Raw genomic sequence first — 54,264 nt, 5'->3', positions numbered from 1 at the left:
ATACACCTGTAACCATGCCGAACACAGAAGTTAAGCTTCTTAGCGCCGATTGTAGTGAAGGGTTTCCCTTTGTGAGAGTAGGACGTCGCCACGCATTTCAATTTTTCCGGCATAGCTCAGTTGGTAGTAGCGCATGACTGTTAATCATGATGTCGTAGGTTCGAGTCCTACTGCCGGAGTTCTCTAATAAGAGAAAACAAGCAAGAGTAATGAGCTTCTTTTAGGCTGGAGAGTTGTCCGAGTGGCCGAAGGAGCATGATTGGAAATCATGTAGATGGCTATCGCTGTCTCAAGGGTTCGAATCCCTTACTCTCCGTTTTAAACTTAGGTCCGTTGGTCAAGTGGTTAAGACACCGCCCTTTCACGGCGGTAACACGGGTTCGAATCCCGTACGGATCATTACAATTTAATGAACAACCTTCGGGGGTTTAGCTCAGCTGGGAGAGCATCTGCCTTACAAGCAGAGGGTCAGCGGTTCGATCCCGTTAACCCCCATTACGGTTTGGTAGTTCAGTTGGTTAGAATGCCTGCCTGTCACGCAGGAGGTCGCGGGTTCGAGTCCCGTCCAGACCGTTTCATTAATTTTGTAAAACTTATATTTTCCTATATGGCTCGGTAGCTCAGTTGGTAGAGCAATGGATTGAAGCTCCATGTGTCGGCAGTTCGATTCTGTCCCGCGCCACCATGGAGGAGTAGCGAAGTGGCTAAACGCGACGGACTGTAAATCCGTTCCTTAGGGTTCAGTGGTTCGAATCCACTCTCCTCCATTCATAGGGGCATAGTTTAAAGGTAGAACAGCGGTCTCCAAAACCGTTAGTGTGGGTTCAATTCCTGCTGCCCCTGCCATTATATATTTCAATAGTTTCTTATTACGGCGGGTGTGGCGAAGTGGTTAACGCACCGGATTGTGGCTCCGGCATTCGTGGGTTCGATTCCCATCATTCGCCCTTTCATTTTTGGGGTATAGCCAAGCGGTAAGGCAACGGACTTTGACTCCGTCATGCGTTGGTTCGAATCCAGCTACCCCAGTACAATCTTCACTTGATTGTAGATTGCAACAATAGTATAATGGCGGTATAGCCAAGTGGTAAGGCAGAGGTCTGCAAAACCTTCATCACCGGTTCAAATCCGGTTACCGCCTTAGTACTAAATACTAACCTTTCAACATGCCGGCGTGGCGGAATTGGCAGACGCGCTGGACTCAAAATCCAGTGCCCGTTGAGGGCGTGCCGGTTCGACCCCGGCCGCCGGTATCATTGATGTATCAGTCTTTTATAAGATTGATACATTTTTTTTGTTTATAAAAGTCTACAAATACGATTTTGGAGGACCACTCATATAGCAAAGATTTTTTTGTTTTGTTACTATTGAAAGCCTTTCCTTAATCTTGTATAGTTTTTACATGAATAGCTGCAAGGAACAGGAGAGAGGGGGGATCAAATTGAAATGGTATGAGAATAGAATCAAATCAGCGATAGATGGGACAAATCCAATGGTGATCAAAGAATTGTCTGGCAGTTTTGCTGTTTATGGCGATGTCCAATTTCTTCCTGGATATTGTGTATTATTACCTAAAAGAGAGGTGGCTTCTTTAAATGATCTAGATTTAAATGAGCGACAGGTTTTCTTAACTGATATGACTCTTTTTAGGAGATGCTATAATACAGGCTTGTTCTCCATTGAGAATCAATTATGAACTATTGGGAAATACCAATAACCTTCTTCATGCACATCTTTTTCCCCGTTATGAATGGGAAACTAACGAAGCAAAAAAAATGCCTGTTTGGTTGTATGACAAATCCCATTGGAATAATCCAGAGTATCACTATTCAGAAAAAAAGAGATGGAGAGCGAAGACAAAAGATAAGCTCTTATTTGGAAAACGCCTATCGCTAGTCTAATGACTCTCCCTGAATCTAGTAACGTCTATTAAAGAACCTCCATGAAGCGATCGCTTCATGGAGGTTCTTTCCTTAGATTAATCAATATACTTAAGAACTGCGACTTCTTTTGGTTTCAGAACTACCAACTGTCTGATTTCTTTGGTTAGAAGGTCTTCTCCAGGGGCTTTCAGCTTCACTTTGATTGTCTGCTCGGTATGGTTTAAGAAAAAGACGAGTGTATAGCCAGCACCTTTGCGGCAGGTAACGGAGACTTCAGTAGGAGCAGCCAAGAAGTGCTGGGCATGAGTCGTTAAATTGTGATTTTCCAGAATGTTCGTTAAAAATGTTGTTAGACCTTCAAGGGACAATTCTGTTCCTACGTAATACGCATATCCATCGTCGATCCGGTTCATGGTAATGGCTGGCTTATCGGTCAAATAACCGGAATGGAAGGTTGCCAAAGCTTTCGCACCTTTTAGATGGATGACTTCCTCCCATAGAGAATTGTCGTACCGACGACCTTGGAGGAAGTCAATTTGGTGATGGGTAGCCGCTGTCATTGGGTAAAACTCTTCTACAATGATCCCTAAGGTGTCCCTAAACAGTCCTGGATAGCCCCCAAGATAGACTTGGTCATATTCATTGACGATCCCACTAAAGAAATTGGTCAAGAAGATGCCGCCTTGTCGCACGTAATCATGGATCTTCTTACCGAATGCTTCGGGTGCTGAATAGAGATTTGGGGCGATCACCAAAGGATAGCCGCCTAGGGATTCGGAAGGATGGACAAAGTCTACGCTCAGATTTAACGCCCTTAGTGCGGCATACAGGCTGCGTAACTGATGAATGTATTTTAAGGTTCTTGGTTTGGCATCCAATTCCAGCGCCCACCAATTTTCCCAGTCGAAGACAACCGCGACATCAGCCAAGAAGCGCGTCCCAACGATTTCGGATAGTTGCGAAAATTCGTTGCCTAATTGTGCACATTCACGAAAGATACGGCTTGACTGAGGATCTCCGTGAGGCACCATCGCACTATGAAATTTTTCTGCACCGCCACGAGACTGTCGCCATTGAAAGAACATGATACCATCAGCACCATGAGCTAGCGCTTCATAACTCCAAAGACGCAGCTGGTTGGGGGTCTTGGCCCCGTTGATTTGTCGCCAATTAACGGCGCTGGTGGCTTGCTCCATGATCAAGAATGGCTTTTTCTTCAAACTGCGGGTTAAATCGTTAGCAAGAAATTGCGGGTAAGGGTTTTTTTCAAAGGGATTCGGGTACGAATTCCAGCTGACCACATCTATTTCAGGTGCCCATTTAAATCCATCTACGTATTTGTGTAAGCCCATAAGATTGGTCATATAAGGAATGTCATGGGAATATTTTGCAATCGCCGCCTTTTCAATTTGATAAAGTTCCAGATTCATGTCGGAAAGAAACCGACGGTAGTCTAATTGCTGTGCAGGATTTTTGAAGGTTGGCATTGCCTCTGGTAAGAAAATTTCCTCCCAGCTGCCATAGGATTGACTCCAAAACTTCGTTGACCAAGCATCATTCAATCCAGCGATGGTCAGATATTTCTCTGCTAACCATGTCTGAAATCTTTTCCGACAATGATCGCAATAACACTCGTGGATGTGACAGGTATATTCATTATTGATATGCCACATGACCAGCCCTGGATGATTAGCATAACGGTTTGCGACTGCTTCAGACAAATCGGCGGCATATTGACGATAGATAGGGGAAGTCGGACAGTAGTGCTGGCGCGCACCATGAACCAGTCGATTGCCATGAATGGTCACTGGCAGCATCTCAGGGTGTTTTTGAACAAGCCAAGCTGGAGGAGAAGCTGTTCCATTGGCTAGGTCGATCATGACATTGTTTTCATATAAAAGATCCATCAACCAGTCCAGAAAGTCAAAATCATAGGTGGATTCATCTGGCTGCAGATTGACCCAGCCAAAAATATTGATACTTACATAGTTCACACCTGCTTCTTTCATTAAGCGCATATCTTCAAGAATGACTTCTTTAGACCATTGTTCAGGATTGTAGTCGGCACCATAGTAAAGTTGACGTTGCGTTTTCATCAAATCGCTCCTTTATAGACGTTTCTTTAGCATCAAGATACTTGAATCATATCAAAAATTTATCTGTTTGATAGCGGTATCATTTGAAAATCATGAAATGATCCAAAAAAACAAAAATAGTTCAATCTGGTTTCGCAGCTAGGTCTATCGTCCATCAGTTCTTTTGTCTTGCTGTTTTTTTAACAAAAATATACAATTGAAAAAGGCGGTAAATTAAAACATCTAAAATTTATCTCTTTAAGTAGTTGTTTTTTTATTAATAGTTTCTTTATAAAAAAATGCATGTTTATAACCAACAGATCAAAAAAACTGTTAAACATTAGCAGAAGATTACTATGAGTCAAAGAAATGAATAATTATGTGTCGAGGAGTCATAAACGAGGAATGACATAAGTTATTCCACAAAAAATGCGAAAAAGGAGAGACACGTCCATGAACCAGCCAATACAGATCTTTTCTGAGATTGCGCCCTTAAAGCGGGTGCTGTTGCATCGTCCAGGAGCAGAATTGGAAAACTTGATGCCGGATTATCTTGATCGCTTGTTGTTCGATGATATTCCTTTTCTAGACCAAGCACAAAAAGAGCATGATTTTTTTGCCGAGACGTTAAGAAACAGAGGGGTGGAAGTCCTTTATTTGGAAGATCTTGCTGCAGAGACATTGTCGACGACCGGTGCCAAAGAAGCTTTTTTAGAAGATTATTTAAATGAGACAACGATCCTTGATGAAGAGATTCGCAACGAAGTGCGCAATTTTTTCCTGTCGATCAAAGATAATCGCTCCTTTATCGATCATACGATGGCGGGCTTGAAAAAAAGTGAGATAGAAATTCCAAGAGCTAGCAAGTTAACGGCGATCGTTGAAACGGAATATCCTTTTTTGATCGATCCAATGCCAAACTTGTATTTCACGAGAGATCCGTTTGCTACGATTGGTCATAGCGTTTCCTTGAATCGAATGTATTCTGCAACGAGAAGACGAGAAACCCTCTACGGAAAACAAATTTTTACGCACCACCCGATGTTTTCCCGCAATGAGACGAACTTTTTGTATCATCGGGACGAAACGACGCGGATGGAAGGCGGCGATCAGCTGATTTTATCTGATAAAATCGTGGCGATCGGTATCTCTCAACGAACCGAGGTTGCTTCTATCGAAAAAATTGCCGAAACGATTTTTGCTACAGAACCGAGTTTTGAACATATCTTGGCATTTAATATTGGTGAAGAACGAAAATTTATGCACTTAGATACGGTCTTTACGATGGTGGATCATGATAAGTTCACGATCCATCCAGAAATCGAGGGAGAACTTTCGCTGTATTCAATCACTAAACACAAGGACGGTGTGCGAGTATATGAGGAAAAAGATACGTTGGAAAACATTCTTTGCCGTTATTTAGATTTGCCTGAAGTACACTTGATTCGCTGTGGTGGTGACGACTTAGCGGCAGCAGCCAGAGAACAATGGAATGATGGTTCCAATACATTGGCGATCGCCCCAGGGGAAGTCGTGGTCTATGACCGCAATACCATCACCAACGGGTTGTTAAAAGAGGCAGGCGTCAAGTTGAATGAGATCTCAGGAAGTGAATTGGTTCGCGGACGTGGAGGTCCACGCTGTATGAGTATGCCATTTATTCGTGAGTAGGACGAATCTTTGTTATTTTAATTACGGATTTTTGCTTTGAAATTATGAAAGTTAAGAAATAGAAGAGAGAAAAATAAAAGAAAGATTTGAAACGGCATTCTGTTTCTAATCTTTCTTTTTTGTCATCATTTAACCCCCTATAAATTGAAAAGGATTTCTTTTTGTGAAAATGTGTAATTTTTGTGACTTTTATATGTAAAGACTATAAAAAAACGCTAGGAACCTTGTTCTATCGCTAAATTTATGGTACGGTTATATTAGAAAACGGAAATAGGTGAAGGTATTTGCCACTTATTGATTTTTGACACCCTACGATCAGCGAATGCCATATGCTTGATTTGTAGTGGTTTTTTTTGCGGAAAAAAAGGGAAAGCAGGTGAGAAAATGGCAGTAGATGCAATTCGATTATTACAAGAAGCAGAGCAATTTGCTGAAAATAAAAACCAAGAAGCGGAAGCAGAAAAAAAACAATTGGCACAAGAACGCGAAGAACGGTTGAAGGCGTTTAAAAAAGAGTTGGCAGAAAAAGAAGCCCAACAAAAAGAAGCAATCAATCAAAAAATCGCAGCTGAGTTAACACAGTCAAAAGAACCGCTCATGGCTAAAACGAAAGCAGAAGTGGAAACACTACGAACGATCCCTAATGAGTTAAAGGAAGAAGCATTGGCAATAATAATAAATAAGGTTGTGACATAAATGGCAATTGCAAAAATGCAAAAGTTCAGTCTGTTGACCTTTTACGATCAGAAAGAAGCTGTTTTAGAGCAGCTGCAAGACTTTCAGGGCGTAGAACTGCTTTCTTCGGAGAAATACTACGATTCTGAAGAAACGACGGGTGTTTTGACACCGGTTCGCGAGGAACAGTCTGAAGAAGAAATGGAGAACCAGTTTGGTCAAGTCAACTGGAGCTTAAATTTTTTAGAAGAATATGTACCCAAAAAAGGAATGCTGGCACAACTGCGGCAACCAATCAAAAAATATACCCTTCAAGAATTGGCTGAAACAGCCCACACCTATCCCTGGCAAGAATTATGCCAGACCCTTCGTAAACAAGACAAACGTCTTCGCTTGATCGATCAAGAAAAACGCGATGTATTAGCACAAGAAGCAGAGCTGTCGATTTGGAAGTATTTTAAAGAGCGTCCAGCGGTTTTAAAGGAATTAAAAAAATCAGGTGGCTTGCTAGGTTCGATTCCCACTTCTGAAATGGCTGACTTTACGACGAACAGTGAGAAGCTGCCGCTCGTCTATGTGGAAACTGTTTATCAATCACAAACAACCACTTATTTACTGGTCCTTTTCCACAAAGATGTAAAAGAAAAAGTAACTTCACTTCTTAAAAAAGTAGCCTTTGAGCAATACATCTACCCTTATGAGGGCATCCCAGAAGAAGATCTGCAAACGATGAAAGAAAAATCCCAACGTTTAATTGATGAAGAAAAAGAGATCAAAGCCTCTCTTCGTGCAATGACAAACGAGCAAGAAACTTTGCGGATCGTTGCCGAGTATTTAGATGGAGCAATCACCCGCTTAAAAAGCAATAAGATGCTTTTACGTTCTACTCATGCGGTCTCGCTTTCTGGCTGGGTTCCTGTTGATGGAACGGCCGAATTAGAAAAACGCATCAAAAAAGGAACCACGGATAACTATTACCTCGAATACCAAGAAGTGACGGAAAAAGAGATTAGTAATGTGCCGATTTTATTAGAAAACGCACGTTGGATCAAACCTTTTGAAGGACTTGTTCGGATGTACAGCTTGCCACAATATGACGAGTTAGATCCGACACCATTTATGGCGCCTTTTTATATGGTGGCATTCGGGATGATGGTTGCCGATTTTGGCTATGGTTTGCTTTTGTTTCTGGCGACATTTATTGGTAAAAAGCTGTTCCACCTCAGCAAAGGGCTGGAACAAAACTTGACCCTCTTTCAGTTATGCTCGATCCCCACGATTATTTGGGGCTTGATCTATGGCAACTTCTTCGGATTTGAATTCTCATTCCAACTGTTGTCTGCCCAGGATGATGTCAACCAGATCTTAGTCTTATCCGTGATCTTTGGGTACATCCAGATCATGTTTGGTTTGGCGCTGAAATTCTATATTCTATGGAAGAAAAAAGACCAGAAACTGGCTGCGATGTTCCAAGCCGGTTCATGGATCGTCTTTTTGATCAGTGTGGCTTTTGTTGCCGCAGGAATGCTGCTTTTCCCTGACACACCGTTACAAATGATTGGGATCGTAATGATCGCTGCCAGTCTATTAGCAGTGGCCATCGGAGGCAGTTTAGAAGGTAAAACCTTAGCAGGAAAAATCGGTTCTGGATTGTACGGATTGATGGATGTGACCAATTATGTTGGTGACTTGATCAGTTACACCCGTCTGATGGCGTTAGGGGTTGCCGGCGGAAGTATCGCCTCAGCCTTCAACTTGATCATCAGCTACCTGCCGCCAGCAGCCCGGTTTACGGTTGGTATCTTATTATTTGTGGCATTGCATGGCCTAAATATTTTCTTAAGTTACCTTAGTGCGTATGTTCATGGTATCCGTTTGCAGTATTTAGAGTATTTTGGAAAATTCTTTACGGGGGGCGGACGTGCCTTTGACCCGTTCAAATCAAATGAAAATTATGTAGAGATCATCTCAGAAGAAAAGTTACAGGAGGACAATAATGGAAAATTGGATTAGTTTCTTTTACGAAAATGGTGGAATTGTTTTTGCAGCTTTAGGTGTAGCGACCGCAACGATTTGCGGCGGTATCGGATCAACGATTGGTGTTGGGATGACCAGTGAAGCAGCGTCAGGCTTGATCTCAGAGCAGCCAGAGAAATTCGGACAAGCGTTGATCTTAGAGTTGCTGTCTAGTACTCAGGGGTTATACGGGTTCGTAATTTCCTTTATGATCTTTGGTCAAATCAGCGGTTCGCTCTCATTCGATCGCGGATTGTACTTGTTTATTGCTTCATTGCCAATCGCATTAACAGCGATCGTAGCCGGAAAATGGCAAGGACGTGCCGCAAGTGCTGCGATGCAGATTTTAGCCAAAAAACCAGAACATGTGACCAAAGGAATTATCTTGGTAGCGATGATGGAAACGTATTGTATTTTAGGGTTCGTTATTTCCTTCTTGCTTGTCTTGAATTAAGAGGAGGGAAAAGTGAATGTCTGATATTACACGTTTAACTGACAAAATAACCGCTGATGCGGAAAAGAAATACCAGCTGCAAATCAAAGAAGCGAAAAAAGAAAGTGAAAATCAAGAAAACTTGAAGCGAACGCAATTAGAAAAAGAGCTTAGTGAGCGGTTAGCTTTTTATGAAAAAGAAAAACGTGCGGCGATGTATTTGGAAATCTCAGATGTGCATATTCAATCAAGAAACAAGGTCTTGGCAGCAAAGCAGTCGGTCTTAGATGAGCTGTTTACTGAGGCTTTGACCCGTTTAAATACGATGGATCAAGCAGCATTTTATGCGTTTATCGCTAATGGCTTGGCGAATGCAAGGTTAACTGGTGAGGTTGAGTTGCTTTTAGGTGAGAAGACCCGCCATTTAGTGGATGAGGAGCTCCTCGCTAAATTGCAGGCATCTGCCCCAGATGTTCAGCTGAAACTGGTAAATAAAACGATCCCTCGTAAGGGTGGCTTTTTGTTGCGACAAGAAGCGATCGAGTTGAATTTTACTTTTGATGCGCTACTAGAAGCCAACAAAGAAGAGTTAAGCAATACGTTACTGCAATTGATTTTTGAACAGTAAGCAGGTGCAAACAGATGAATGACATCAAATACAATACCTTAAATACGAGAATTCGGACGTATGAATCGCAATTATTCGATCGCAGCCGCTATGAGCGGATGCTCTCGGCTGCTAGCGCAGAAGAAATCTACGGTATGTTGCAAGAAACGGTTTATGGTGACTTCATCAACGAGGATGATCGTGTACACGACTTTGAACATGTGTTGATGGCGGAGTTGAAACGGGTATACGACACGATGTATCAGCTGACACCGGAAAAAGCGATCGTTGATTTCTTTGCTTTGAAATATGACTATCAAAATCTGAAAGTCTTGGTAAAAGCGGCGTACATGCAAGAAGATTTTTCTGAATATCTTGTCCCAATTGGTACCCAGCCGCTTTCCGTCCTTAAGGATCTGGTCAAGACCAGAAAAAGCAATCTTGTTGCCAAAGAGATGGTTGATTGTGTGGAAGAAGTCTTCTCTTATATTGAGAACTACCATGAGGTCCAATCGATCGACATCATCTTTGATAACCACTATTGGGAACAATTGTGGACGATTGGCAAAGAATACGACGACGATCTGCTGCAAAGCTTGATTCGTCGACAAATCGATATTTTCAACATTTCAACAACGTTGCGCAGTTACGCGATGAAACGCAAGCGCGGCTTTATCAGCGCAGTTTTAGCCGATCATGGAAACCTACCTGCAAAAGAATTGTTAGCTGAGATCACGACTTCCCTTGAGGCATTTGTGGCATATTTGCAAGGGACTCCTTATAAAGAACTGATCAATCACAGCTATGAAGAGTTGGTAGAGAAGAAGACCTTGAATACCTTTGATATACGCAAAGACAATTTTCTAATGGCGAAGCTCAAAGAACATAAAATTGTTCCTTTTGGCCCTTCAGCATTGGCAGGGTACTTGTACGCCAAGGAAATTGAAAGCAAGAACTTGCGTATTCTCCTGATTGGGAAAATCAATAAGGTGCCGGAAGAGATTTTAAGAAGTCGGGTGCGTGATAGTTATGCATAAAAAAATAGCAATGATGGGTGGTAAGAACTCGATCTTGCCTTTCAAAGGGCTAGGGATCGACATCTTTCCAGTCAGCGATTTGGATGAAGCCGCCCAACAACTAGAAGAAATGGCTGAAGCCTATGGGGTAATCTTTTTGACTGAGCGACTGATCGAACAATTAGAACCGATCGTTCGCCGCTATGAAGAAGTACCGACACCAGCGATCATTCCGATTCCAAGTAGTACGGGTAGTTTAGGGATCGGCATGGCACGAATTCAGCAAAATGTGGAAAAAGCGGTAGGAATGAATATATTAGATTCATAACAGACAAGTCAGCCAGCTAGGAGGAATAAATGTGGCATTTGGCACAATTGAAAAAGTATCGGGACCACTGGTCACCGCCTCAGGATTAAGTGGCGCAAAAATCCACGAAATCTGCAAAGTCAGTGACAAGGGCCTTATCGGTGAGATCATTGAGATCAAAAAAGGGCTGGTTTCGATCCAAGTATACGAAGAAACAGCGGGAATCGGACCAGGCGAGCCCGTGGAAACGACAGGCGCACCATTGTCTGTCGAACTAGCACCAGGTTTGTTGACTCAGATGTTTGATGGGATCCAACGACCATTAGATACGTTTATGTCGCAAACAGAAAGTGATTTTTTGGAACGAGGGGTTACCATCGATCCACTGAATCGCCAAAAGAAATGGACCTTTGTCCCTCAAGTACAAGTCGGTGATACCGTACAAGGTGGCGACATTTTAGGTTCAGTACAAGAAACATCGGTGATCGAGCATAAGATCATGGTGCCACCAAACTATGAAGGAACCGTCAAAGAAATCATGGTAGGGAATTTTGCTATTACTGAAGTGATCTGTGTCTTAGAAACCATTGAGGGTGAAAAAAACTTGACGATGGTTCAGAAATGGCCGGTTCGTCAACCACGTCCCGTTACTGCTAAATTAAATCCAGGCGAACCACTGGTCACTGGACAGCGAGTCATCGACACCTATTTTCCAGTGGCAAAAGGCGGCTCAGCTGCCGTTCCCGGACCATTTGGTGCCGGAAAAACGGTTGTTCAGCACCAAATTGCTAAATGGTCGGATGTGGATATCGTGGTCTATGTCGGCTGTGGCGAGCGAGGCAATGAAATGCGGGATGTTATGAATGAATTTCCTGAACTGATCGATCCAAATACCGGCAAGTCAATCATGGAACGAACGGTCTTGATCGCCAATACGTCGAATATGCCAGTTGCTGCTCGGGAAGCCTCAATCTATACAGGAATCACGATTGCAGAATATTACCGTGACATGGGCTATAGTGTTGCTATCATGGCAGACTCAACATCACGTTGGGCAGAAGCGCTGCGGGAAATGAGTGGACGATTGCAAGAGATCCCAGGAGATGAAGGCTATCCGGCGTACCTTGGAAGTCGAATTGCGGAATACTATGAGCGAGCAGGGCGTTTCCATTCATTAGGCACACAACCTCGGGAAGGAAGCATTACCGCAATTGGTGCGGTTTCACCTGCTGGTGGAGACATCTCAGAACCGGTCACCCAAAATACCTTACGAATCGTGAAAGTCTTCTGGGCATTGGATAGTATGCTGGCGCAAAAACGGCATTTTCCTTCCATCAACTGGATGAATTCCTATTCCCTTTACGAAGATCAAATCAATTCTTATTTAGATCAATTATTAGGCGATCGCTGGTCGGAGCTAGTCAATGAATCAATGGCGATTCTCCAAGAAGAAAGCCGTTTAGAAGAAATCGTTCAATTGGTAGGGATGGATTCTCTTTCTCAAAGAGACCGTTTGACAATGATGACAGCCCGTTCTTTGAGACAAGATTACTTGCAGCAAAACGCCTTTGATGACGTTGACACGTATACATCTCGCAATAAGCAGTTCAAAATGTTGGAGAATATTCTTTACTTTAATGAACAAGCCCAACGTGCACTGCAGCTAGGTGCTTACTTAGATGAGATCACAAAAGGAACGGTTGATCTGCGTGAGCGCATCGCCCGCAGCAAATACATTCCTGAAGAAGAATTGACCCGCTTGGATACGATCAAGCATGACATCAAAGAAAAGTTACAACGAATCATTGAAACTGGAGGTGTTCATTGATGTTAAAAGAATATCGTACAGTTTCCGAAATTGCCGGCCCTTTAATGGTGGTCGAAAATGTTCGAGGCGTTAAATTCGACGAACTCGTTGAGGTCCGCATGGACACAGGCGAGATCCGTCAAGGACAAGTACTGGAAGTCAGTGATGACAATGCTGTTGTCCAAGTATTTGAAGGTACCAGTAATTTGAGTGCTGAAGAAAGCAAAGCAAGGTTTCTAGGAACTGGTTTAACTTTAGGGGTTTCTCTAGATATGATGGGTCGGGTTTTTGACGGTTTAGGAAAACCAAAAGATAATGGCCCGAGAATCTTGCCCGAAAAACGCATCGATGTAAATGGTGAAGCCATCAATCCGATGGCACGGGACTTCCCGGATGAATTTATCCAAACTGGGATTTCAACGATCGATCATTTAAATACATTAGTTCGTGGACAAAAATTACCAATCTTTTCTGCTTCTGGTTTGCCTCATAAAGAGATCGCTGCTCAAATCGCACGACAAGCAACAGTACCCAGCCAAGAAGGCAATTTTGCGATCGTCTTCGCAGCAATTGGGATTCCGTTTGAAGAAGCTGAATTTTTCGTGGATGAATTCCGCAAAACCGGTGCATTAGATCGATCTGTTTTGTTTATGAACCTTGCCAACGATCCAGCAATCGAACGGATCGCTACTCCTAAGATGGCATTGACTGCAGCAGAGTATTTGGCTTTTGAAAAAGGCATGCACGTCTTAGTGATCATGACCGATATGACGAACTACTGCGAAGCATTGCGAGAAATCTCCGCTGCCCGCCGAGAAGTTCCGGGACGTCGCGGCTACCCAGGGTATCTATACACCAACTTAGCTACACTGTATGAACGGGCAGGACGTTTGATGGGCAAAGAAGGATCGGTCACACAGATTCCGATCTTAACGATGCCAGATGGCGATAAAACCCACCCGATTCCTGATTTGACTGGCTATATCACAGAAGGACAAATCATTTTGTCGCGGGACCTTTACAAACGCAATATCAATCCGCCAGTGGATATTTTGCCAAGTCTTTCTCGGTTGAAGGACAAAGGAACGGGAGAAGGTAAGACCCGTGCAGATCATGCGGCAACGATGAATCAAATTTATGCCGCCTATTCCGATGGGAAAGCTGCCAAAGAGTTATCGATCGTTTTAGGAGAGTCTGCCTTGTCTGATCTTGATAAAAAGTACGCGCGTTTTTCAGATCTTTTCGAAAAAGAGTATGTCAACCAGGGATTTGAAACCAACCGGACGATTGAAGAAACGTTAGATTTAGGCTGGAAGCTATTAGCTACCTTGCCAAAACAAGAGTTGAGCCGTATCAAAGAAGAATTTATCGACGCCTATTACCCAACGGACGAGGATGTGAGTTCTTAATGGCGATCTTAAATGTCAATCCAACTCGGATGGAACTAAGTCGTTTGAAAAAACGGCTGACGACGGCAACCCGTGGTCACAAATTATTGAAAGACAAGCAAGATGAGCTGGTGCGCCAATTCATTCAGCTAGTAAAGAAAAACCAGGAGCTTCGTAAAAAAATGGAAACTGCGCTGCAAGCAGGGATGGAAGAGTATGTGCTGGCTTCTAGTAGTATTCCCGATGTCGTTTTGCAAGAAGCATTTATGATCCCTTTAAATAAAGTGACCCTAGATGTACAAAGTCGGACCATCATGAATATGGATGTGCCAGTGTTAAATCCTGTTTACGAAGAAGAGAGCTCCGATGATGACTTTTCCTACGGTTTTGTAAGTACCACCAGTGAGCTGGATCTCTCGTTGTCTCATCTTGATCAGATGCTGCCAGTGATGCTTCAGTTGGCCGAAATCGAGAAAACCTGTCAACTGATGGCCAATGAGATCGAGCGGACGAGGCGAAGAGTCAATGCGTTAGAGTATATGACGATTCCCAAGCTGACGGAAACCATTCAATACATCGAAAGCAATCTGGCAGAAGACGAACGAGCAACATTGACCCGCTTGATGAAGGTCACAGATATCATTGCGGAAAATGAAGCAAAGTAAGGATTTTGCCAATCATTTGGAAGAATCAAAAAAGGCACGTAGAAGGGGGTTCCTTTCTACGTGTCTTTTTGCTTGTTAAGAGCGTAAGAGCAGTTGGTCATCTTTTAATTCAGCACCACTATTTTGATGGAACATTTCCATCAATTCAGGGACTGTTAAATGTTGCTTTTGCTCACCGGCAATATCCACGACGATCTTGCCTTGATGAAGCATGATCAGGCGATTGCCATAGCGAATGGCATCTTCCATATCATGAGTAACCATGAAGGCCGTCAACTGCTGTGAACGAATCAATTGATCGGTCAATGCCATGACAGTCAACGAGGTTTTTGGATCTAGGGCAGCGGTATGTTCATCTAATAAAATCAATTTAGGTTGTTGCAATGTTGCCATCAAGAGGGTAATCGCTTGACGCTGTCCGCCTGATAACAAACCGATCTCGGCAGAAAGACGATTTTCTAAGCCTAAGTTTAGACTGGCTAATTTTTCTTGGAAAAACGCGCGATTTTTTGCTTTGACGCCTGTCGCAAACCCTCGGACTTGGCCCCGTTTGTAAGCAAGTGCTAAGTTTTCTTCAACAGTCAAACGAACCGCTGTCCCCATACGTGGATCTTGAAAGACTCGGCTAATATCCTTTGAGCGTTTCGTAACGGATAAACGGGTGATGTCTTTCCCATCTAAGGTGATTTTTCCTTGTTCTGTTGGGATCGTTCCTGCAATACTGTTTAAAAGGGTCGATTTTCCGGCACCATTGCCACCGATGATCGTGATAAAATCTCCGGCATTCATCGTCAGGTCAATGCCTCGCAAGACATGGTTCTCATTGATCGTCCCTTTTTCAAAGGTTTGGTGTAGATTTTCGATTGTTAAGACTGAAGTCATTAGGATTGGCCTCCTTTGGTTTTTGGCAGCATCTTTTTAAGTCCTAGTTTTGAACGAAGCTGCGGTAACGAGAGGCAGATGACTAAGACGATTGCGGATGCCAGTTTGATATCATTGGCTTCGACATTGAACTCGAAAACGACGGCCAGGATAAAGCGATAAACGATCGCTCCAATCACGATGGTGATCAACCGCAAAAGCAAAGATTTATTGGCAAATAAAACTTCTGCAATAATGATCGATGCTAAACCGATCACGATCGTACCGATCCCTGAGTTCAAATCAGCGAAGCCATTGTTTTGGGCTAAGAGGGCACCAGAGAGGGCGATACAGCCATTAGAGATCATATAGCCGATAATCTTCATGTTATCAGTGTTGATGCCGTTGGCTTCACTCATAGCTAAATTATCGCCTGTTGCGCGCAATGCTAAGCCGATCTCTGTACGGAAAAAGAGGAACAAGCACAAAATGACGATAGCTGCGAAGAGAAAGCCCGCAAGAATCACGGCATTGTTTTTGGTCAGACCCATTGCTTGAAATTGGGTGAAGACCGTGTCTTGTCCTAACAAGGCAATGTTGGGAGCACCCATCACACGATTTGTGATGGAATAAAGCCCAGTCATCGTGATGATCCCGGCCAACAAGGCTGGGATCTTTAGTTTTGTATGCAGTAGTCCGGATACCAAGCCGGCTAACATGCCACCGCCAAAGCCCATCAAACTGGCTAGTATGGGGGAGACGCCATTCGTAATACTGATTGCAGCGATCCCTGCACCTAATGGAAAACTTCCTTCTGCAGTTAAATCAGCGATATCCAGAATACGGAAGGTCAAAAATACTCCGATTGCCAGCAATGCCCAAAGGATCCCTTGAGAGGTGGCAGATTGTAGTAATAGTAAGAACGTGTCGACTAAATTCATATGATTTCCTCAAATCTAAAATAGTATGGTTATTCTGGGGCAGTGATGCTGGCAGGATCAATCCCTAAAGCTGCAGCCATTTCTTCATTGACGACTAACTCTAAATTCTCCGCTGTTTCAACGGGTGTGGTAGCTGGTTCTGCATCGCCATCTAAAATTTTTGCTGCTAGTTTTCCTGTTTGAATGCCTAGTGATTTATAGTCAATACCATAAGTTGCTAGAGCTCCATCATCGACTTGTTCCACGGAACCTGCGACGATCGGTGTTTTGGTTTCTTTCGCCACTTCACCGACGATTGCAGCAGCAGAGGCAAAGGTATTATCTGTTGGAATATAAATGCCATCGACATCTTTTGCCAGGCTAGTGGTCACTTGCTGCACATCATTGGTGGTATTGGCGGTCAATACTTTAACGTCGACTCCAGCAGCTTTTAAGGCTTCTTCTGCCAAGTCTGCTTGAATTTTCGAGTTAGCTTCACCTGCATTATACATAATGCCGATCGTCTTGGCGTCAGGGACGATGCTTAACAGCAAATTGATCTGCTGCTCAATGGGTACCATGTCTGACGTACCGGTGATGTTGCGACCGGGTTCTTCATTTGAGTCGGCTAATTTTGCCCCAACTAAGTCAGTAACTGCGGTAACCACGATTGGGGTATCAGTGGTTTCATTTGCTAACGAAACAGCAGCAGGGGTAGCGATGCCCAATAAAAGATCAGGGTTGGCATTCACTAGGCGTTCGCTCATACTTTTTAAGTTGTCTTGACTGTTTTGCGCATTTTGGTATTCGATCGTCAGGTTTTCACCTTCTGTGTAGCCCGCTTCTGCTAAGCCTTCTTTAAATCCTTCGTAGGCGGCATTCAAGGAGCCATGTTCCACGAGTTGCAAGACACCGACTGTTTTTGATCCGTCGTTTCCCTCAGAAGCATTGTTTGATTCCCCACAAGCTGCCAGTGCCAGTAGTGAAGCCGTTAATAATCCAGTTGTGATCCATTTTTTCATTTTCATTGTAACTCCTCCTATAAACGTTTCTTTTTTAATTGGGGTTTACCTGAACAAAAAAATCCATTCAGACAATCGTCTAAATGGATTCGATCCTATACCAAGCGTAAACGTATATTGGCAACCATTTAGAAGATTTTCTACATGGCTGCAAGTTCAAGTTAAAATGCTTTAGCCATCATAGATACAAACAAAACTCGTTTTGCGGTTTGCATCCATAATGTGTTATGAATACAAACTATCTAAAGTAGCTAAAGTAAAAGATATTCAGTTGTGGGGACACGGTCGTTTTTAACATAAAAAAGTTCCTCCATACTTGAATTGTTTTTAGTATAGACAAAAAAAAGCGGACTGTCAAATGTTTTTCCTGAATTATCTGAAAATTTTTGAATAACAATCAGAAAAAGTCTGAAAAAGATGCTTTGTTTCAACAAATTAAAAAGAAAGAAAAAAACTTTGTTTCATCAAGCTTTCTTGCTTGAAAATAAACAAAGTTTTTCTTAACATCACTCGTTTTCTTCTTTATAATAACGAATGGTATTTTTTATTTCACGAATACTGTAAAGCAGATCATCCTCAAAGGATTGATCTTGATCAATATCGATGGTCTCATTGAACATTGCTTCGTATTCAGCGATCGTTAGTTTTTGACGGGCATCAAGTAACGTTTGGTGAGCAGCTTGTGCTAACTGTTTTTCATAACCGGGTACCAATACGCCGCTGAAAAATTCAGCAACCGCTCCTGAGCCGTAACTAAACAGTCCTATCCGATCATTGGCTTGCAAGCTGGAGGAATTTTCCAATAAAGAGATCAAGCCTAGGTACAATGAACCCGTATACAAGTTGCCGGTACGACGACTGTAAACGATCGATTCTTCATAGCGAGCCATCAGGCGTTCTTGTTGCGTTTCTTCTTCTTCGGCAAAAACAGCCAATAAGGCTTTTTTTCCCATTTTTGTATAAGGAATATGGAAACTCAATGCAGCGTAATCTTTTGCTGTGCGTTGCGTTTTTTCGCAATGGGCTTGCCAAACTTGTTTAAAGGAATCGATATAGACGGCATTTGACAAGTGGCCATCTACCATTGGATATTGATGACCAACGGGACGCCAAAAATCATAAATGTCTTGCGTCAACATCAAATTATCGTTATCCAACTGCAAAATCGCTGGATCTGCAGAGATCAGCATAGCAACTGCACCTACGCCTTGAGTGGGCTCTCCACCGGAAGCTAAGCCATACCGGGCGATGTCTGAAGCCACCACCAAAACTTTGCTTTGTGGATTGGCTTGTACGTGGGCTTTAGCAAACTGTAAGCCTGCTGTTGCGCCATAACACGCTTCTTTGATTTCAAAGGAGCGGGCAAATGGTTGAATACCCAATAGGCGATGCAAAACCACTGCCGAAGCCTTTGATTCATCGATGCCGGATTCTGTGCCGACGATCACCATATCAATTGCTTGTAAATCTTCTTTTGTGAGGATATCTTTTGCCGCATGCATGGCAAAGGTGACGATATCTTGCGTTTTTTTATTGACCGCCATTTGATCTTGACCGATCCCGATCGTAAATTTATTTGGGTCGACCTCTCGGGCGTGAGCTAGATCAACCATATCTATAAAATAGGGGGGGACATAAAAATTTATTTTATCAATACCAACGTTCATTCCGTCGCTCCTTTATGTTCTACGTACTTAGTAGGCTACACGTTCTAAGGTATCATATTTTTTGAAAAAAATGAAAAAGAATTGATTAGAATTTAAACTTTATTAAAGAAAGTAGAAAAGGACACAGCAAGCTGATGTGGGGTATTCTTTTTTGGAGGATTTAATGATATATTTCAAGAGGAGGTGACGTACGTGGAAGAAGTTGTCATTATCGACGCACTAAGAACGCCAATTGGCAAATACCATGGGTCATTAAAAGAATATTCAGCAGTAGAATTAGGAACAATTGCTGCGAAAGCCTTGTTGGCAAGAAACCAACAAGCAAAAGAACATATCGCACAAGTGATTATCGGAAATGTCCTGCAAGCAGGCAGTGGGCAAAATCCAAGTCGCCAAGTTTCCCTGCAAAGTGGGCTTTCTTCAGATATTCCAGCCTCAACGATCAACGAAGTTTGCGGTTCGGGAATGAAAGCGATTCTAATGGGCATGGAGCAAATTCAGTTAAACAAGGCATCAGTCGTCTTGACTGGTGGGATCGAAAGTATGACGAATGCGCCGCTATTCAGTTATTATAACAAGGCGGATGATCAGTATTCAAATCCAGTATCAACAATGATGCATGATGGCTTAACAGACGCTTTTAGCAGCAAACCGATGGGCTTAACGGCTGAAACTGTTGCAGAAAGATATGGCATCACTCGACAAGAACAAGATGAATTTGCCTACCACTCCCAAATGAAGGCTGCCAAAGCACAAGCGGAAAAGAAATTTGAGCAAGAGATCGTACCCGTGACCGAAAAGTCTGCTACCGTTTCCCAGGATGAAGGCATTCGCGCCGCTACGACAGTCGAAAAATTAGCTGAACTAAAAACGGTTTTCAAAAAGGACGGTACGGTGACTGCTGGGAATGCCTCAACCATCAATGATGGGGCTGCCATGGTCTTGATCGCCTCAAAAAGCTATTGTGAGGAGCATCAGATTCCTTATCTGGCAGTGATCAAAGAGATCGTTGAAGTTGGCTTTGCCCCAGAGATCATGGGAATCTCACCAATCAAAGCAATCGATACTTTGCTGAAAAAGCAAGCACTGTCGATTGAAGATATCGGTATTTTTGAAATCAATGAAGCCTTTGCAGCTTCCTCGATCGTAGTAGAACGTGAACTTGGTTTGGATCCCAAGAAAGTCAACCGTTACGGTGGGGGCATTTCCCTTGGCCATGCGATTGGAGCAACCGGTGCTCGGATCGCAACGACCGTCGCTTATCAGCTAAAAGACACACAAGAACGTTATGGGATCGCCTCTTTATGTGTCGGTGGCGGGTTAGGGCTAGCGATGCTGTTAGAAAACCCTTCGGCGGCAGCAAGTCAAGCCGATTTTCATGAAGAGTCGGCATCAGAAAAAACAGAAAAAAAAAAGTTTTACGCCCTTACGCCTAACGAACGACTAGCCTTTCTTGAAGCACAAGGGGCGATCACAGCAGCCGAATCCTTGGTTTTTCAAGAAATGACATTAGACAAGGAAACCGCCAATCACTTGATCGAAAACCAGATCAGTGAAGTGGAGATTCCCCTAGGTGTGGGGTTGAATCTGCAAGTGAATGGCAAGAGATACAATGTCCCGTTAGCCACAGAAGAACCTTCTGTGATTGCAGCGATGAGCAATGGAGCAAAAATGGCTGGGCCCATTACAACGACCAGTCAAGAACGTTTGCTTCGAGGCCAGATCGTCTTTATGACTGTTCAGGACCCGGATGCCATTTTGGCAAAAGTCAACACAGAGCAAGCGGCGATCTTTGAAGTGGCGAATGAGACGTATCCTTCTATCGTAAAACGCGGCGGGGGCTTACGACGAGTGATTAGTCGGAACTTCTCGCCAACAGAATCTGAATTAGCAACAGCCTATGTCTCAATCGATTTGTTGGTTGATGTCAAAGATGCCATGGGCGCCAACATCATCAATTCGATTTTAGAAGGAGTGGCCGACCTCTTTCGGAAGTGGTTCCCAGAAGAAGAAATTCTCTTTAGTATTTTAAGTAATCTTGCCACGGAATCGTTAGTAACAGCCACTTGCTCCGTGCCTTTTGACAAACTGAGCAAGATCGGAAAGGGTAGACAAGTTGCCGAAAAAATCGTTCATGCAGCTGATTTTGCCAAGATTGATCCATATCGTGCCGCCACCCATAACAAAGGGATCATGAATGGCGTTGAAGCGCTGATTTTGGCTACCGGAAATGACACTCGCGCCGTTTCGGCAGCTTGTCATGGCTATGCTGCCCGTAATGGTCGCATGCAAGGGCTGACTTCCTGGACCATCATAGAAGACCGTTTGATTGGTAGTATCACACTGCCGTTGGCGATCGCCACAGTCGGGGGTGCCACAAAAATATTGCCAAAAGCCCAAGCTGCGTTGGCATTGACTGGTGTTGAAACGGCGAGTGAGTTAGCTTCGCTGGCGGCAAGTGTCGGGTTGGTTCAGAATCTGGCCGCGTTGCGAGCATTGGTTTCAGAAGGTATCCAGCAAGGCCATATGAGCATGCAAGCCCGTTCATTAGCTATTTCAGTTGGAGCAAAAGGAACCGAGATTGAACAGCTGACAGCTAAGCTGCGAGCTGCGACTCAAATGAACCAAGAGCAAGCCCGTAAATTTTTAACCGAAATACGTAATTAAAAAAGGTTCTCTAGTTTTTAAAACTTTTTATCCTAAACAATAAATGGAAAGGACGAATCCCCTTACTAAAGGGAGTTCGTCCTTTTTTTGTTTTGGAGATAATAATGCAATAGATAAAAAATCTCGCTGTACTTTTGCTGATAGAGGACTTTTTTTATTTGTCGGTTCCAAGCAGCGATTTATCAAAACTAGTTTTACTAGGACAAAAAGAAAAAACAACTATGACAAAAAACGCTTTCAATTATACATCTTTTTACGAAGAATCAAAGCTATAATGATTTCATCAGGAGGGAATCAAATGAATGAACGGATCCGAAGAATTCTCACACGATTGGTAAAAAAACCCGAGATAAAGATGGCAGAGTTAACCACATCACTTTCTTTAACAAGAAGACAGATTAACTATTCCATTAAGCAATTTAATGAGGAGTTACTTGAAAACGGTTTGCCTCAAATCAGGCGTAACCATATGGGAGATTTTATTATTCCTTTAGAAGTGTTACGAATGATTTCTCTTGAACAAAATAAAGAAGATTCTTCTGCCATGGTTACAATTTTCTCTGAATATGAGCGGATTGCCATCATGTTAAGTTATTTATGTACTAATACCGATTACATTGGTATGGATCATTTTACACAGCTCTTATCGGTAAGTCGCAATACGATTCAAGAAGATTTAAAGAAAGCGAAGCAGTTTGTTAGCAAATACGCCCTGTCCATTCACTATGATCGTCAAAGCGGTTATCAACTGCAAGGATTGGAAAGGAGAATCTTACAACTGCTCTCTGATTTAATTAAGCAGCATTCATTATTTCGTCTTGATGATATTAAAGGAAAATTGGCACCGACTATTCCTGAAGAAGAGGTTGTTCATTTGATACACAACATGGAGCAATTGCTTCATTTAAGGTACTCAGATGAATCTATTGATTATCTGCAATCAGCTGTAAGAATGACCTTGCAACGTGCAACTTCACCGATTGCTTCAAAAGATGAAATGGTACAAATAGAGATTCGAAAAACTCCAGAATATAAAGTTCTGACTATTTTGCTTCAAGATACACCTTGGTCCAGCATGTCTCCTAACTATCTTTCTTGGCTAGCTCTGCTATTTTTAACATCTAATATTTTTGAACGTAAGACGACTCAAGTATTTGATTCAGATAGTGAATTAAGATGTTTGATCAGTGAAATGGTTACAAGTTTTCAAAACCAAACACTAATTATGATTGAAGATAGAGAGGCATTTGAACGTCGGATTTTGGGCCATCTGCGTCCAGCGTGTTTTCGTATAAAATACAATTTGAGCTTGGGCATGTACTCCCTTGATAGCTTAGTTCAAGATAGCAACCATGCAATTTTGAAGGATCTTATGAAGGAGCTGATTGTTCCCACAGAAAACTGGTTAGGCCGAGCGTTTCCAAATGATGAGTTGGCACTTCTATCTTATTACTTTGGTTTTCAATTAATGAGTCCTCGTCAAATAGCAGCGCAATTACCAAGGGCAGTAGTTGTCTGTGCCAATGGGGTTATGGTTTCAAAACTGATGCGAGAAAATTTAAAAAAACTATTTCCCGAGTTGCATTTTTTAGCTTCATTTTCAGTAAGAGATTTTTATAAATTTGGAACGGATTATGACTTGGTTTTTACAACTACTGCATTAAACAGTGAATTACCGCAATTTATTATTGATCCTATCATGACTTATAAGCAACAGATAAGTCTGCGATATCGTGTATTAAAAGAGTTAGGATTAAATGAAGTAGACCGCTCAGTTGATGAGTTGTTTTCGGTGATTCGCACATATGCTCAAGTAAATGATACGAAGCAACTAAGGGAAGAGTTAGAGTACTTTTTATTGAAGCAAAAGCAAGATTCACCTTTAGAAAATTTTAAAGCGTTACCATCATTGACTGATTATTTGAAACCCGATTTTATAAGAAGAACGTCAGAGAAGCTAACTTGGCAACAAGCAGTGAAATTTGCTTGCCATCCTTTGTTAGAAGATCAGATGATTACAGAGCTGTTTATTCAAGATTGTTTGGATCAAATCGAAGAACAAGGATACGCTGGGTATTTAGGGAGTCAAACGTGTATCCCGCATACAGCACCACAAAATGGCGTATTAAAAGACGGGATAAGTCTATTGATTGCTGCTGAGCCAATCGCTTTTCCAAACGGTAAAAAAATCCATTTTATTTATCCATTATCGTTTTATGATTTGACGAAACATTTGAAAGCTGTGAATCAGTTAGCAGATATTAGTAATGATTCTACGTTTTTAAATCGTTTGAAGGAAAGCTCAGATACGAAAACAGCTTATCAGCTAATTAGACAAGTGACTTAGGAGGAATACGATGAAAGTAGAAGATTACCCACGCTTTACAATTATTATGAGGGGTTACACATATGAACAAGCTTATTCAGTTTTAACGGCAATGAGTGGGCTTGAGAAAGAGTTTGCAGTTGAAATCACATTAAATACTTTAGGGGCTCTAGAACATATCAACAAGTTAAGCAAATTATTTGGTGAAACTATTCTCATTGGGGCAGGAACAGTAAGAACGTTACCTGACGCCCAAAAAGCCGTCGCAGCTGGGGCTCGTTTTTTATTAGGTCCCCATCGTTTTACGAAGCAAATAATGGATTTTGCAAGGAAAGAGCAAGTGCTCTCAGTACCAGCGGCAATGAGCCCTTCTGAGATCAATGAGATGTTTACAGATGGAGCGGATATCGTTAAAGTTTTCCCCGCTGCAGTTGTGACACCACGCTTTTTCACAGATGTGCAAGCTCCATTGGGCAAGCTACCTTTGATGGGTGTTGGTGGAATTTCGATTTCTAACGCCAAGGAATATTTTGACCATGGAGCGAGTTATCTTGGTTTAGGTTCCAATCTTTTTCAATCGCAAGACTTGCAAGCTGCTGACCCAGCAAAACTAGCGCTATCACTACAGAAATTAGCAACAGAGATTTAAGGAGGAAAACAAATGGAATTGCAACTGAACGAAGAACTAGTATTTCGAAATATAAAAGCAGGCAGTGATAAAGAAGTCCTTGCTTTTTTAGCGAATGAACTATACCAACGAGGCTATGTCAAAGAAGATTATATCGAAGCAATACAGTTACGCGAGTCCGAATATCCAACCGGTTTACCTTCGACACAGCCCGGCGTAGCAATTCCTCATGCAAATTTTGATTTGGTCAATCAAACAACTTTGGCGATTGCAACCTTAGAAACAGCTGTAGGGTTTCGCAATATGGAAGATAATCAAGTCATTTTACCTACTAAAATCGTTATCATGATGGCCATCGGTGAACCGCACGGCCAAGTGGAGATGTTACAAAAGATTGTCAGTATTATTCAAGATGAGCCACTTCGTGAACAAATGACGGCGGCGAATTCGGATCTAAAATTGCTAACATTATTAAAAAAGGCGATAGCCTAAAAAATAGGAGGAAATGAAAATGAAAAGAATTTTAATTGCTTGTGGGAATGGGATTGCGACTTCAACCGTAGTAGCATCAAAAGTGAAGGATTATCTGAATGAACATGGAGTTGAGGCTTCCACAACCCAAACCAAACTGATGGAAGTACCTAGTAAAGTTCAAGACTATGACTTGTTAGTGACAACTGGTCAATTTGAAGGTCAGACTGGTGAAGTTCCTGTGGTAAAGGGAATGCCTATTTTAACGGGAATTGGTTCTGAACAAACTATGGAAGAAATTTTGAATTATTTAAAATAAAAAATTTAAGGAGAAAAAAGAATGAATTATGTAATGAATGTATTCAATTTCTTTATTGACGCTGGTCCTACAGTGATGCTTCCTGTCATTATTACAATTATCGGCATGATTTTCGGTTTGAAAATCTCAAGAGCATTTAAGTCTGGGCTAACACTAGGAATCGGATTTGCAGGGATTCGTCTGATTCTGGATTTTATGACAACCAATGTCGGACCAGCAGCCCGTGCTATGGTAGAGCGGACCGGCGTACAGCTGGATGCCTTGGACGTAGGATGGGGCTCAATCGCGGCGGTTACTTGGGCATCTCCAATTATTGCACTGCTTATATTTGCTATATTGATCGTTAATATCATCTTGTTGGTTCTCAAAAGAACTCAAACGTTGGATGTTGATATTTGGAATTATCATCATATGGCTATTGTTGGTGTAATGGTTTATTTTGTGACTAAGAACGTAGCGTTAGGTGTGGGCGCATCAGTTGTAATGGCAATTGTCACATTTAAAATGTCTGATTGGTCACAGCCTTTGGTTGAAGATTTTTTTGGAATTCCAGGGGTTTCATTACCCACGGTTTCAGCCTTATCTTCTTTAGTAATTGCATGGCCGTTAAACTGGCTTTTAGACCGCATTCCTCTTTTTCGAAATTCCAAGTTTACCATTAAGGATGCACAAAAATATTTGGGCTTCTTTGGGGACTCTATGATTATGGGCGGTGTCATAGGTATCGCAATCGGCTTTTTAGCTGGCTATGATATCACTCAGATTCTTCAATTAGGGGTTAGTATGTCTGCTGTCCTTGTTCTGATACCAAAAATGACCTCTCTTTTTATGGAAGGATTAATGCCTATTTCAGACGCAGCGCAAAAATGGTCTCAGAAGAAATTTAAAGGTCGCCGTTTATTTATTGGACTAGATGCAGCGGTTGTTGTGGGCAATCCAGATGTTATAACAACTGCACTGATTATTATTCCTTTAACAATTGCTATGGCTTTGGTTTTACCAGGAAATCGTGTGTTGCCATTTGCCGATCTAGCTGTAGTTCCATTTCGAGTAGCGATGGTTGTTGCATTGACTAGAGGAAACTTGCTGAAAAACATTATTATCGGTTTAGTTGTGACCGCCTCTTTACTTTGGTGTGGAACAGTTACTTCACCTATTCTAACCGAAATAGCCAAACAGGTAGGGATTGATCTTGGATCAAGTTCCATGCTTATTTCATCTTTTGCAGCAACTTCAATGATTCAAAGTTACCTGGTTTTCATTGCATTCACCTATGAACCGATGATTGGTATTCCAGTTCTTCTTCTAGGATTTGGCGGTGTATGGTATTTCTTTGAAGGAATCAAAAAAATTAATCGTGAAGCAGCAATTGAATAAAATATTGTCGAAAAAGAGGAGTAGATTGTTTTGAAAATTTCTAAAATTACAGTGTATAAAGTAAAGCCCCGCTGGATTTTTGTAAAATTATCAACAGATGAAGGAATCGATGGCTGGGGAGAGATGATTTCTGGAACAAAAACCGAAACAGTTGTTGCAGGAGCTTATGAGGTAGGGGAAAGATTTTTGTTAGGACAGAACCCGTTTGAGATTGAGCGCTTGTTCCAAGAAATGCACCGCTCTTTCTTTCGTGGCGGTCCCATACATGGAACAATAGTGTCTGGTCTAGAGATGGCTTTGTGGGATATTAAAGGAAAAGCATTGAGTGTTCCTATCTACGAACTATTAGGCGGCGCTGCTCGTGACAGAATCAAAGTATATTCTTGGATCGGTGGTGATCGTCCGGATGATGTCGCAGAGCAAGCACAAGATCGTGTTGACCGCGGGTTTACTGCAGTTAAAATGAACGCAACAGAGGAACTGCACTATATTGACTCCTATGTAAAGATAGAGGAAGTGGTGAAACGTGTCGCCTCGATTAGGGAACGCTTTGGTAGTAAATTGGATATTGGAATTGATTTTCATGGGAGAGTCCACAAGCCGATGGCAAAAGTTTTAGCGAAGGCATTAGAACCTTATCATCCAATGTTTTTAGAAGAAGTTGTTCTTCCTGAAAATGAGGAACATTTTAAAGAAGTTGCTCAGCTTGTGGCAACGCCTTTAGCCACTGGGGAGAGACTGTATACTCGCTGGCAGTTTAAAACACTTTTTCAGCAAGGAGCAATAGATGTGATCCAGCCTGATGTGGCATTATGTGGAGGGATCATGGAAATGCGAAAAATAGCTGCCATGGCTGAAGCTTATGACGTGGCTGTTGCCCCACACGCACCATATGGTCCCGTTGCTTTGGCAGCAACACTGCAAGTTGATTCTTGTACCCCAAATGTTTTTATTCAAGAGCAAAGTTTAGGAATCCATTACAATAAAGGCTTTGATCTGTTAGATTTTGTGAAAAACAAAGAAGTATTTCAGTATAGGGATGGCTATGTAGAATTACCAAGTAAGCCTGGTTTAGGGTTGGAGATGGATGAGGATAGAGTTAGAGATATTTCGCAAGAAGGGTTGATTTGGACCAACCCTAAATGGAAGAACTATGATGGCACTATTGCAGAATGGTAGTATGAAAGGAAGTTACTCATGGCGGAAGCAATTATGATCAACTTATTTTTACTCGTTCTGTTAGTGATGCAACTCAAAGAGCAGCGCAAAATTCTTTTGCAGGCAAAAGCGAACTCTATAAAAAAGGCAACTGCTTTAATTCTGTCTGCGCTTCTTTTCGTCATTTTTTGGCCAGATCAGTTGAGTGACCAATTGAAATTGTTTGCACTAATCGGCTTAGTCTGTTTAGTTGGTTTTTCAAAAGAAGGCTTAGGAGCAGATCAGCTGATCAAACTGGGTGTTTTAAAAGGTGAATATGATCAATATACGGCAATAGAGATTGAACAAACAGTAAATAATCAAACTTTTGTAACCTTTTATAAAAACAAAAATAGCCGCTTCTCGCTTTTATTTTCAGAGTCACCGCAAATTTTGGCAGAGTACTTCCGTTTATTGAAAAAGGAAGAGAAGCTAGTGTTTAAGGAAGAGGGATTGACGCAAAGGAAGCAAAAGAATACTAAAGTATCCCTTTAATTTTGTTTATGGAGAAGGATTGATTTTATAAATTTCTGAAAAGAAAGCTAACAAGCGTGGTAATTCTTACTGACTTTTAGCAAAGAGTAAAATTAGTCAGCTGTATTTTTATTCACTATCGTCGGGTTATAAAAAACTGGGAGAATGGTTCATTCTCCCAGTTTTTTTATCGTTTAGAAATCGCCGTGTGGGCATACGCCTCGATCAATGGAATGACTTCTAGTTTTACTTTGTATTTGCGTTCTAGAGCGGTTTCGATGGTAAAAGTATCACTTTCTGTTTCAGAAATTGTTGCTAAAACACGATCTTCTTTCGGGGAAGCTTCGATCACGGTCGTTTCTCCTGAAGATTGTTTTGCAGAAAATTTAGGGAATGCTGCGATTTTTTCGGCAAATGCTGAAAAAGTCATGGATTCGTCAGAATCATCAGCCGTTGATTTTTCCACTTCTTTAGTTTTAGTTGATGCAGGTATAGTTGGTGCCGTTTCTTCCTTCACTTCTGCTGGTTCTTTCGCAGGAGCGGAGGTAGGTGCCGCACTTTCTTGCGGATTGGTCGGTAACCAGTAAGCAGCGATCTCATCGACTAAGTTATCGCTGAAACGATCAAGTAAGCCAGCTTCTAAGCGTTGAATTCGTTTCACGACGATTTTGAAGTTCTCATCTAAAGGAACAGCGATTTTTTGTTCTTTGGGTGTTTCCTTCAACAATTCAATCAATAATTCCTCTTGATTTTTAGGATTGATATAAACAGTTGTCGGAAGGTCGAACTTATCTGCTGTTTTGCGCTCGATCGCTGTAAACAACTGTTGTCGAGCTGTTTCATAAGACGGGCGGAATTGTTGTTTCAATTTTGCTAATTGTTTCTTTTTCATAATCTTCTCCTCTCGATCACTATCGATTATAAGGAAAATTTGCAGAAAAGAACAGTCATTCTCATGAAAAAATACAAAAAAAATTATATATTTCCTGAAAAAACGCCAGCGCTGCTAAAGAAGCGGCGTTGGCGTTTCTACTAGATCATTGATTTGATGGTACTTAGGCATTAGGATCAAAAGCTCCTTGTCTCCAGTGGCGACTAAGTAGTTTTCCCAAAGAAAAAAGCGTACTTCCCCAGTGAGTTTCTCAGCCAGCATCTGCTGATAGTCGCTAGACGACCATTGACGCGCCGGGAAATGTTGGACTTTGTCTGGCCATACAAGAAAAACAAAATCAGCATGTAAGGCTTTTTGAACAGCAGGGGAGAGGTGAATCAAATCAGTTGTCTTCATAGGCTTCTCCTTATAGAGAGTAAAATTAAAACCCTGTCGTATCTGGATTGGTCGCTTTCCCAACGACGCCATCTAATTGATCGATCGTATTCATGTCTTCTTCAGATAGCTCAAAATCAAAGACATGGATGTTTTCTTCGATCCGACTTGGTGTGACTGATTTTGGTAATGGCAAGAAACCATGTTGTAAAGACCAGCGTAATGCAACTTGAGCGATTGATTTTTGATGCTTTTCAGCTAATGCTTTCATTTCTGGTACATCAAATATCTTCCCGGTACCTAATGGGCTGTATGCTTCAAGCAATACATCGTGTTCATGGCAATAAGTCACCACTTCTTCTTGTAACTCGCCAGGTGCAAGGAAAATCTGATTGACCATTGGGAAGATGGTCGCTGTTTTTTTCAATTCTTCAAAATGATGAGGCAAGAAGTTGCTGACCCCGATCGCTTTGATTTTGCCTGCTTGATACAATTCTTCAATAGCGCGCCATGTTTCTGCATTCGCTGTTTGCCAGTTGTCACGAAAGGCTACTGGGTTTGGCCAATGGATTAAGAAAAGATCGATATAGTCTGTTTGTAGTTTCTCTAAGGACTCTTCAAAAGAAGACATCACAAGATCATAGGAATGGTTCGCATTCCACAATTTTGTAGTCAAAAAGAGTTCTTCGCGGGGAATGCCGCTTTCTTTGATCGCTTGACCAACACTGGCTTCATTTTTATAGCCTTGGGCTGTATCAATATGGCGGTAACCTACTTCCAGTGCTTTTTTGACTGATGCTACGGCAACGTCGCCGTCTGGTGTTTGCCATGTGCCAAAACCTAACTCAGGGATGGTTACATTGTTTGATAACGTATAGCTGTTCATGTTCATTCCTCCGTTTTCTGTGATACCTTTAGTTTAGCAGACGAGGACGGATTTTCCAATGAATGCATCTTTCAAAAAGGAAGTGGCCAATAAGAAAAATGACGTTTGGCTCTTGTCAGTTCGCCTATTTTTTTTGTACACTAGACAAATGGATAAGGAGCGTAACTAATGGATATTTATTTGAAACATGCGATATTACACATTATTGACCGTCAAACTGGTGATCCGGTTTTTTCTCAAGTTGAACTCGATTTGACCACGGAATACATCCGCGATTATTTGACGAAAAAAATACAGAAACTTGCAACACCGCAAACCAAAACAGGGCGTTTACTCGAAACATCAATGATCGCTCAACTGGTCAAACAAGCACCCGAAGACTTTGTCGCAGCCAGTGAAGCGATCGTGCAACGATGGTATGAAGCGTACAAGGAAAGTGAAGATGCACCAAGTGCGGATGCCTTTGTGGTCTTGTATGAATTTGATACAAGAATGCAGTTGGCATTTTTGAAGGTCAACTATCAAGACGGCTATACGCACTTTATTGATAATGGGGAAGCTGGAATCGAAAACAATTTGATTTTGCATCGTGCCTTACTAGCAGGTAAAACTCAAAAGGCCGATGAAGGGATCACAATTGATGTGGAGAGCTTAGACTTTGAACTGATTGAAAAGAAATATAGCTTTTCAGGTGAAAAATATGCCTACTTTTCAACGAAAGTCATTGATGCCGAACCGATTCCCTCGTTAGAAGAAAACGTCAAAGTCATCAAAAAAGTAGCGGAAAAAATTGGTCAGAAATTTGAAACACCTACCTATAACGTTGTTGCCGATTTAAAAGAAGCGGTTTACGACACGATCGAAGAGTCAGGACACATTGATGTCAGTGAAGTGGCGCAAAAAGTCTTTAAAGACAATATTACCGCTCAGCTTTCTTTTCAAGAAGAAGTGGCTGAAAAAGGATTTGTCAATCAGGCACCAATGATGCGGGATGTCCGTGAGATCTCAGAGAAAAAATTCGGGAAACAAAAACTAAAATTATCTAACGGGATCGAATTGATCGTTCCTTTGGATGTTTACCGAGATCCAAATTTGATCGAATTTATCAATAATCCAGACGGAACGATTTCCGTAACGATCAAAAATGTAGAAGAAGTAATTAATCGGATGTAGGACAAAGGTCTTATGTGTGGATGATGCGGAGCTAACAACATAGAACGAGCACAAAAAAGCAGAGATTCCTCTTTAAGTAATGAGGAGTCTCTGCTTTTTTTCTGGATATCTTTGATCAATATCAGCAATTATTGATCGGTCAGTTTCTCAAGGGCGGCTTTGGGAACGTCTTCTTCAGAAACTTCTTCCCAGCTCAGAACACCTTTATTAGGATTGACCAATAATTTCAAATAGGCACCTTCTCTTAAAGGCGCGGAACGGTGCTCATTCATTTTGACCGTTTTGACTTCTCCAGAGGAACTGTAAGCGTCTTGTGTGTAACGGTAGACATCTTCGGCAACTCCGTTATCACTAATTTCCGTGTCGTGCTCGCCGGCATCCCTGATGACTGTATAGTAGTCACTTCCACCATAGTAATAATGATAAGTAGCAAAACAGCCACCAAGGAAAATTGCTGCAAAAACCAGCGTTGCAATGATTTTTTTCACATTTCTCACCTCATCTTCTATTATTCATAAAAATTGTCCTACGTCCAATAGATCGAAAAAAGCAAAGAAATTCTTAGGGATTAGCTGACGAGACATCTCACTTGACTTTGACTAATTTTGACCTATAATAAGAGTAGATTTAAACTTACAAAAAATAAGTTGATACTTATGAATTTGGAAGCGTAAATCGCAAAATATGATTCGAGTCAAAGAACGACTCAACTTTCTCTAGGAGGGAAACAATATGGCAAAACAACATTATGATCGTAGCAAACCCCATGTTAATATCGGAACGATAGGACACGTCGACCATGGGAAAACAACCTTGACTGCTGCTATTACCACAGTTCTTGGGAAAAAAGGACTTGCCAATCCGCAAGATTACGCAAGTATCGACGCGGCTCCTGAGGAACGCGAACGTGGTATCACCATCAATACTGCCCATGTAGAATACGAAACAGAAAAACGGCACTATGCCCATATCGATGCACCAGGACACGCGGATTACGTGAAAAATATGATTACAGGGGCTGCCCAAATGGACGGCGCAATCTTGGTCGTATCAGCGACAGATGGCCCAATGCCGCAAACCCGTGAACATATTTTGCTTTCTCGTCAAGTGGGTGTGAAACATTTGATCGTCTTTTTAAATAAAACAGACCTTGTCGATGATGATGAGTTGATCGATTTAGTTGAAATGGAAGTCAGAGAATTGCTGACTGAATATGATTTTCCAGGTGATGACATTCCTGTGATCAAAGGCTCTGCCTTAAAAGCCTTGGAAGGTGACCCAGAGGCTGAAGCAGCGATCTTAACGCTGATGGATACAGTAGATGAATATATCCCAACACCTGAACGAGACACTGATAAACCATTATTATTGCCGATCGAAGATGTCTTTTCAATTACTGGACGGGGAACCGTTGCTTCCGGTCGGATCGATCGCGGAACAGTAAAAGTCGGTGATGAAGTAGAAATCGTCGGAATCAAACCTGAAACACAAAAAGCAGTCGTGACAGGAGTAGAAATGTTCCGTAAGACGATGGACTTTGGGGAAGCTGGTGATAACGTAGGGGTATTATTACGGGGAATCACCCGGGATGAAATTGAACGGGGCCAAGTGTTAGCAAAACCAGGTTCCATCACACCACATACGAAATTCCAAGCAGAAGTCTATGTGTTGACAAAGGAAGAAGGCGGTCGCCATACCCCATTCTTTAATAACTATCGCCCACAATTTTACTTCCGTACAACGGACGTAACTGGGAATATCGTTTTACCAGAAGGAACGGAAATGGTTATGCCTGGTGACAACGTAACGATCGATGTGGAATTGATCCATCCAATCGCTGTGGAAAATGGAACGACTTTCTCCATTCGTGAAGGTGGACGAACAGTTGGTTCTGGTATCGTGACCACGATCGAAAAATAAAAATCAGTGAAACAGTGCTTCCATTATCTGAAGGAGCACTGTTTCCTTTTTCATGTCAAACCAGCAACAATCCCTCCATCAGCTTAGGATTGCTTGTTTTTTTCTAAATAATCTTGTGATTTTATTAAGGATTTTTTAGGAGAGAAAAAATTCTAGTCAGCCTGTTCATTTCATAGTACGATAGATTCTGACTTAGAAAAGATGGGATGTATTTGATGAGAAAAATTCGACGTTTCCTAGGATTTGTACTGAAGTTTGCGCTCTTGCTGCTGCTGATTGGAGCAGGGGTTTGGGGCTATCGAAACTACACGGCATTGAAAGCTGTCTATGCGTATGAAGCGGAAATCGCACAGCAGACACAAGCCCACGACATCTCTGAATATCAGTCTTTAGCAATGAGTATCATGCTGACGGAGTCAAAAGGACAAGGCAATGATCCGATGCAAAGTTCTGAAAGTGTATATGGAAAACAAAACCAATTTGATACGCCAGAACAAAGCATCGAACAAGGGGTTTCTTATTTAGCCGAGTTGATCGAAAAAGCAGAGCAAATGAACTGTGATCTTTGGACCGCAGTCCAGGCTTATAATTTTGGTACAGATTATATTGATTATGTCGCTGAACGGGGTGGCGTGAACACCTTAGAATTAGCAGAAACATATTCCAGAGAGGTTTTATCCCCGTTATTAGGCAATGATACAGAACAGACCTATCGTTATTGGGGCATTCAATCGGTCTTTTATAATGGCGGTCATTTGTATCACAATGGCGGCAATATGTTCTATGCGGATCTAATAAAATTGAACCGATGGAAAATCGATGTTACGGCAGGGTTCTTTTCCTGATTGTCACAAAATAACTGAAGTAAAAAAGCTTGAAATACAAATAGAATATGGTAAAATCATTATGAGTGATTCCGTCTAATTATTCTTCGCACTGATACCTATTAGTGCGTTTTTTTACCTAATAAACGATGAATACTTACCAAATGGAGGTGAGTGGATGGCACGAATTCCTCAAACGATCATTGACGATATTCGCGAACGCAGCAATATTGTTGATATCGTGGGACAGTATGTCCAGTTAAAGAAATCTGGAAAGAATTATTTTGGTTTGTGTCCCTTCCATAATGAGAAATCACCTTCTTTTTCCGTTGCAGAAGACAAACAAATTTTTCATTGTTTTGGTTGCGGTCGTGGGGGCAATGTTTACGGTTTTTTGCAAGAGCTTGAAGGCATCAGTTTTCCTGAAGCAGTCGTCAAAGTAGCAGAAATGAACGATATTCCTCTTGATCCGCAATACCAGCAATCAGAAGGCATCAATGAAGCGACCTCACAAACGAGTCAATTGATTGCGCTGCATGAAAAAGCCGCCGAGGTCTATCATCACATGTTGGTGAATACGGCTGCTGGCCAAGAAGCGCTTGATTATTTATTGGATCGCGGATTGACGATGGCATTGATCGAAGAATTCAATATTGGTTTTGCGCCGAATGAACGCTCGTTTTTGGAGAAAGTCTTTTTGAATGAACAAGCCAAAGCTGAATTTTTTCCTGATACAGGGCTCTTTGTTCAACGAAACGATGGCTCATTGGCAGACCGCTTTTACCAACGAATCATGTTTCCGATCCGTAATCCTCAAGGAAAAACAATTGGTTTTTCTGGTCGTTGGCTAGCAAGCGAAAAAGTTGGTGATCAAGACCAGCCGAAATATTTAAATAGTCCAGAAACGATCCTTTTCAACAAGCGCGAGGTTCTGTTCAACTTTGACAAAGCACGCCGTGCGATGCGCAAAGATGGCCAAGTGTATTTATTTGAAGGATTTATGGACGTGATTGCCGCTTGGCAGGCAGGAATCGAAAATGGGATCGCCTCAATGGGGACCAGTTTGACCAATCAGCAGATCGCCCATATCGAGCGAGTGGCACAAGAAGTGATTCTTTGTTACGATGGAGATAGTGCAGGGGTTGAAGCGACAAACCGCGGGATCGAGCTTCTGCAAAACAATAGCCGTTTGAAATTATCTGTGGTGCGAGTGCCGGAACGGATGGACCCAGATGAGTATTTGCGCAAATATGGGACAGAAGCTTTTTATAAACTAGCTGTCCACGGCAAAGAAACCGTTTTTGCCTTCAAGATGGATTATCATCGGATGAATCGCAATTTAGCCAATGAGAAGGAGCAACTGGACTATGTCCAAGTTGTTTTAAATGAATTGCAGCGTGTGGATTCTTTGTTGGAGCAAGACCGCTATTTGACTCAGTTGTCTACAGAGTTCAATTTGAGTCGTGAGACCTTGCAGCAGCAGCTTAAGCAAAACCGGCAAGAGCAACGGACGATGCAAGATGTAGCGCCACCGCCGCCAACAGACACCCCTGTGGTCTTTACGCCGCCTACACGGCAGCAGCCCAAAACACAGGTGGAAAAAGCGCAAGAATTATTATTGTACCGTTTGTTTCATGACAGTACGTTAAACCATCGCTTCCGAGCGAGTGGTATATCCTTTATCCATGATCGTTATCAACAACTGTATCTGCTGTTTGATGCGTATATGGAAACAGAAGAACACTTTGTTTTAGCAAAGTTCTTAGATTTTTTAAAAGAAGATTCAATGAAAAAAATGGTGATCGATATTGCAGATCTTAAAGCTTCTGAGGAAGGGACTGAACAAGAATTTCAGGACATTCTGCAGGTCTTTCAAAAGTCGGGCATTGCTGAAGAAATCAATCAAAAACGAATCCAGCAGCAAGAAGCAAGACAAATAGGAAACCAGCAATTAGAACTTGAACTTGCAATCGAAATCATTGATTTGACCAAACGGTTGAAACAAGCTAAATAGCGAACTGAAAGGGGCTTTCTTTCATGGCAGAAGAAACAAAAAAAACGTATGACAAAGCAGTTGCCGAATACATCCGAGAAAACAAAACAAAGGGGCAAGTTGTTTACGATGACATTACCAATCGTTTAGCAACGCCTTATACTTTGGATGCTGATGCAATGGACAAACTAATTCAAAAACTGGAGGATTCCGGCATCAGTGTCGTGGATGAAAATGGAGAGCCTTCAGTCCATAGTTTAAAGAGTAATGAAAAACGACAAGAAACCCAACCTCAAGAAGATTTGTCTGCACCGACTGGTGTGAAAATCAATGACCCTGTGCGGATGTACTTGAAAGAGATCGGTCGGGTACCGCTTTTGACCGCAGAAGAAGAAGTGGCTCTCGCTCTGAAAATCGAAGAAGGCGACCAAGAAGCGAAACAGCGTTTGGCAGAAGCCAACTTACGTTTGGTAGTCAGCATCGCCAAACGTTATGTGGGTCGGGGAATGCAATTTCTTGATTTGATCCAAGAAGGAAACATGGGCTTGATGAAAGCCGTTGAGAAATTTGATTATCGCAAAGGGTTTAAATTCTCGACCTATGCGACCTGGTGGATCCGTCAAGCGATCACTCGTGCCATCGCTGACCAAGCTCGAACCATTCGGATCCCAGTGCATATGGTGGAAACCATCAACAAATTGATTCGTATCCAACGGCAATTATTGCAAGACTTAGGACGCGAACCGACACCAGAAGAAATCGGCGCAGAAATGGATTTGCCAACGGAAAAAGTTCGTGAAATCTTGAAGATCGCTCAAGAGCCCGTTTCATTAGAAACACCAATCGGTGAAGAAGATGATTCTCATCTAGGTGATTTTATTGAGGACCAAGATGCTACAAGTCCGGCAGAGCATGCGGCTTATGAGCTTTTGAAAGAGCAATTAGAAGATGTATTGGATACGTTAACTGACCGTGAAGAAAATGTGCTACGCTTGCGTTTCGGAATCGATGATGGCCGTACTCGGACCTTAGAAGAAGTCGGCAAAGTCTTTGGGGTAACCAGAGAACGGATTCGTCAGATTGAAGCAAAAGCGTTACGGAAACTACGCCACCCATCTCGTTCAAAACAATTGAAAGATTTCTTAGAATAATTAAGGTTTATTGACTTTCCAAAGACCCCCTTTGGAAAGTCTTTTTTGTTCAGGTTTTGTCATCTCTCCATAGGATAAGTAAAGAACTTAATAAAAACGTAACCAAGCAAGTGTTGGCTAATTGCCTAGAATGTGATAAATTTAATTTTGTGCATCTGCACAATTGAGTAATAAAAAAGAAATGCGAAAAAAGACCCATTATTTGTCGGTCTTTGAAATAGGAAGCAGTGGGCGCATCAAGCGTTTGATCTGGTAGGGTACTGCTTCATAGAAGGAAATGCAAAAAACAAAAGGAGTCAGTTTGAATCAATGAAGAAGACATGTCCTGAATGTGGATTTCAAGCAATAGAAGAAACACCCGTTTGTCCCAATTGCGGGTTTCAATGGAACCAAGCAAAGGAGAATGAACAGGAACCATCATCTGACTCTTCCGTTACGCCAGAAGAGCTACAAAACAAAAACGATGATATTCGCTGGTCTGACTTTAAAAATGTTCCGATTGGAAAAATGGAGGAGCACTTAGGCGATCGGCCATCCTCGAATGAAGAAACGATCGACCTTGCACAGCAAGAGGCTTTTTCTGATGAGCAAAAAACAACACTTGAATCAGAGTCTAAACAAGAACCAAAAACAGTGGAAAACTCTGAGTCTACAGAAGAACACACAATTTCAGCCAGTGAAGAAGTTAATGAGACCGATGCACTGAGTACGGATGAACAGCATGACTCTGAGATTTTGGCCGCTTATATCCGACAGCACAAACTTGATGAAGAAGCAAAGGCAGCAGCTGCTCTAGAAGCAGAAGAAACCGCCATTGATCTTTCCTCTGCTGAAGAGGAAAGTCAGATGCAAGCCAGCGAGGAACCTCTGCCGTCAAGCGAGGAGGAAGTGGTGACGGAGCCAGTTATTGAAGAAGCTGAGAAGCAGCCAGAACCAGTCATCGATCCAATTCCTGAACCAATCACCGCAGCGGATGAAACGCCACAAAAGGCGACTGCTGAAGAAGAAACATCTTCTTCCAGTGAAAGCAAGAAGAGCCCTCGCAAAGCACTCTATATTACAGCGGCTTGTTTGTTAGTGGCAGCGGGTGGTGGTTGGGCTTATTACTATCAACAGCAGCAACAAGAAACTGCCCGACAAACGCAACAGGCGCAAGAGAACCGTACGTTAGATCAGATCGAAAATGAGTTGAATGATTTTTATACAAATGATGAGCGAGTGTTCATTAAAAGCGACAAAACAGCAGAACAGCTGACGGCTGTGACGAATCAGTTGGCAGATTTTCAAGACCACGAACGATACGATATCTTGTCACAAGAAGCAGAGACAATTGCTGACAAATTAGCAGCTTTGACAGAGATCAATAGCTATTTCAGCAGTCCTGCAGTTGTGGAGGATCAGTTGGAAGAAGTCTCGTTGAAAGAAGCGACTGCTGTCACAATGGCGAAGCGTGAGAATGGGGATGCCTTTGATGAGTTGATCAATCAAGCCATCGACATGGGACAAAAAGAGTTCAGCGCGATCGAGGAAGTTCAAAATGCAGTGAAGAGCATGGTGGCTTTAAGTGGTGACGGTGAAGCACCGGCGAGTGTCACTCGTGAGAACTACAATGCCTTGATGAAAAAAATCCAAGCTTTGCCAATCGATTCACTGGTTGAAAGTCTTACGACGGAACTACGTAAAGTCGATACTGCCTTGACGAAGCGTGAAACAGCTACCCAACAAGCAGCGGCGCAACAACAAGCTGCCCAAGAAGCAGCACAAGCGGCGGCTTCCGAGAACAACGCTTCCGCTTCGAGCAGCGGATCTACAAGCGCTGCGACGCCCGCGCAAAGTACTTCTGAAGAAGAGTATGTGCTTTCGCCGGATACACCAACAAATACCAACAATCAGCCAATTATTCCAGCCCGCCAAAGTGATTTGAATGATGTAAACAATAGCGCCTGGGTGTGGGCAGATGGTGTCCAAGAAAAAATCATCGCCACAGCGATTGCTCGCGGTTATGTGGTAGAAGGCGGCTATACTTTTGAACGTGTACGAATCGTCAATGGTGAAGGCTATTACAATTTTTATGCGACAAATGCCCAAGGCAGCTTGCTTAAAGGAACGGATGATTCAGCGTTCCCGCTATACTTATTTACGGTAAACGCCAAAACTGGCTATTTCAGAGGCAATGGGAACGATCACACCGTTCGCTAAGTCTCCTGAGACACTAGAAAATTTTCAGAGTTATTACATGCACATGTGAAAAATACTTGTTTCCCCTCCTTGTTTTCGATATGATGAGAGATAATCGTTCAAACAAGGAGGGGTTTTTGTGCAGAAAATTGAGAGATATGATCGGTTTGAAGACGGGGTCATTGCTTGTGTACCAACGATTCTTGGGTACCTGGGCATTGGTTTTGCAATGGGGGTTGTGGGAAAAGGCGTTGGGTTGTCTATTCTAGAAATTATTTTAATGTCTATTATTGTTTATGCTGGCAGTGCTCAATTTATCATTTGCGCCTTACTAGCGATTCAAGCACCTTTCATGACAATCGTCGCAACAGTTTTTTTAGTGAATTTACGACACTTTTTAATGAGTTTGTCAGTAGCTTCCTATTTTAAAAAGACACCGTTGCTTTCTGCCATTGGTATCGGGACACTTTTGACTGATGAGTCCTATGGCGTTTTGACGACGGCATTGCAACAAGACAAACCAGTCACAGCAAAATGGACCCACGGGTTGAACGTAATGGCTTATTTGAGTTGGATTTTTGCGACGTTTTTGGGTGGTTTATTGGGTTCCTTTATTCCAGATCCAGAAGCGTTAGGCTTAGATTTTGCCTTAGTAGCTATGTTTGTTGGTCTTTTTTTATTTCAAGTAGAGCGACCGCTTAAGAAGAAAACCCAGCAAACGCTCTTGATACTAGGGACAGTTGTGGGGACCTTGATTTTATTTATGCGTTTTTCGACCGCAGAGATTGCGGTAATTGCGGCGACACTGGCAGGATGTTTGGTTGGGACGGTGACACACCATGACTAATTTTGTTATACTGATGCTAGTATGTGGATTGGTTACTTGGCTTCCGCGGATCGTTCCTTTTTTATTTTCTAAGAAGCTCGTCTTCCCGGAAACTTTCACCGTTTTTTTGAGTTATTTACCGTTGTGTATTTTGGCGGCATTGTTGGTGCAAAATTTACTGACCTTTCGTGAAGGCCAATTCCCCATTTTGAAAGTTAAAGAAACCATTGCCTGTATCCCGGCATTATTGGTGGGGTATTATACCAAAGATTTGATGAAAATCGTTATCACAGGCGTTATTGCTATGGCGCTGTTGCGTTTCTTTTTATAGGAACGAGCAGTTTTAAAGAAAAAGGAGAGAATAGATGAAAGACTTATTAGCATCCGTATTCAGCGGATTGATCATTGATGAAAACGAACAGAATTATTTTGTTCAAAAAGGCGGGGTTACCTTCCGACTAGCCAAGGAAGAAGGCGAACATCATTTAGGTGAAGCCGTCGAAGGGTTTGGCTATCAAAATCAAAAGCAAGAAAATGTGCTCACTACGAATATTCCGAAAAGCCGCAAAGGGCATTATGCCTTTGGTACAGTCACAGGAAGCCGTCGCGACTTAGGCGTTTTCGTCGATATCGGTTTGAAAGACAAAGATATGGTGGTTTCATTAGATGAATTGCCAACAATGCGGGAACTTTGGCCCAAAAAAGGCGACCGTTTGATGGTCAGCTTGCGGGTCGATGACAAAGAGCGTATTTGGGCTTCATTAGCAGATGAGAAAATTTTTAAGGCATTGAGCAAAAATGGTACGGAGCAAATGAAGAATCAAGATGTTACAGGTAGCGTGTACCGTTTGAAGTTAGCGGGTACTTACTTGCTGACGGATGATTTTTATATTGGCTTCGTCCATCCATCAGAACGGTATCAAGAGCCGCGCCTTGGGGAAGTGGTCAAAGGGCGAGTGATTGGGATTCGTCCAGATGGTGTCTTGAACCTTTCATTGAAACCAAGAGCCCACGAGGCGATCTCAAATGATGCCGCCATGGTTCTAACCTTTTTAGAACGAGCACCTGAGAACAAAATTCCTTTCACCGACAAATCAGCCCCAGAAGAGATTTTGCAAACATTTGGTATTAGTAAAGGCCAATTTAAACGGGCATTAGGAACCTTGATGAAACAGCGTTTGATTGAGCAAAAAGACGGCTTTACGATTCTTATCAAAAAACCTAATTGAGAATACTTGTTTCTTTTATCGTTCTAATTTATAATGATTACAATGTTTGTCTTGAGTGATTTTCACTCAGATTAGAATCGTTATAAATTAACGGCATACGGAGGCAACTATGAACACAACAGCAGCGTTAAAAAAGACCAAGAAACAATTGCACGAGTCGGGGTTTAAATTAACTCCTCAGCGAGAAGCGACGTTGTTGGTCTTATTAGAAAATGAGAAAGACCATTTATCCGCAGAAGAGATTTTCTTTTTTGTGCGAAAAAAAAATTCTGAGATTGGCTTGGCAACCGTCTATCGAACATTGGAGATCTTAACGGATCTGAAAATTGTCGATAAAGTCAGCTTTAATGACGGTGTCGCTCGCTATGATCTACGTAAAGAAGGTGCCAAACACTTTCATCATCACTTGTTGTGTTTGGAATGCGGCAATATTGAAGAAGTCGAAGAGGATCTGCTGGGCAGTGTCGAAGAGATCGTTGAACAAAAGTACCATTTTTTAGTAAAGGATCATCGGTTGACCTTTCATGGTGTCTGTCAAAAGTGCCAAAGCAAAGCCGAGTGATTGTACTTTGGCGATCTTAAATAAACGTTTGTTATCACCCGAATGATAGTCAGATGGTTTCCAATAGGAAGAGTGCTCTTTTTTCCGATTTGAAAGAAACCGAAAAATCTGCTATGATTCGGGTGTTTCCTTGGGCAAAAGATACGGGTAGATGCCTCTTTTTTATTGGCAAGCTACTATCTTAACGAGCCAGAATTTGATATGATAAAAAAGCTGAAAGTAGAGGAAGCCCATGAACGAACAAATCATTGATTATCTTCATTATTTGACCATTGAGCGCGGGCTATCCCAAAATACCCGTGCCAGCTACCAGCGAGATCTGCAACAGTATCTTGCGTTTTTACAAAAAAAACAAGTCACTCAGTGGCAGCAGATCGACCGAGTGATCGTTTTGTCTTTTTTGCAAAGTCTGCAAGAAGCGGGAAAATCCTCGGCAACCGTGATTCGGATGGTTTCCAGTTTGCGAAGGTTCCATCAATTTTTGCGTCAAGAACGGTTTACCGATCATGATCCAATGCAGCATATTGATTCACCAAAAAAACAGCAGAAGCTGCCTGATACCTTGAGTTTACAAGAAGTGGAGCGGTTGATCGAAACACCGGATACGCGAGCAGTTTTGGGCATCCGTGACCGAGCGATTTTGGAAGTTATGTATGCGACGGGCTTGCGCGTCAGTGAGTTGATCGGGTTAAAATTAAACGATCTGCATTTAAGTATGGGATTGTTGCAAACAACCGGAAAAGGCGACAAAGAACGGATCGTTCCATTAGGGGACTTAGCGATTCAATGGATCGAAACCTATCTCAGCGATGCGCGTCCGTATTTGACGAGAAAAACGCCGGATGAAAGCCATCTGTTTGTAAACAACCATGGTACGCAACTGTCTCGTCAAGGGATCTGGAAAAATTTAAAAGCCTTGGTTCGACAAGCTGGGATCACCAAGAATGTGACTCCCCATACGCTGCGCCATAGTTTTGCGACCCATCTATTAGAAAACGGGGCAGATCTACGAACGGTTCAAGAGTTGCTAGGGCACGCAGACATCTCGACCACTCAGATTTACACGCATATAACGAAGAAACGGATGACGGAAGTGTACAAGCAGCACTTTCCGCGCGCCTAGAAATCGAGGATGGAATGGAAGAAATCAAAATAAAATTAGCTGTCTTTGAAGGACCGTTGGATTTGCTGCTTCATTTGATCAAAAAACTGGAGATCGATGTTTATGATATTCCAGTTGCTACCATCACCGAACAATACATGCAGTACATCCATGCCATGAAAATTTTAGAATTAGAAGTCGCTGGAGAGTATTTAGTCATGGCGGCGACTTTGATGGCGATCAAAAGCCAGATGCTGTTGCCTAAACAAGAGTTGATTGCTGAAGTCGAAGAGTACGAAGAAGATCCGCGGGATATGCTGGTGGCACAACTGCTAGAATACCGAAAATTTAAGTACGCAGCCGAACAGCTTTCAGAAAAAGCGGAAGAGCGCAGTTTGTATTACACGAAAGATCCGATGGATGTCGATGAATACAAAGAGGAAGAAGATCAATTAAGAGCCAATCAATTCAACACGATCGATCTCTTTTTGGCTTTTCAAAAAATGATCGAGAAAAAGAAAAATCGCCAAGTACTAGAAACCAAGATTTCTCCTGATGAAAGCACCATCGATGAAAAGATGGCGGCGATTCAGTTGGAGATGCAACATGTGAGTGCTAAAAAAGGCCGCAGCTTTGATTCGTTTTTTACTTCTTACAATAAAACAGAAGTTGTGGTAACCTTTATGGCACTGTTAGAATTAATGAAAAAAGGAACGATTCGAGTAGAGCAATCAGACAATTATGCGTCGATTCTGCTCTACCCAACAGGTAAAGAAGATGAGTAAATATAGTGAATTAGAAGCGATCTTATTCGTCGTCGGTGATGAGGGGATCGGACTTGAAGAACTGAGTTATTTAGTCAAAAGTAATACTGCCAGTGTCTATCAGCATTTGCAGGAACTAAATCAGCAATATGAAGAAAATGAACATACCGCGTTGCATATTCTAGAAGTTGGCAATCATTTTATTTTAACCACTAAAAAGCAATTTGCCCCTTTATTGAAGAAATACGCCGAATCACCGATGGGGAGTTCATTGTCGCAAGCCGCTTTGGAAACTTTGTCGATCATTGCTTATAAGCAACCGATCACTCGGATGGAAGTAGAAGAGATTCGCGGCGTTCAATCCAGCGGTTCGGTCCAAAAACTGGTGGCAAAGCGGCTGATTGAAGAAAAGGGACGCGTGGACGGACCAGGACGAGCGATCCTATACGGTACGACGGAATACTTTATGGATTATTTTGGCTTAAAAAGTTTGGCTGAATTGCCTGACATCCAATCAATGGAAGATGAACTTGAAGAAGATGCACCGTTTGATCTTTTTTACGACCGCTACAAACAAGCAGAAACAGAAGGAGAATGAAGATGGAACGTTTGCAAAAAGTGATTGCCCATGCCGGCATCACCTCAAGAAGAAAAGCTGAAGGATTGATAACCGAAGGACGTGTGCGAGTCAATGGACAAGTAATCAAAGAATTAGGGGTCCAAGTCGGTTCAAAAGACGTCGTTGAAGTGGACGGCGTTCCGATCGAACAAGAACAACATGTCTATTATCTGTTCTATAAACCTCGTGGCGTGATCTCAGCTGTAACAGATGATAAAAAACGCAAAGTCGTTTTGGATTATTTTGCTGAAGTCCCTGAACGGGTGTATCCAGTCGGCCGCTTGGACTATGATACCTCCGGTTTGCTGCTACTGACAAATGATGGGGAATTATCACAGACACTGATGCATCCAAAACACGAAGTCGAAAAAGTGTATGTTGCCAAGGTCAAAGGCATTGCGGATAAAAAGCAACTGCTCCCATTGACAAAAGGAATTCGGATCGAAGGGCGTAAGACCGCGCCTGCTCGCTTTGAAATCTTATCGACAGACCAAACGGCACAATCTAGTATTGTGCAATTGACGATCCACGAAGGTCGCAATCATCAAGTCAAAAACATGCTAAAAGCAGTTGGTTTGCCTGTGCAAAAACTAAAACGGGAAAACTATGGTCCGTTAGATTTAAAAGGTCTTCGTCCAGGGGAATACCGAGAGTTGTCGAAGAAAGAAGTCAGCCAGCTGAAAAACAGTGCAAAATAGTTGAAAAGTATCTGAAAACGTAACTATTGTTAATTTTTAGATTTTGTGTATAATAGAACATGTAATAAATAGAATAAAGGTTCGTCTTCAGGGGCAGGGTGCAATTCCCGACCGGTGGTTATAGTCCACGACCTATTTCTTCGGAAATAGCTGAATCGGTGAAATTCCGATACCGACAGTACAGTCTGGATAAAGAAGATAGAGCGTATTTGATTTGCTTATGGCTATTTCGAATGCCCTCTTTTTTCCCTGTGGAAAAAAGAGGGCATTTTTTGTCTGGCGCCGACAAGAAAGCCGAGGAAATTTAATAGGTTCGTTTGAAGAGGAATCCTGAACTTAGGAGGATTTATACTGATGAACAACAAAACAAGAAAAATGGTGACGATCGCCATGTGTGCTGCTATGGGAACAATTTTGCAATTTATCGCTTTTCCAATTTTTCCGGCATTCAGCTTTTTAAAGATCGATTTTAGTGATATTCCCGTGATGATCATGATGTTTTTATTTGGTCCTTGGAGTGGGGTAGTGACTGCCTTCATTCGTTCGGTCCTGCATTTGTTCTTATCTGGTTTTTCACCTGCTGATATGGTGGGAGATACGGCAAGCTTTTTAGCATCATGTGCCTTTACTTTGCCAATGTACTACTTTTTCCGCAAAGGTATCCACACCAAAAACAAAATGGTTGGTGTCATCAGCGGTATCTTGTCGGTAACGATTTTTATGAGTGTGGCGAACCTATTTGTGATCACACCGCTTTATCTACGCTTTTTCGGGGTCACAGCCGATCAATTTTTAGGGATGTCTTTGCCGCAATATGTGGCGATCGGGATTTTACCCTTCAATTTGGTTAAAGGAGCGATCGTCAGTGCCGTCTTTTTAGCACTACATGCCAAACTGCTCCCATGGTTGGCTCGTAAGCAGCCCCATCATTCTGCTATAGGAAAATAAAAAATGAGCCGACTTGCTGTGGCAGACGAAAGGTCTGTTAATGGCAGGTCGACTTTTTTATTTTTCTATAAGGATCGCTCTGGTGGGGCATTTGCGATAAGCAGTTTTGACTTTTTCTTGTTGTTCTTCTATGATAAACTGTTGCCGTGCACTCGGTTCTTGGGCAAATAAAACGATCCCATCTTCATCATAATCGAAGATCTCGGGAGCATAGATCGCACATAGTCCACAAGCAATGCAGCGCTCAGGAACAATTTTACAGCGTTGTGACATTTTTTAGTCCTTTCTGGGAGGAAGATATGGATTCTTTTATTTTAGCGCTGTTTTCTGATACTGACAAGTTGCGTCCATCGACACTTTATCAAATTCTCATTGGTAAGCGCACTAGCTCTGTCTTGAGTTATGCCTTTTTTTATGATCGATTAGGTCTTTTTCAAGCGTTGCCACAGTTGAATGAGAGGGAGTATCAACAGACGATCGCTGACTTGATCCAACAAGGGATGCTAAGTCGAGATTCAGATGGTCTGCTGCTCAAAAGGACCGCTGCAAATTATGAACAGTCAAGAGAAATGTTGTTGCATCATACGGATTATTTTCGGTATGGACGAACGACGGAGGAGGCGTGGCGTTTTGTCCGACTGCTGGTTCAAGCAGCTGCATATCAAGAGGTGACGAATCAGTATATTCCTGTTGAGAACACGCCTTTATATACAGAACCTGTGCGTCGACTGATCCATCAATACCCTGAAATCAAAAAGATCACTCATCGAGAACTTTCGGCAGTTTTTGCCCAACTTCCCGCAGAAGTCGCAGATTTTTTAGCGGGTACCTTATCTGGTCCTGATCTTCTGGGGCAGGCGTTTTTCCAACTTTTGCCAGAATCTGTACAAGGTAAGCCTTGGGACAATCTTTATGTAGGAGCTGCGATCCATCAATTTTTAGCCTTGGTTGAAAAAGAGTCTCAGATGGTTCTGTTTCAAGGATTGTCGCCTTTTCTAAATAGGAATCTGAATCAAAGTATGCTGGAAAGTCGTGCATTGTTCTTGCAAGGAGCTTCTGTTGAGCAGATCATGGAAAAAAGAAGGATCAAACGAGGAACCGTTAATGATCATTTGATTGAGTGGGCACTGCTTGATCCGACATTTCCGTATCAGCGCTTTGATACATTATTGCTGAATAAGCTGCCAGAAACTTCTTGGAAAAACAGCTATCAAGAATTACAGGAGCTTCTTACGACTGATTTTTTGACGATCCGTTTGTTACAGATTGCTCAGAAACGGGGGATTCGATGTTAGAAAACGCACTGAATCAGTACTTTGGCTTCAAAACATTTCGTCAAGGACAAAAAGAAGTCATCGAAAGTGTTTTAGCGCAGCAAGATACGTTAGCGATTTTGCCTACCGGGAATGGCAAAAGTCTCTGTTATCAGCTGCCAGGGTACCTCATAGATGGCATCGTAATCATTATCTCACCGCTTGTTTCTTTAATGGAAGATCAAGTCTATGGCCTACAAAAGCAAGGGGAAAAACGCGCGATTGCGTTTAATAGTCAACTGGACCTTGCCGATCGTCACTATGTGATGCAGCATTTATCGCAGTACAAATTTTTGTTTTTAAGTCCAGAAATGATCGTGCAAGAAGCCATTTTGCAACAACTCGAACGAGCTAAGATCGCTATGCTCTTGGTGGATGAAGCTCATTGTGTTTCCCAATGGGGCATTGATTTTCGACCAGAGTACTTGCAGCTTGGTGAAGTAAAAAAACGGTTGAAGGCACCCGTCACATTAGCATTGACGGCTACTGCCACGGCGCAAGTCGAAGCAGATATTCGGCAAGTGTTGTTAGCAAAGAACGCCAATGTCTACCGTTATTCGATGAACCGCAGCAATATCGGCTTGTTCGTAGAGAAAACGTCAGACAAAGATGCGGCATTGGCAGACTATCTCAGCCGCTTAGGCGGGGCTGGGATCATCTATTGTTCCACAAGAAGCAAAGTCGAAGAAGTCTATAACAAACTGCGTCAGCGCTATTCGGTAGGCTATTATCATGGTGGTCTAGCGAGCGATCAAAGAAAAACGTTGCAGCAGCAGTTTTCTCAGAATAAACTAAAATTGCTCGTCGCAACCAATGCGTTTGGGATGGGGATCAATAAAGAAGATATTCGTTTTGTGATCCATTATGACTTGCCTGATTCGCTGGAAAACTACAGTCAGGAAATCGGTCGAGCAGGCCGCGATGGCAAACAAAGCAGTGCGATCTTGCTTTATCAGGAACACGATGAGCAGATTCACTACTTCTTTCAGCGAGAAAACAAAGAAGAACGCCGTGCTTTAGAACGAATGGATCAGGAAAAGATGAAAGGACCTTTGACACCGCTGCAAGAAAAATGGCAGCTGAAGATGAAGGAGTTGGGGGCTGCGTTTTGGCTGGAAACGCTAAAACAAAACGAACAGCAAAAGCAAGAACAATTACAAAAAATGTTGGCTTATATTCATTTTACCGGCTGTCGTCGCCAGTTTTTATTGGCGCACTTTGGGGAAGAAGCACCAGCAAATCCTTATTGTTGCGACAATGACGGGATCGAATTGGCAGCGGAAGAAGAGCTTTTAGAAAAAAAAGTCATCCTTCATTGGCAAGAACGTTTAATAAAAATTTTTAAAGATATAAATTGAATCGTATTTTGCAGGACAGTTTTTATTTACCTATGGTATAATACATCGGAAGGAAACTAGGAGGGAATACGAGTGAGCAAGAAAGACAATGACTACAATTCAGAAAATCAAGAACCGTGGGAACAACCAATCTATGATACAGAATACGATGATTCTGCATCAAGATCCCAACAAAGAAAACAAAAGCGTGGGAATTCACTCTTTTTGACGATCGTTTTAGTTTTGCTTTTCTTGATCGTGGCAATTCCGGTTGGTGCCGGTATTTGGGTGTTGAATCATAACAGTGATGCCCCGACCGCAGCAAGTTCGAGCAGTACAGTAGAAAGTACGACAGAATCTTCGACAACTGAGTCATCAACAACGGAATCATCAACTGCTGAATCGACAAGTGAAACGAGTTCGTCAACAAGTGAATCAAGTTCTTCATCAAGCAGTAGCAGTTCTGCACCAGCTTCAACAACGCCATCAAGTAGTAGTGAGCCGGCTCAACAGGAAAACAATGCAGGGCAAGACACTACGCAAAATAATCAAGGGCAAGGAGCGACTGGTACCGAGGAATACACGACGGTGCAAGCAGGTGAAGGTCCTGAACAAGTGGCAGCCCGTACAGGCATCTCAGTTGAAACCCTATATCAATTAAATGGGATTGATCCAAACAACTACATGCTATACCCTGGCGACACATTACGAATTAAATAAAAAACCGCTTTGGCGGTTTTTTTTCTTGGTAGGAAGAAGCCAAGGTGAACGATAAGCAGAAACGATGAAGAATACACATCGTTGGGAAACGAGGAGTAAGAAAAATGAAAAAAATCAACATCGCTATTGATGGTCCGGCGTCATCTGGGAAAAGTACCGTGGCAAAAATCATCGCCAATGATTTAGGGTTTATTTATACAGATACCGGGGCCATGTACCGCAGCATCACGTATTTGGCCTTAAAAAGCGGCTGTTCATTAGAGGATGAAGCGGCGATCGCTGCTTTGATCGATCAATACCCCATCACTTTTGAACCGACTGAACACGGTCAAGAGGTCTTTGCAGGAGGAGAGCAAGTCACAGAAGCGATCCGTCAGCCAGAAGTAACCAACGCAGTTTCGAAGGTATCGGCATACCCTGCGATCCGCGAAAAACTCGTCCAACAACAGCAGATGATCGCTAAAGATGGCGGTGTCGTGATGGATGGCCGCGATATTGGTACGGCGGTTTTACCACAAGCAGAAGTCAAGATTTTTCTGGTAGCAAGTGTGGAAGAACGGGCGCAGCGCCGTTTCAAAGAAAATCAGCAAAAAGGGATCGGTACCGATTATGAAACTTTAAAAGAAGAGATTCAGCAAAGAGATTACTTGGATTCTCATCGGGAAGTCTCCCCTTTGAAACAAGCAACAGATGCCGTTCGAATTGACACCTCCGGTTTAACAATCGAGCAAGTCGTAGAAGCGATCAAAAAAACGATCCAAGAAAAGATCGACTAGCGAAAACAATGGGTGTTCCCCATTGTTTTTTTATTTTTCCTACGAAAAAGATGAAAGCAAGCAAGAAAACAGACGTGAAAAGACTTTTTCAACGAAAAAACCGTAGTTTTTTAGGAAAATAAGAGAAATCGCTTTATTTTTTTTTCATTCTATTTTAAACTAAAAGATGTAGTGCAATTATTGCAGAATTGTTGGTTAGGAGGACATGAGAGATGACAGAATTTGAAAATAATCAGGTTGAGAGTGGAAATGAATCAATGGAAGCCGCTTTAGACAATTTCCAAGAAGTAAAAGTTGGAGATATCGTTAAAGGCGAGGTATTGGCCATTGAGGATAAACAAGCGATCGTAGGGATCGAAGGCGCCGGTGTCGAAGGCGTTGTTCCTGCAAAAGAATTATCGACTTTACCTGTTGAAGACATCAACGAAGCAGTCAAAGTAGGGGATGTCTTAGAATTAGTTGTGATTTCAGCAATTGGGAAAGACAAAGAAAATGGCAGCTATCTCCTTTCTAAACGTCGCTTAGATGCGAAAAAAGTTTGGGAAGATATCGAAAAAGATTTCCAAGAAGGAAAAATCATCGAAGCACCAGTCACCAACGTCGTTAAAGGCGGGTTAGTGGTTGATGTAGGTGTTCGTGGTTTTGTTCCGGCATCAATGGTCGAAGATCATTTTGTTGCGGATTTTGAAGATTACAAAGGGAAAACATTGACCTTTAAAATCGTTGAGATCGAGCCTTCTGAAAACCGCTTGATCCTTTCTCATAAAGCTGTTGTTGAAGCAGAAAAAGCAAAACAAAAAGAAGCGTTATTAGCTGATTTATATGAAGGACAAGAAGTAGAAGGAAAAGTAGCTCGTTTGACTGATTTTGGTGCCTTCGTAGACCTAGGCGGCATCGATGGACTTGTCCATGTCTCTGAAATTTCGCATGGGCATGTGGGCAAACCGAGTGACGTTTTGTCTGTTGGCGATACCGTCAACGTCCGTATCTTATCTGTTGATGCAGACAAAGAACGTGTGTCTCTTTCAATCAAAGACACATTGCCTGGACCTTGGACCAATATCGAAGAACAAGCGGCTGTTGGCAGTGTCTTAACTGGGACTGTTAAACGTTTGACAAGCTTCGGTGCGTTTGTGGAAGTCTTCCCAGGTGTTGAAGGGCTGATCCATATTTCACAAATCTCCCATAAACACATTGCGACACCACATGAAGTCTTACAAGAAGGCGATGAAGTGCAAGTGAAAGTGCTCGAAGTGAACCCTTCAGAACATCGAATTGCATTAAGTATCAAAGCATTAGAAAAAGCCGAAAACACCAATGAAACACAAGAAGTTTCAGAGGATGATTATCAATTGCCAGAAGAATCAACCGGGTTTACCATGGGTGATATCTTAGGCGATGCCTTAAAAGACAGCGACGAAGAGTAATTGTATGCCATCAGCTTATAACGATTCGATGTTTGAATTTGTTATAAGCTGATTTTTTGTTTGCTGGGAAAGCTTGCAACTTTCCATGGCTTTAGGTAAACTAAGTAAGATTGAATACAAGAAGCAGCGTACAAGGACTGCTTTTTTAAATGGAGGGTAAAAAATGTCAAATCCAACAATAGCGATCGTTGGACGTCCGAATGTGGGGAAATCGACCATTTTCAACCGGATAGCTGGAGAACGAATTTCGATCGTTGAGGATACTCCAGGAGTGACCAGAGATCGTATTTATGCCACTGGTGAATGGCTAGGCCGTGAGTTTAGCGTAATCGATACAGGTGGGATCGATTTAAGTGATGAGCCGTTTATGGATCAAATCAAGCATCAAGCAGAAATCGCCATCGATGAAGCAGATGTCATTGTTTTTATTACGAGTGCTCGTGAAGGAGTAACAGATGCGGACGAGCTTGTGGCTCGTTTGTTATACAAAAGCAACAAACCCGTGATTTTAGCGGTCAACAAAGTTGATAATCCCGAGATGCGTAACGATATCTATGAATTCTATGGTTTAGGTCTGGGCGATCCATACCCGATCTCAGGAAGTCATGGATTAGGGATCGGTGATGTTCTTGATGAAGCAGTCAAACACTTCACCAATGAAGCGGAAGAAGAAGACGATTCCATCATCAAGTTTAGTTTGATCGGTCGACCAAACGTCGGGAAATCCTCTTTGATCAATGCGATTCTTGGAGAAGAGCGAGTGATCGTTTCAGATATCGAAGGAACGACTCGTGATGCGATCGATACCCATTTTACTAGCGAAAGCGGTCAAGAATTTACCATGATCGATACCGCCGGCATGCGTAAAAAAGGGAAGGTCTACGAATCTACTGAAAAATACAGTGTCATGCGGGCAATGCGGGCCATTGAACGCTCAGACGTCGTCTTGATGGTCTTGAACGCCGAAGAAGGGATTCGCGAGCAAGACAAACGAATCGCAGGGTATGCCCATGAGGCAGGCCGTGGGATCATTATCGTCGTCAATAAATGGGATACATTGAAAAAAGAAACGAATACGATGCGTGATTTTGAAGAAGAGATCAGAGATGAGTTCCAATATTTGGATTATGCACCAATCATTTTCGTTTCCGCAGTGACGAAACAGCGCTTGAACAAGTTGCCACAATTGATCGAAGAAGTCAGCATGAATCAAAACATGCGTATTCCATCTGCGTTGTTGAATGACGTCATTATGGATGCGGTGGCGATCAACCCAACACCAACAGACAAAGGCAAACGTTTGAAGATTTTTTATGCGACGCAAGTGGCTGTCAAACCGCCAACTTTTGTTATTTTTGTCAACGAAGAAGAACTGATGCATTTCTCTTATGCGCGTTTCTTAGAAAATCAAATCCGCAAGGCATTCACTTTTGAAGGAACGCCGATTCGGATCATTCCACGCAGAAGAAAATAGAGATTTTATCATACTTTGTTTCTTTTTACAAAGAAATCTGTCCTTTTCTAGCAAAATGGGAAAAAACCAAAAAAAAACCCCCTAAAAACGTTAAAATCCTTGATATTACAAGGTTCTTATGATAACGTTATATCAGAATATTGATGGTAATCAATATTTGACAAAAACCTTGGACCACTCAAGATTTTTGTTGATGCATGACATCAAAAAAAATATCAGGAGGTGAAACCATCCATGGCAAATAAAGCAGAATTAATCGAAAAAGTTGCAGCAGCTACTGACTTAACTAAGAAAGATGCAACTGCAGCAGTAGACGCTGTATTCTCAACAATTCAAGACGCTTTAGCTAACGGTGAAAAAGTTCAATTGATCGGCTTTGGTAACTTTGAAGTTCGTTCTCGTGCAGAACGCAAAGGACGCAACCCACAAACTGGTGAAGAAATCAAGATCCCTGCTAGCAAAGTACCTGCATTCAAACCAGGTAAAGCTCTTAAAGACGCAGTGAAATAATGGCTCTTTGTCAATAAGGACTGATGAGTTGTGCAAAATCAAATCTGGGTCAGAATGAACCTCATTCTGGCTCAGATTTTTTGTTATCTTACTTT

50 protein-coding genes, 12 tRNA genes, 1 rRNA gene, 1 pseudogene and 1 riboswitch are annotated in these 54,264 nt (G+C 42.2%); of the genes and pseudogenes, 54 read left to right on the top strand and 10 right to left on the bottom strand.

Annotated features, from left to right (window positions below; genetic code table 11):
* From rrf to ACIPK1_RS16820, 14 genes and pseudogenes are all read left to right on the top strand, one after another.
* Positions 1-94: ribosomal RNA gene (gene rrf, locus ACIPK1_RS16885) — 5S ribosomal RNA — on the top strand; the annotation flags it as partial.
* An 11-nt stretch (positions 95-105) separates the two neighbouring features.
* A tRNA-Asn gene (locus ACIPK1_RS16880) sits at positions 106-179 on the top strand.
* 48 nt (positions 180-227) lie between these two features.
* Positions 228-316 (top strand) — tRNA-Ser (locus tag ACIPK1_RS16875).
* A gap of 11 nt (positions 317-327) precedes the next feature.
* Positions 328-399 (top strand) — tRNA-Glu (locus tag ACIPK1_RS16870).
* Positions 400-422: 23 nt separating this feature from the next.
* A tRNA-Val gene (locus ACIPK1_RS16865) sits at positions 423-495 on the top strand.
* A gap of 4 nt (positions 496-499) precedes the next feature.
* A tRNA-Asp gene (locus tag ACIPK1_RS16860) sits at positions 500-573 on the top strand.
* Between the two features lie 36 nt (positions 574-609).
* A tRNA-Phe gene (locus ACIPK1_RS16855) sits at positions 610-685 on the top strand.
* A 1-nt stretch (position 686) separates the two neighbouring features.
* A tRNA-Tyr gene (locus ACIPK1_RS16850) sits at positions 687-767 on the top strand.
* 5 nt (positions 768-772) lie between these two features.
* Positions 773-846, top strand: a tRNA-Trp gene (locus ACIPK1_RS16845).
* Between the two features lie 28 nt (positions 847-874).
* A tRNA-His gene (locus ACIPK1_RS16840) sits at positions 875-947 on the top strand.
* Positions 948-957: 10 nt separating this feature from the next.
* A tRNA-Gln gene (locus ACIPK1_RS16835) sits at positions 958-1,029 on the top strand.
* Positions 1,030-1,070: 41 nt separating this feature from the next.
* Positions 1,071-1,141 (top strand) — tRNA-Cys (locus ACIPK1_RS16830).
* A 27-nt stretch (positions 1,142-1,168) separates the two neighbouring features.
* A tRNA-Leu gene (locus tag ACIPK1_RS16825) sits at positions 1,169-1,253 on the top strand.
* A gap of 149 nt (positions 1,254-1,402) precedes the next feature.
* Positions 1,403-1,896: pseudogene (locus tag ACIPK1_RS16820) on the top strand (HIT family protein).
* An 82-nt stretch (positions 1,897-1,978) separates the two neighbouring features.
* Here the strand turns inward: ACIPK1_RS16820 and ACIPK1_RS16815 are convergent.
* On the bottom strand, positions 1,979-3,979 hold the full coding sequence (locus tag ACIPK1_RS16815) for a beta-galactosidase (protein ID WP_400451362.1): 2,001 nt from the start codon (positions 3,977-3,979) through the stop codon (positions 1,979-1,981).
* Between the two features lie 432 nt (positions 3,980-4,411).
* On the opposite strand from ACIPK1_RS16815, the gene arcA reads away from it, so the two are divergent.
* The 10 genes from arcA to ACIPK1_RS16765 all read left to right on the top strand — a co-directional run bounded on the left by arcA (position 4,412) and on the right by ACIPK1_RS16765 (position 14,543).
* A complete protein-coding gene (gene arcA / locus ACIPK1_RS16810; RefSeq protein WP_400451361.1) occupies positions 4,412-5,629 on the top strand; it encodes an arginine deiminase in 1,218 nt (405 codons plus the stop codon).
* A 384-nt stretch (positions 5,630-6,013) separates the two neighbouring features.
* Entirely contained in the window at positions 6,014-6,325 is a 312-nt protein-coding gene (locus ACIPK1_RS16805; RefSeq protein WP_008380980.1) for a hypothetical protein, read from the top strand.
* On the top strand, positions 6,326-8,317 hold the full coding sequence (locus ACIPK1_RS16800) for a V-type ATP synthase subunit I (protein WP_400451360.1): 1,992 nt from the start codon (positions 6,326-6,328) through the stop codon (positions 8,315-8,317).
* The gene (locus tag ACIPK1_RS16795) at positions 8,301-8,774 is read left to right on the top strand and encodes a V-type ATP synthase subunit K (RefSeq protein WP_005237160.1); all 474 of its coding nucleotides are present in this window, start codon (positions 8,301-8,303) and stop codon (positions 8,772-8,774) included. The genes ACIPK1_RS16800 and ACIPK1_RS16795 overlap by 17 nt, the downstream gene beginning before the upstream one ends.
* Before the next feature lie 16 nt (positions 8,775-8,790).
* Positions 8,791-9,381, top strand: coding sequence for a V-type ATP synthase subunit E (locus tag ACIPK1_RS16790; protein ID WP_061053898.1), 591 nt, complete (start codon positions 8,791-8,793; stop codon positions 9,379-9,381).
* Positions 9,382-9,395: 14 nt separating this feature from the next.
* Complete coding sequence (locus ACIPK1_RS16785) at positions 9,396-10,397, top strand: V-type ATP synthase subunit C (RefSeq protein WP_005237156.1); 1,002 nt, start codon at positions 9,396-9,398, stop codon at positions 10,395-10,397.
* Positions 10,390-10,704 (top strand): V-type ATP synthase subunit F, encoded by a 315-nt coding sequence (locus tag ACIPK1_RS16780; RefSeq protein ID WP_005229240.1) that lies wholly within the window; start codon positions 10,390-10,392, stop codon positions 10,702-10,704. Before ACIPK1_RS16785 ends, ACIPK1_RS16780 begins: the two co-directional genes overlap by 8 nt.
* A 31-nt stretch (positions 10,705-10,735) precedes the next feature.
* Entirely contained in the window at positions 10,736-12,511 is a 1,776-nt protein-coding gene (locus tag ACIPK1_RS16775; RefSeq protein WP_008380990.1) for a V-type ATP synthase subunit A, read from the top strand.
* Complete coding sequence (locus tag ACIPK1_RS16770) at positions 12,511-13,899, top strand: V-type ATP synthase subunit B (RefSeq protein WP_400451359.1); 1,389 nt, start codon at positions 12,511-12,513, stop codon at positions 13,897-13,899. The genes ACIPK1_RS16775 and ACIPK1_RS16770 overlap by 1 nt, the downstream gene beginning before the upstream one ends.
* Positions 13,899-14,543, top strand: coding sequence for a V-type ATP synthase subunit D (locus ACIPK1_RS16765; protein ID WP_005229243.1), 645 nt, complete (start codon positions 13,899-13,901; stop codon positions 14,541-14,543). Before ACIPK1_RS16770 ends, ACIPK1_RS16765 begins: the two co-directional genes overlap by 1 nt.
* Positions 14,544-14,618: 75 nt before the next feature.
* On the opposite strand, the gene ACIPK1_RS16760 is transcribed toward ACIPK1_RS16765, so the two are convergent.
* From ACIPK1_RS16760 to ACIPK1_RS16745, 4 genes are all read right to left on the bottom strand, one after another.
* Positions 14,619-15,425, bottom strand: coding sequence for an ABC transporter ATP-binding protein (locus tag ACIPK1_RS16760; protein ID WP_005237149.1), 807 nt, complete (start codon positions 15,423-15,425; stop codon positions 14,619-14,621).
* A complete protein-coding gene (locus ACIPK1_RS16755) occupies positions 15,425-16,345 on the bottom strand; it encodes an ABC transporter permease (RefSeq protein ID WP_005237148.1) in 921 nt (306 codons plus the stop codon). The genes ACIPK1_RS16760 and ACIPK1_RS16755 overlap by 1 nt, the downstream gene beginning before the upstream one ends.
* A gap of 29 nt (positions 16,346-16,374) precedes the next feature.
* The gene (locus tag ACIPK1_RS16750) at positions 16,375-17,352 is read right to left on the bottom strand and encodes an ABC transporter substrate-binding protein (RefSeq protein WP_005237146.1); all 978 of its coding nucleotides are present in this window, start codon (positions 17,350-17,352) and stop codon (positions 16,375-16,377) included.
* A 500-nt stretch (positions 17,353-17,852) separates the two neighbouring features.
* Positions 17,853-19,013, bottom strand: a complete 1,161-nt coding sequence (locus tag ACIPK1_RS16745) for a hydroxymethylglutaryl-CoA synthase (protein ID WP_005237144.1) — start codon at positions 19,011-19,013, stop codon at positions 17,853-17,855.
* Positions 19,014-19,205: 192 nt separating this feature from the next.
* On the opposite strand from ACIPK1_RS16745, the gene ACIPK1_RS16740 reads away from it, so the two are divergent.
* From ACIPK1_RS16740 to ACIPK1_RS16705, 8 genes are all read left to right on the top strand, one after another.
* Positions 19,206-21,680 carry a hydroxymethylglutaryl-CoA reductase, degradative gene (locus ACIPK1_RS16740; RefSeq protein ID WP_400451358.1) on the top strand — a complete coding sequence of 825 codons (2,475 nt, stop codon included), beginning with the start codon at positions 19,206-19,208 and terminating at the stop codon, positions 21,678-21,680.
* A 298-nt stretch (positions 21,681-21,978) separates the two neighbouring features.
* The gene (locus ACIPK1_RS16735; protein ID WP_400451357.1) at positions 21,979-24,027 is read left to right on the top strand and encodes a BglG family transcription antiterminator; all 2,049 of its coding nucleotides are present in this window, start codon (positions 21,979-21,981) and stop codon (positions 24,025-24,027) included.
* A gap of 10 nt (positions 24,028-24,037) precedes the next feature.
* On the top strand, positions 24,038-24,655 hold the full coding sequence (locus ACIPK1_RS16730) for a bifunctional 4-hydroxy-2-oxoglutarate aldolase/2-dehydro-3-deoxy-phosphogluconate aldolase (RefSeq protein ID WP_086299640.1): 618 nt from the start codon (positions 24,038-24,040) through the stop codon (positions 24,653-24,655).
* A gap of 12 nt (positions 24,656-24,667) precedes the next feature.
* A complete protein-coding gene (locus ACIPK1_RS16725; protein ID WP_005229265.1) occupies positions 24,668-25,126 on the top strand; it encodes a PTS sugar transporter subunit IIA in 459 nt (152 codons plus the stop codon).
* 19 nt (positions 25,127-25,145) lie between these two features.
* Positions 25,146-25,424 (top strand): PTS sugar transporter subunit IIB, encoded by a 279-nt coding sequence (locus ACIPK1_RS16720; protein ID WP_005229267.1) that lies wholly within the window; start codon positions 25,146-25,148, stop codon positions 25,422-25,424.
* 21 nt (positions 25,425-25,445) lie between these two features.
* A complete protein-coding gene (locus ACIPK1_RS16715) occupies positions 25,446-26,801 on the top strand; it encodes a PTS galactitol transporter subunit IIC (protein WP_400451356.1) in 1,356 nt (451 codons plus the stop codon).
* 30 nt (positions 26,802-26,831) lie between these two features.
* Complete coding sequence (dgoD, locus tag ACIPK1_RS16710) at positions 26,832-27,980, top strand: galactonate dehydratase (protein ID WP_086299638.1); 1,149 nt, start codon at positions 26,832-26,834, stop codon at positions 27,978-27,980.
* 18 nt (positions 27,981-27,998) lie between these two features.
* Positions 27,999-28,493 (top strand): hypothetical protein, encoded by a 495-nt coding sequence (locus ACIPK1_RS16705; protein ID WP_086299637.1) that lies wholly within the window; start codon positions 27,999-28,001, stop codon positions 28,491-28,493.
* Positions 28,494-28,659: 166 nt separating this feature from the next.
* Here ACIPK1_RS16705 and ACIPK1_RS16700 read toward each other — a convergent pair whose 3' ends face one another.
* The 3 genes from ACIPK1_RS16700 to ACIPK1_RS16690 form a co-directional block, all read right to left on the bottom strand.
* A complete protein-coding gene (locus tag ACIPK1_RS16700) occupies positions 28,660-29,364 on the bottom strand; it encodes a hypothetical protein (protein ID WP_005237132.1) in 705 nt (234 codons plus the stop codon).
* A 114-nt stretch (positions 29,365-29,478) separates the two neighbouring features.
* On the bottom strand, positions 29,479-29,760 hold the full coding sequence (locus ACIPK1_RS16695) for a hypothetical protein (protein WP_016613070.1): 282 nt from the start codon (positions 29,758-29,760) through the stop codon (positions 29,479-29,481).
* Between the two features lie 25 nt (positions 29,761-29,785).
* Positions 29,786-30,631 carry an aldo/keto reductase gene (locus tag ACIPK1_RS16690; protein ID WP_400451355.1) on the bottom strand — a complete coding sequence of 282 codons (846 nt, stop codon included), beginning with the start codon at positions 30,629-30,631 and terminating at the stop codon, positions 29,786-29,788.
* A gap of 162 nt (positions 30,632-30,793) precedes the next feature.
* On the opposite strand from ACIPK1_RS16690, the gene ACIPK1_RS16685 reads away from it, so the two are divergent.
* Positions 30,794-31,798: a nucleoid-associated protein gene (locus tag ACIPK1_RS16685; RefSeq protein WP_005237126.1), complete on the top strand. Its 1,005-nt coding sequence runs from the start codon at positions 30,794-30,796 to the stop codon at positions 31,796-31,798.
* Positions 31,799-31,926: 128 nt separating this feature from the next.
* Here the strand turns inward: ACIPK1_RS16685 and ACIPK1_RS16680 are convergent, their stop codons facing one another.
* Positions 31,927-32,286, bottom strand: a complete 360-nt coding sequence (locus tag ACIPK1_RS16680) for a YxeA family protein (RefSeq protein WP_008381011.1) — start codon at positions 32,284-32,286, stop codon at positions 31,927-31,929.
* A gap of 244 nt (positions 32,287-32,530) precedes the next feature.
* On the opposite strand from ACIPK1_RS16680, the gene tuf reads away from it, so the two are divergent.
* From tuf to ACIPK1_RS16610, 14 genes are all read left to right on the top strand, one after another.
* Positions 32,531-33,718: an elongation factor Tu gene (gene tuf / locus ACIPK1_RS16675; protein WP_005237121.1), complete on the top strand. Its 1,188-nt coding sequence runs from the start codon at positions 32,531-32,533 to the stop codon at positions 33,716-33,718.
* Between the two features lie 215 nt (positions 33,719-33,933).
* Positions 33,934-34,563 (top strand): lysozyme family protein, encoded by a 630-nt coding sequence (locus ACIPK1_RS16670; protein WP_016621009.1) that lies wholly within the window; start codon positions 33,934-33,936, stop codon positions 34,561-34,563.
* 157 nt (positions 34,564-34,720) lie between these two features.
* Entirely contained in the window at positions 34,721-36,556 is a 1,836-nt protein-coding gene (gene dnaG, locus ACIPK1_RS16665; protein WP_008381016.1) for a DNA primase, read from the top strand.
* Positions 36,557-36,579: 23 nt separating this feature from the next.
* On the top strand, positions 36,580-37,686 hold the full coding sequence (rpoD, locus tag ACIPK1_RS16660) for an RNA polymerase sigma factor RpoD (RefSeq protein ID WP_005229298.1): 1,107 nt from the start codon (positions 36,580-36,582) through the stop codon (positions 37,684-37,686).
* 309 nt (positions 37,687-37,995) lie between these two features.
* On the top strand, positions 37,996-39,885 hold the full coding sequence (locus ACIPK1_RS16655) for a cell division site-positioning protein MapZ family protein (protein WP_086332197.1): 1,890 nt from the start codon (positions 37,996-37,998) through the stop codon (positions 39,883-39,885).
* Between the two features lie 118 nt (positions 39,886-40,003).
* Complete coding sequence (locus ACIPK1_RS16650) at positions 40,004-40,711, top strand: AzlC family ABC transporter permease (RefSeq protein ID WP_008381022.1); 708 nt, start codon at positions 40,004-40,006, stop codon at positions 40,709-40,711.
* Entirely contained in the window at positions 40,704-41,021 is a 318-nt protein-coding gene (locus ACIPK1_RS16645; RefSeq protein ID WP_061053905.1) for an AzlD domain-containing protein, read from the top strand. The genes ACIPK1_RS16650 and ACIPK1_RS16645 overlap by 8 nt, the downstream gene beginning before the upstream one ends.
* 34 nt (positions 41,022-41,055) lie before the next feature.
* A complete protein-coding gene (locus ACIPK1_RS16640) occupies positions 41,056-41,919 on the top strand; it encodes a S1 RNA-binding domain-containing protein (RefSeq protein ID WP_008381026.1) in 864 nt (287 codons plus the stop codon).
* A gap of 109 nt (positions 41,920-42,028) precedes the next feature.
* Positions 42,029-42,481, top strand: coding sequence for a Fur family transcriptional regulator (locus tag ACIPK1_RS16635; RefSeq protein ID WP_005237105.1), 453 nt, complete (start codon positions 42,029-42,031; stop codon positions 42,479-42,481).
* Positions 42,482-42,713: 232 nt separating this feature from the next.
* On the top strand, positions 42,714-43,604 hold the full coding sequence (gene xerD / locus ACIPK1_RS16630; RefSeq protein ID WP_005237104.1) for a site-specific tyrosine recombinase XerD: 891 nt from the start codon (positions 42,714-42,716) through the stop codon (positions 43,602-43,604).
* A 14-nt stretch (positions 43,605-43,618) separates the two neighbouring features.
* The gene (locus ACIPK1_RS16625) at positions 43,619-44,368 is read left to right on the top strand and encodes a segregation/condensation protein A (RefSeq protein WP_008381030.1); all 750 of its coding nucleotides are present in this window, start codon (positions 43,619-43,621) and stop codon (positions 44,366-44,368) included.
* On the top strand, positions 44,361-44,945 hold the full coding sequence (scpB, locus tag ACIPK1_RS16620) for an SMC-Scp complex subunit ScpB (RefSeq protein WP_005229316.1): 585 nt from the start codon (positions 44,361-44,363) through the stop codon (positions 44,943-44,945). The genes ACIPK1_RS16625 and scpB overlap by 8 nt, the downstream gene beginning before the upstream one ends.
* Before the next feature lie 2 nt (positions 44,946-44,947).
* A complete protein-coding gene (locus ACIPK1_RS16615; protein ID WP_034872188.1) occupies positions 44,948-45,664 on the top strand; it encodes a pseudouridine synthase in 717 nt (238 codons plus the stop codon).
* Positions 45,665-45,743: 79 nt separating this feature from the next.
* Positions 45,744-45,868, top strand: a riboswitch (FMN riboswitch).
* 150 nt (positions 45,869-46,018) lie between these two features.
* Positions 46,019-46,612: an ECF transporter S component gene (locus tag ACIPK1_RS16610; RefSeq protein WP_016613081.1), complete on the top strand. Its 594-nt coding sequence runs from the start codon at positions 46,019-46,021 to the stop codon at positions 46,610-46,612.
* A 57-nt stretch (positions 46,613-46,669) separates the two neighbouring features.
* Here the strand turns inward: ACIPK1_RS16610 and ACIPK1_RS16605 are convergent, their stop codons facing one another.
* Complete coding sequence (locus ACIPK1_RS16605; protein WP_005237096.1) at positions 46,670-46,885, bottom strand: ferredoxin; 216 nt, start codon at positions 46,883-46,885, stop codon at positions 46,670-46,672.
* 26 nt (positions 46,886-46,911) lie between these two features.
* Between ACIPK1_RS16605 and ACIPK1_RS16600 the strand changes: the two genes are divergently transcribed.
* The 7 genes from ACIPK1_RS16600 to ACIPK1_RS16570 all read left to right on the top strand — a co-directional run bounded on the left by ACIPK1_RS16600 (position 46,912) and on the right by ACIPK1_RS16570 (position 54,169).
* Positions 46,912-47,907, top strand: a complete 996-nt coding sequence (locus ACIPK1_RS16600; RefSeq protein WP_400451353.1) for a helix-turn-helix domain-containing protein — start codon at positions 46,912-46,914, stop codon at positions 47,905-47,907.
* Positions 47,901-49,283, top strand: a complete 1,383-nt coding sequence (locus ACIPK1_RS16595; protein WP_400451352.1) for a RecQ family ATP-dependent DNA helicase — start codon at positions 47,901-47,903, stop codon at positions 49,281-49,283. Before ACIPK1_RS16600 ends, ACIPK1_RS16595 begins: the two co-directional genes overlap by 7 nt.
* 72 nt (positions 49,284-49,355) lie before the next feature.
* Entirely contained in the window at positions 49,356-49,982 is a 627-nt protein-coding gene (locus ACIPK1_RS16590; protein WP_005237087.1) for an SAG1386/EF1546 family surface-associated protein, read from the top strand.
* 104 nt (positions 49,983-50,086) lie between these two features.
* Positions 50,087-50,758: a (d)CMP kinase gene (cmk, locus tag ACIPK1_RS16585; RefSeq protein ID WP_005237085.1), complete on the top strand. Its 672-nt coding sequence runs from the start codon at positions 50,087-50,089 to the stop codon at positions 50,756-50,758.
* A gap of 212 nt (positions 50,759-50,970) precedes the next feature.
* A complete protein-coding gene (gene rpsA / locus ACIPK1_RS16580) occupies positions 50,971-52,185 on the top strand; it encodes a 30S ribosomal protein S1 (RefSeq protein WP_005229333.1) in 1,215 nt (404 codons plus the stop codon).
* A gap of 163 nt (positions 52,186-52,348) precedes the next feature.
* Positions 52,349-53,659 carry a ribosome biogenesis GTPase Der gene (der, locus tag ACIPK1_RS16575; protein ID WP_005237082.1) on the top strand — a complete coding sequence of 437 codons (1,311 nt, stop codon included), beginning with the start codon at positions 52,349-52,351 and terminating at the stop codon, positions 53,657-53,659.
* Between the two features lie 234 nt (positions 53,660-53,893).
* Positions 53,894-54,169, top strand: coding sequence for an HU family DNA-binding protein (locus ACIPK1_RS16570; protein ID WP_003126821.1), 276 nt, complete (start codon positions 53,894-53,896; stop codon positions 54,167-54,169).
* Positions 54,170-54,264: the final 95 nt, after the last annotated feature.

The organism is Enterococcus sp. NPDC086594 (genome assembly GCF_044746145.1).
GTDB classification, from domain to species: domain Bacteria; phylum Bacillota; class Bacilli; order Lactobacillales; family Enterococcaceae; genus Enterococcus_D; species Enterococcus_D entomosocium.
This window is presented reverse-complemented; position numbering and strand designations above follow the sequence as displayed.

What these genes read in the sequence shown, in the direction of transcription:
- ACIPK1_RS16625 (WP_008381030.1), top strand. Translation starts at nt 43,619, where the DNA reads ATGGAAGAAATCAAAATAAAATTAGCTGTCTTTGAAGGACCGTTGGAT.
- ACIPK1_RS16800 (WP_400451360.1), top strand. Translation starts at nt 6,326, where the DNA reads ATGGCAATTGCAAAAATGCAAAAGTTCAGTCTGTTGACCTTTTACGAT.
- ACIPK1_RS16815 (WP_400451362.1), bottom strand. Translation starts at nt 3,979, where the DNA reads ATGAAAACGCAACGTCAACTTTACTATGGTGCCGACTACAATCCTGAA.
- ACIPK1_RS16745 (WP_005237144.1), bottom strand. Translation starts at nt 19,013, where the DNA reads ATGAACGTTGGTATTGATAAAATAAATTTTTATGTCCCCCCCTATTTT.
- cmk (WP_005237085.1), top strand. Translation starts at nt 50,087, where the DNA reads ATGAAAAAAATCAACATCGCTATTGATGGTCCGGCGTCATCTGGGAAA.
- arcA (WP_400451361.1), top strand. Translation starts at nt 4,412, where the DNA reads ATGAACCAGCCAATACAGATCTTTTCTGAGATTGCGCCCTTAAAGCGG.
- dnaG (WP_008381016.1), top strand. Translation starts at nt 34,721, where the DNA reads ATGGCACGAATTCCTCAAACGATCATTGACGATATTCGCGAACGCAGC.
- ACIPK1_RS16760 (WP_005237149.1), bottom strand. Translation starts at nt 15,425, where the DNA reads ATGACTTCAGTCTTAACAATCGAAAATCTACACCAAACCTTTGAAAAA.
- ACIPK1_RS16695 (WP_016613070.1), bottom strand. Translation starts at nt 29,760, where the DNA reads ATGAAGACAACTGATTTGATTCACCTCTCCCCTGCTGTTCAAAAAGCC.
- ACIPK1_RS16685 (WP_005237126.1), top strand. Translation starts at nt 30,794, where the DNA reads ATGGATATTTATTTGAAACATGCGATATTACACATTATTGACCGTCAA.
- ACIPK1_RS16785 (WP_005237156.1), top strand. Translation starts at nt 9,396, where the DNA reads ATGAATGACATCAAATACAATACCTTAAATACGAGAATTCGGACGTAT.
- ACIPK1_RS16610 (WP_016613081.1), top strand. Translation starts at nt 46,019, where the DNA reads ATGAACAACAAAACAAGAAAAATGGTGACGATCGCCATGTGTGCTGCT.
- scpB (WP_005229316.1), top strand. Translation starts at nt 44,361, where the DNA reads ATGAGTAAATATAGTGAATTAGAAGCGATCTTATTCGTCGTCGGTGAT.
- ACIPK1_RS16780 (WP_005229240.1), top strand. Translation starts at nt 10,390, where the DNA reads ATGCATAAAAAAATAGCAATGATGGGTGGTAAGAACTCGATCTTGCCT.
- xerD (WP_005237104.1), top strand. Translation starts at nt 42,714, where the DNA reads ATGAACGAACAAATCATTGATTATCTTCATTATTTGACCATTGAGCGC.
- ACIPK1_RS16615 (WP_034872188.1), top strand. Translation starts at nt 44,948, where the DNA reads ATGGAACGTTTGCAAAAAGTGATTGCCCATGCCGGCATCACCTCAAGA.
- ACIPK1_RS16755 (WP_005237148.1), bottom strand. Translation starts at nt 16,345, where the DNA reads ATGAATTTAGTCGACACGTTCTTACTATTACTACAATCTGCCACCTCT.
- ACIPK1_RS16655 (WP_086332197.1), top strand. Translation starts at nt 37,996, where the DNA reads ATGAAGAAGACATGTCCTGAATGTGGATTTCAAGCAATAGAAGAAACA.
- ACIPK1_RS16640 (WP_008381026.1), top strand. Translation starts at nt 41,056, where the DNA reads ATGAAAGACTTATTAGCATCCGTATTCAGCGGATTGATCATTGATGAA.
- ACIPK1_RS16795 (WP_005237160.1), top strand. Translation starts at nt 8,301, where the DNA reads ATGGAAAATTGGATTAGTTTCTTTTACGAAAATGGTGGAATTGTTTTT.
- ACIPK1_RS16605 (WP_005237096.1), bottom strand. Translation starts at nt 46,885, where the DNA reads ATGTCACAACGCTGTAAAATTGTTCCTGAGCGCTGCATTGCTTGTGGA.
- der (WP_005237082.1), top strand. Translation starts at nt 52,349, where the DNA reads ATGTCAAATCCAACAATAGCGATCGTTGGACGTCCGAATGTGGGGAAA.
- ACIPK1_RS16700 (WP_005237132.1), bottom strand. Translation starts at nt 29,364, where the DNA reads ATGAAAAAGAAACAATTAGCAAAATTGAAACAACAATTCCGCCCGTCT.
- ACIPK1_RS16770 (WP_400451359.1), top strand. Translation starts at nt 12,511, where the DNA reads ATGTTAAAAGAATATCGTACAGTTTCCGAAATTGCCGGCCCTTTAATG.
- ACIPK1_RS16805 (WP_008380980.1), top strand. Translation starts at nt 6,014, where the DNA reads ATGGCAGTAGATGCAATTCGATTATTACAAGAAGCAGAGCAATTTGCT.
- ACIPK1_RS16730 (WP_086299640.1), top strand. Translation starts at nt 24,038, where the DNA reads ATGAAAGTAGAAGATTACCCACGCTTTACAATTATTATGAGGGGTTAC.
- ACIPK1_RS16690 (WP_400451355.1), bottom strand. Translation starts at nt 30,631, where the DNA reads ATGAACATGAACAGCTATACGTTATCAAACAATGTAACCATCCCTGAG.
- ACIPK1_RS16720 (WP_005229267.1), top strand. Translation starts at nt 25,146, where the DNA reads ATGAAAAGAATTTTAATTGCTTGTGGGAATGGGATTGCGACTTCAACC.
- ACIPK1_RS16705 (WP_086299637.1), top strand. Translation starts at nt 27,999, where the DNA reads ATGGCGGAAGCAATTATGATCAACTTATTTTTACTCGTTCTGTTAGTG.
- rpsA (WP_005229333.1), top strand. Translation starts at nt 50,971, where the DNA reads ATGACAGAATTTGAAAATAATCAGGTTGAGAGTGGAAATGAATCAATG.
- ACIPK1_RS16600 (WP_400451353.1), top strand. Translation starts at nt 46,912, where the DNA reads ATGGATTCTTTTATTTTAGCGCTGTTTTCTGATACTGACAAGTTGCGT.
- tuf (WP_005237121.1), top strand. Translation starts at nt 32,531, where the DNA reads ATGGCAAAACAACATTATGATCGTAGCAAACCCCATGTTAATATCGGA.
- ACIPK1_RS16725 (WP_005229265.1), top strand. Translation starts at nt 24,668, where the DNA reads ATGGAATTGCAACTGAACGAAGAACTAGTATTTCGAAATATAAAAGCA.
- ACIPK1_RS16715 (WP_400451356.1), top strand. Translation starts at nt 25,446, where the DNA reads ATGAATTATGTAATGAATGTATTCAATTTCTTTATTGACGCTGGTCCT.
- ACIPK1_RS16670 (WP_016621009.1), top strand. Translation starts at nt 33,934, where the DNA reads ATGAGAAAAATTCGACGTTTCCTAGGATTTGTACTGAAGTTTGCGCTC.
- ACIPK1_RS16645 (WP_061053905.1), top strand. Translation starts at nt 40,704, where the DNA reads ATGACTAATTTTGTTATACTGATGCTAGTATGTGGATTGGTTACTTGG.
- ACIPK1_RS16570 (WP_003126821.1), top strand. Translation starts at nt 53,894, where the DNA reads ATGGCAAATAAAGCAGAATTAATCGAAAAAGTTGCAGCAGCTACTGAC.
- rpoD (WP_005229298.1), top strand. Translation starts at nt 36,580, where the DNA reads ATGGCAGAAGAAACAAAAAAAACGTATGACAAAGCAGTTGCCGAATAC.
- ACIPK1_RS16790 (WP_061053898.1), top strand. Translation starts at nt 8,791, where the DNA reads ATGTCTGATATTACACGTTTAACTGACAAAATAACCGCTGATGCGGAA.
- ACIPK1_RS16595 (WP_400451352.1), top strand. Translation starts at nt 47,901, where the DNA reads ATGTTAGAAAACGCACTGAATCAGTACTTTGGCTTCAAAACATTTCGT.
- ACIPK1_RS16765 (WP_005229243.1), top strand. Translation starts at nt 13,899, where the DNA reads ATGGCGATCTTAAATGTCAATCCAACTCGGATGGAACTAAGTCGTTTG.
- ACIPK1_RS16635 (WP_005237105.1), top strand. Translation starts at nt 42,029, where the DNA reads ATGAACACAACAGCAGCGTTAAAAAAGACCAAGAAACAATTGCACGAG.
- ACIPK1_RS16750 (WP_005237146.1), bottom strand. Translation starts at nt 17,352, where the DNA reads ATGAAAATGAAAAAATGGATCACAACTGGATTATTAACGGCTTCACTA.
- ACIPK1_RS16735 (WP_400451357.1), top strand. Translation starts at nt 21,979, where the DNA reads ATGAATGAACGGATCCGAAGAATTCTCACACGATTGGTAAAAAAACCC.